General features: G+C 54.9%; 40 protein-coding genes (2 of these 40 only partly in view). 27 read left to right on the top strand and 13 right to left on the bottom strand.

Annotation, left to right across the window (positions count from 1 at the left end; all coding sequences use genetic code 11):
- Positions 1 to 342: the 5' end (the start) of an ATP-dependent nuclease gene (locus V1T76_RS15380; RefSeq protein WP_330561557.1), read on the bottom strand. 1,647 nt of this gene lie to the left of the window's left edge; 342 of the gene's 1,989 nt are visible here — the first part of the coding sequence; its start codon is at positions 340 to 342; its stop codon lies beyond the left edge, outside the window.
- Positions 343 to 1,072: 730 nt separating this feature from the next.
- On the opposite strand from V1T76_RS15380, the gene V1T76_RS15375 reads away from it, so the two are divergent.
- Genes V1T76_RS15375 through V1T76_RS15350 form a run of 6 tightly spaced genes read left to right on the top strand, consistent with a single transcriptional unit; the run spans position 1,073 to position 10,073 of the window.
- Positions 1,073 to 2,362, top strand: a complete 1,290-nt coding sequence (locus tag V1T76_RS15375) for a tyrosine-type recombinase/integrase (protein WP_330561556.1) — start codon at positions 1,073 to 1,075, stop codon at positions 2,360 to 2,362.
- Positions 2,355 to 3,854, top strand: a complete 1,500-nt coding sequence (locus V1T76_RS15370) for a site-specific integrase (RefSeq protein ID WP_330561555.1) — start codon at positions 2,355 to 2,357, stop codon at positions 3,852 to 3,854. Before V1T76_RS15375 ends, V1T76_RS15370 begins: the two co-directional genes overlap by 8 nt.
- Positions 3,851 to 6,733, top strand: coding sequence for a hypothetical protein (locus tag V1T76_RS15365; protein ID WP_330561554.1), 2,883 nt, complete (start codon positions 3,851 to 3,853; stop codon positions 6,731 to 6,733). Before V1T76_RS15370 ends, V1T76_RS15365 begins: the two co-directional genes overlap by 4 nt.
- On the top strand, positions 6,730 to 7,215 hold the full coding sequence (locus V1T76_RS15360; RefSeq protein WP_330561553.1) for a hypothetical protein: 486 nt from the start codon (positions 6,730 to 6,732) through the stop codon (positions 7,213 to 7,215). Before V1T76_RS15365 ends, V1T76_RS15360 begins: the two co-directional genes overlap by 4 nt.
- A 3-nt stretch (positions 7,216 to 7,218) precedes the next feature.
- Positions 7,219 to 7,686, top strand: coding sequence for a hypothetical protein (locus V1T76_RS15355; RefSeq protein WP_330561552.1), 468 nt, complete (start codon positions 7,219 to 7,221; stop codon positions 7,684 to 7,686).
- A complete protein-coding gene (locus V1T76_RS15350) occupies positions 7,683 to 10,073 on the top strand; it encodes an ATP-dependent DNA helicase (protein WP_330561551.1) in 2,391 nt (796 codons plus the stop codon). Before V1T76_RS15355 ends, V1T76_RS15350 begins: the two co-directional genes overlap by 4 nt.
- Before the next feature lie 37 nt (positions 10,074 to 10,110).
- On the opposite strand, the gene V1T76_RS15345 is transcribed toward V1T76_RS15350, so the two are convergent.
- On the bottom strand, positions 10,111 to 10,410 hold the full coding sequence (locus V1T76_RS15345) for a hypothetical protein (RefSeq protein ID WP_330561550.1): 300 nt from the start codon (positions 10,408 to 10,410) through the stop codon (positions 10,111 to 10,113).
- Positions 10,411 to 10,474: 64 nt separating this feature from the next.
- Positions 10,475 to 11,911 (bottom strand): DUF2779 domain-containing protein, encoded by a 1,437-nt coding sequence (locus V1T76_RS15340; RefSeq protein WP_330561549.1) that lies wholly within the window; start codon positions 11,909 to 11,911, stop codon positions 10,475 to 10,477.
- 197 nt (positions 11,912 to 12,108) lie between these two features.
- Here V1T76_RS15340 and V1T76_RS15335 point away from each other — a divergent pair, with 197 nt between their 5' ends.
- From V1T76_RS15335 to V1T76_RS15315, 5 genes are all read left to right on the top strand, one after another.
- Positions 12,109 to 14,796 (top strand): N-6 DNA methylase, encoded by a 2,688-nt coding sequence (locus tag V1T76_RS15335; RefSeq protein ID WP_330561548.1) that lies wholly within the window; start codon positions 12,109 to 12,111, stop codon positions 14,794 to 14,796.
- Positions 14,789 to 16,057 carry a restriction endonuclease subunit S gene (locus V1T76_RS15330; RefSeq protein WP_330561547.1) on the top strand — a complete coding sequence of 423 codons (1,269 nt, stop codon included), beginning with the start codon at positions 14,789 to 14,791 and terminating at the stop codon, positions 16,055 to 16,057. Before V1T76_RS15335 ends, V1T76_RS15330 begins: the two co-directional genes overlap by 8 nt.
- A complete protein-coding gene (locus V1T76_RS15325) occupies positions 16,054 to 19,437 on the top strand; it encodes a type I restriction endonuclease subunit R (RefSeq protein ID WP_330561546.1) in 3,384 nt (1,127 codons plus the stop codon). The genes V1T76_RS15330 and V1T76_RS15325 overlap by 4 nt, the downstream gene beginning before the upstream one ends.
- On the top strand, positions 19,434 to 20,147 hold the full coding sequence (locus tag V1T76_RS15320) for a M48 family metallopeptidase (RefSeq protein WP_330561545.1): 714 nt from the start codon (positions 19,434 to 19,436) through the stop codon (positions 20,145 to 20,147). Before V1T76_RS15325 ends, V1T76_RS15320 begins: the two co-directional genes overlap by 4 nt.
- An 87-nt stretch (positions 20,148 to 20,234) precedes the next feature.
- Complete coding sequence (locus V1T76_RS15315; protein WP_330561544.1) at positions 20,235 to 22,589, top strand: hypothetical protein; 2,355 nt, start codon at positions 20,235 to 20,237, stop codon at positions 22,587 to 22,589.
- A gap of 167 nt (positions 22,590 to 22,756) precedes the next feature.
- On the opposite strand, the gene V1T76_RS15310 is transcribed toward V1T76_RS15315, so the two are convergent.
- The 7 genes from V1T76_RS15310 to V1T76_RS15280 form a co-directional block, all read right to left on the bottom strand.
- The gene (locus V1T76_RS15310) at positions 22,757 to 22,978 is read right to left on the bottom strand and encodes a hypothetical protein (protein ID WP_330561543.1); all 222 of its coding nucleotides are present in this window, start codon (positions 22,976 to 22,978) and stop codon (positions 22,757 to 22,759) included.
- A 150-nt stretch (positions 22,979 to 23,128) separates the two neighbouring features.
- Positions 23,129 to 23,968 (bottom strand): metallophosphoesterase, encoded by an 840-nt coding sequence (locus V1T76_RS15305; RefSeq protein ID WP_330561542.1) that lies wholly within the window; start codon positions 23,966 to 23,968, stop codon positions 23,129 to 23,131.
- Complete coding sequence (locus tag V1T76_RS15300; RefSeq protein ID WP_330561541.1) at positions 23,965 to 24,795, bottom strand: metallophosphoesterase; 831 nt, start codon at positions 24,793 to 24,795, stop codon at positions 23,965 to 23,967. The genes V1T76_RS15305 and V1T76_RS15300 overlap by 4 nt, the downstream gene beginning before the upstream one ends.
- The gene (locus V1T76_RS15295; protein WP_330561540.1) at positions 24,792 to 25,694 is read right to left on the bottom strand and encodes a metallophosphoesterase; all 903 of its coding nucleotides are present in this window, start codon (positions 25,692 to 25,694) and stop codon (positions 24,792 to 24,794) included. The genes V1T76_RS15300 and V1T76_RS15295 overlap by 4 nt, the downstream gene beginning before the upstream one ends.
- 111 nt (positions 25,695 to 25,805) lie before the next feature.
- Positions 25,806 to 26,534, bottom strand: a complete 729-nt coding sequence (locus tag V1T76_RS15290) for a hypothetical protein (RefSeq protein WP_330561539.1) — start codon at positions 26,532 to 26,534, stop codon at positions 25,806 to 25,808.
- Positions 26,535 to 27,031: 497 nt separating this feature from the next.
- The gene (locus V1T76_RS15285) at positions 27,032 to 27,613 is read right to left on the bottom strand and encodes a hypothetical protein (protein ID WP_330561538.1); all 582 of its coding nucleotides are present in this window, start codon (positions 27,611 to 27,613) and stop codon (positions 27,032 to 27,034) included.
- A 319-nt stretch (positions 27,614 to 27,932) separates the two neighbouring features.
- Positions 27,933 to 28,376, bottom strand: a complete 444-nt coding sequence (locus tag V1T76_RS15280; RefSeq protein WP_330561537.1) for a hypothetical protein — start codon at positions 28,374 to 28,376, stop codon at positions 27,933 to 27,935.
- Positions 28,377 to 28,405: 29 nt separating this feature from the next.
- Here V1T76_RS15280 and V1T76_RS15275 point away from each other — a divergent pair, with 29 nt between their 5' ends.
- From V1T76_RS15275 to V1T76_RS15240, 8 genes are all read left to right on the top strand, one after another.
- Entirely contained in the window at positions 28,406 to 28,621 is a 216-nt protein-coding gene (locus V1T76_RS15275) for a hypothetical protein (RefSeq protein ID WP_330561536.1), read from the top strand.
- On the top strand, positions 28,618 to 31,014 hold the full coding sequence (locus tag V1T76_RS15270) for an AAA family ATPase (protein ID WP_330561535.1): 2,397 nt from the start codon (positions 28,618 to 28,620) through the stop codon (positions 31,012 to 31,014). The genes V1T76_RS15275 and V1T76_RS15270 overlap by 4 nt, the downstream gene beginning before the upstream one ends.
- 266 nt (positions 31,015 to 31,280) lie before the next feature.
- A complete protein-coding gene (locus V1T76_RS15265; RefSeq protein ID WP_330561534.1) occupies positions 31,281 to 31,802 on the top strand; it encodes a hypothetical protein in 522 nt (173 codons plus the stop codon).
- Positions 31,803 to 32,978: 1,176 nt separating this feature from the next.
- Positions 32,979 to 33,296, top strand: coding sequence for a TA system antitoxin ParD family protein (locus tag V1T76_RS15260; protein WP_330561533.1), 318 nt, complete (start codon positions 32,979 to 32,981; stop codon positions 33,294 to 33,296).
- A 279-nt stretch (positions 33,297 to 33,575) separates the two neighbouring features.
- Entirely contained in the window at positions 33,576 to 36,554 is a 2,979-nt protein-coding gene (locus V1T76_RS15255; RefSeq protein WP_330561532.1) for an ATP-binding protein, read from the top strand.
- Complete coding sequence (locus tag V1T76_RS15250; RefSeq protein ID WP_330561531.1) at positions 36,551 to 38,359, top strand: response regulator receiver domain; 1,809 nt, start codon at positions 36,551 to 36,553, stop codon at positions 38,357 to 38,359. Before V1T76_RS15255 ends, V1T76_RS15250 begins: the two co-directional genes overlap by 4 nt.
- A 1-nt stretch (position 38,360) precedes the next feature.
- Entirely contained in the window at positions 38,361 to 39,572 is a 1,212-nt protein-coding gene (locus tag V1T76_RS15245) for a DNA cytosine methyltransferase (protein WP_330561530.1), read from the top strand.
- 151 nt (positions 39,573 to 39,723) lie between these two features.
- On the top strand, positions 39,724 to 40,137 hold the full coding sequence (locus V1T76_RS15240; protein WP_330561529.1) for a very short patch repair endonuclease: 414 nt from the start codon (positions 39,724 to 39,726) through the stop codon (positions 40,135 to 40,137).
- A gap of 20 nt (positions 40,138 to 40,157) precedes the next feature.
- Here the strand turns inward: V1T76_RS15240 and V1T76_RS15235 are convergent, their stop codons facing one another.
- Complete coding sequence (locus tag V1T76_RS15235) at positions 40,158 to 41,108, bottom strand: HNH endonuclease (protein ID WP_330561528.1); 951 nt, start codon at positions 41,106 to 41,108, stop codon at positions 40,158 to 40,160.
- Between the two features lie 658 nt (positions 41,109 to 41,766).
- On the opposite strand from V1T76_RS15235, the gene V1T76_RS15230 reads away from it, so the two are divergent.
- The 8 genes from V1T76_RS15230 (at position 41,767) to V1T76_RS15195 (ending at position 55,352) form a co-directional block, all read left to right on the top strand.
- Complete coding sequence (locus tag V1T76_RS15230) at positions 41,767 to 42,288, top strand: PIN domain-containing protein (protein ID WP_330561527.1); 522 nt, start codon at positions 41,767 to 41,769, stop codon at positions 42,286 to 42,288.
- A gap of 660 nt (positions 42,289 to 42,948) precedes the next feature.
- Positions 42,949 to 44,889, top strand: coding sequence for an AAA family ATPase (locus tag V1T76_RS15225; RefSeq protein WP_330561526.1), 1,941 nt, complete (start codon positions 42,949 to 42,951; stop codon positions 44,887 to 44,889).
- 1,003 nt (positions 44,890 to 45,892) lie between these two features.
- Positions 45,893 to 46,390: a hypothetical protein gene (locus tag V1T76_RS15220; protein ID WP_330561525.1), complete on the top strand. Its 498-nt coding sequence runs from the start codon at positions 45,893 to 45,895 to the stop codon at positions 46,388 to 46,390.
- Entirely contained in the window at positions 46,390 to 48,651 is a 2,262-nt protein-coding gene (locus V1T76_RS15215; RefSeq protein ID WP_330561524.1) for a Mu transposase C-terminal domain-containing protein, read from the top strand. The genes V1T76_RS15220 and V1T76_RS15215 overlap by 1 nt, the downstream gene beginning before the upstream one ends.
- Before the next feature lie 52 nt (positions 48,652 to 48,703).
- Complete coding sequence (locus V1T76_RS15210) at positions 48,704 to 49,774, top strand: TniB family NTP-binding protein (protein ID WP_330561523.1); 1,071 nt, start codon at positions 48,704 to 48,706, stop codon at positions 49,772 to 49,774.
- Positions 49,771 to 51,621, top strand: coding sequence for a TniQ family protein (locus V1T76_RS15205; RefSeq protein ID WP_330561522.1), 1,851 nt, complete (start codon positions 49,771 to 49,773; stop codon positions 51,619 to 51,621). Before V1T76_RS15210 ends, V1T76_RS15205 begins: the two co-directional genes overlap by 4 nt.
- A 1,101-nt stretch (positions 51,622 to 52,722) precedes the next feature.
- Positions 52,723 to 54,492, top strand: a complete 1,770-nt coding sequence (locus V1T76_RS15200; protein WP_330561972.1) for a caspase family protein — start codon at positions 52,723 to 52,725, stop codon at positions 54,490 to 54,492.
- Positions 54,492 to 55,352: a hypothetical protein gene (locus V1T76_RS15195; RefSeq protein ID WP_330561521.1), complete on the top strand. Its 861-nt coding sequence runs from the start codon at positions 54,492 to 54,494 to the stop codon at positions 55,350 to 55,352. The genes V1T76_RS15200 and V1T76_RS15195 overlap by 1 nt, the downstream gene beginning before the upstream one ends.
- Before the next feature lie 60 nt (positions 55,353 to 55,412).
- Here the strand turns inward: V1T76_RS15195 and V1T76_RS15190 are convergent, their stop codons facing one another.
- Both V1T76_RS15190 and V1T76_RS15185 read right to left on the bottom strand, forming a co-directional pair.
- On the bottom strand, positions 55,413 to 56,972 hold the full coding sequence (locus V1T76_RS15190) for a DHA2 family efflux MFS transporter permease subunit (RefSeq protein WP_330561520.1): 1,560 nt from the start codon (positions 56,970 to 56,972) through the stop codon (positions 55,413 to 55,415).
- Positions 56,973 to 57,186: 214 nt separating this feature from the next.
- Positions 57,187 to 57,671 carry the 3' end of an HlyD family secretion protein gene (locus V1T76_RS15185; protein ID WP_330561519.1) on the bottom strand. The gene runs 811 nt beyond the window's last position, so only the last 485 of its 1,296 coding nucleotides appear in the window; its start codon lies off the right edge, out of view; it ends in the stop codon at positions 57,187 to 57,189.

Below are 57,671 nucleotides of genomic sequence, written 5' to 3'. Positions count from 1 at the left end.
TTCATCGGGACCCGAGGCGGCCATGTGATTGAAAAAGTCGGGGACGGCAGGAGCGTCTTCGTCCTCTTCTTCATCCAACTCCGGGAAGCCAAGCAGACACTCGATCTCTAAAGCGCGCCCATCCGGCAGTTCCTCTTCGTCATGCGCGATATGGAAGTCTTTTTTGGTGACGGTCCTGTCCGTCCTCGTCACACCAAAGAGTCGGGAAAGCGCCTGGAAGAGGGCTGTCTTGCCTGAACCGTTTCCCCCAACGAAGGCAGTTACCTGCTCTTGCAGGCTCACTTCCATCCACTCAGGACCGAAGCACCGAAAATTTCGTACAGAGATAGTTTCGATCTTCATGAGAAGGCTCCGCTACAAGAGACTTTTCCGCCCTACGCAAAGAGCGACAAGGAAGAATCCTTGTCGCCTTATCCCACGCCTCCGCGTCGATCAGCGCAATGTTCCGCATCCCGCCCCCCTTTGCAACTACTGATCGAGCACCCAAAACAGTCTACGCAAAGCGGTAATGGCTCCGTCCATCCGTGGTTCGAAGCATCTCCTGTAGATCACCTGCCCATGCGGACGATCGCTCAGCTGAGCACATAATTGCTAATTCCGAGACCTTGCAAAACGCACCTACCGCGCAGCGGTTTGTTTAGCGTCCCCACATCAGACTTTGATCAATGGAGCGAAGGTCGAGCCGGTGCCTGTCATCAGAGCTCATTCGTGTTTCAAAAAGCCTGTTCGCACGCCCTGCCCGACCCCAAAAACTCTCGAATGGGAATAGGCTCCAAAGTTTTCCTGAAATCGGGTTCTGCGGCGATGGGTTCAAAACTTTGGTTCCGTTTGGAACAGAACTTTGCTTCCTCAAAAAACACGCTCAAAATTATTTCATTGAATCAATTACCTACAACACGGGTTGCGGCAATTCTTTGGGTCCCTCACCAACAAAAAATGTAAACTAAAGACGTCGAACTCGGACCTAAGCTAACAAAACTGCGGGTTCCTAACTTTACAAACCGGGATTTCGGTCCACAATAAGGTTTGGAGAGTCTAGGAACCCGCAGTTTTGTAAAGCAAGGGCCCAATCATGGATCGCTACAATGTCCGTCATTTCACCTCATCAAAAGGTGAAGAGACACACATGTTGATGTGTCCGAACGGCATTCCTTCATATTGGCCGAACTACTACGCTTCCGCGGTCTTACGCGACCAGGCGCTCTCTCCCAAGACCATCAGAAACCACCTTAATTCGATCTGCCGCGCCTCCAACTGGATGCTCGCCAGGGAAAATGTCGATTTCGCTGATCGCGTCATGAGGGACAATCCGCTGGCCTTCGAAGAGGCAACAGCGCTTGCGAAGTTCTTGCAGCTAACGGCCAAAGCCCAGCAAACAGAACTCAAGCTCATCAAAGCGACAAAAACTCAATCGGAAAACCAAAAAGTTCGAAAGCTCGAAAAGATACGACCGAGCCGCCGGAGCACCACACACACTCGACTCGAAGTGATCGAGGACGAGCCCTATGCCTCGACCCTTCGGAATATCGCTTCCTTCCTCGAATGGATCTATCGGCAACGGCGGTTCTCGGACGGAGACGCAGAGTTCGGCCACGAACAGTGGGAGAACGCGATTGAAGGTTTGAATCAATTCCATTCTAACGTTCCCCGACTTTCAAACAAAGGTGATCAGGACGAGTCTCTCGAGGGACTGTCCCGAGAAGTCGTGCAGATCATTGAGGATACGGTAAACCCGCATAGTCCAGAGAATCCGTGGCAAGACCATTTCGTCCGGGATCGCAATTATCTGATATGGCGTCTCTTTTTGGAGACCGGAGGGCGCAGGGACGAAGTTCATAATATTGTCCTCGCAAATCTTCAAATGTCGCAGGGCAACGTCACTTTCCATGTGTCTAAAACCGCGCAGCGCACCGTCCCGTTCCGTCCTGCAACTTGCATCCTGATCGATGAATTTATCCAGCAACACTGGTCCAAACTGCCTAAATGGTCCCGAAAGGCCGGTTACTTGATCACCAGCAAGGACGGACACCCTCTTTCGCAACGTCAAATCAATCGGATCTTCGAAGAAATACGGAATAGAAACGATCGGATTCCCGATTACGTCACGCCACACACAATGCGGCGCACATGGAATGAGTTCTTCTCCCAGATGATCGACGCCAGTGAAAATGCGCCGAGTTTGGAGATGGAACGTCGCATCCGGAATCGGCTGATGGGCTGGAGTGAAAACAGCCGATCCGCGGACAAATACCTGCGCCGGCACATCCGCAGGAAGGCCGACGAACTCAACGAGAAGCTTTTTGAAGACGCAGAGACCGTCTCCAATCCAAAATGGGAAATGGAGATAGCTAACGATGATTAGGATCGAGAACCTGCATCTTCAGTCGAGGGAATATTTTTCTGATGCTGAATGGCAAAATGGGGTGTTTGTCACACTCCACGACAAACAGGTGATCAATCCTATTCCTGGTAATACGTTCTACCTTCCGTCAGTTGACGGAAGTGATGCCTATTTTGTTCGACTAGAATTTCTAAATAAGCCCACAATGATGGCTCAAATGATTTTCAAAATAATCATTGAGTCGTTACGAAAATTTTCCACAAACTACGCACGAGAAATAGCTTATGTGATAAGAAAATCCTTTGAAACTGGAACGTTTTCTCTAGATGCACCAATTAAGCTAAAGCAAATTGAACGATGGTCAATGATCACCCCACTCTCTTACTGGCCGTTCCTGAAATTCTTCCTTTTCCAGCTCACTCAAACCAAGGACGACCAACTTATCGATGAAGAGCTGCGCACCTTCATCCTCGATCCTGAAACCAGGGAACTAAACGACGACGGCTCGGGTCCCTATTTTGCTCTGCTGACCAACGACCCCGATCGCGGAGCATTGACAGAACAAGAGCTAAAAAGCATTCAAGCAGGGTTGAACAAAGCCTATCTGAGCGGCGACGTCGCCTTCGAAGATTATGTCGTGACCTGGTTTCAAATTGGAACGGGTGTTCGTCCGATCCAAACAGCTCGCATGAAAAACAAGCATGTCATGATCCAAGATGGGCCGGCTGGGTTGGGACGGGAAGTGACACTTCTCGTACCTTTGGCCAAGGACACGCAGGGTAAGACTTCCGGATATATTCGCCGCCGCGCCCCATCCGTCTTGGCAGACATATTGATCCGGTACCAAACAGCCAAAAACAACCCTGATCCAGAAGAAAGTCTCTTTGGACTAAGAACTGCAAGCTATCTCAACAATCGACTTACAGCAGTTTTTCGCCGGATAAACACCTACTCCAACCGGACTAAAGGGCCAATTCACATAACTCCGTACCGGTTCCGTTACACGTTGGCCACCCGCGCGGTCGCCCAAGGCGCCACGGATGCGCAGGTCGCCCGCCTCCTCACTCATAAAAATACAAATAGCATCAAACACTATCGGGCTTCGCTTGCGAACAACCAAGCGCCTATCAATGAAGCCTTGGGCGAGGAGATGGACTTTTTCGCCGGCGTGTTCAGCGGGAAGATAATCAACGACTTCGATGAAGCAACGAATTCGGGTGACTACAATAAACTGATCCGTGACTTCGAACGTCTTACCGGCAAAAAAATAGGCGCCTGTGGGGCTCGTTCAACTTGTTACCAAGACGCCCCGCGCGCTTGCTTGACTTGCTTCAAATTCGAACCTTTTGTCGATGCACATTGGGGTGATCTGGAACGTGTCATTCAGGCCGAATATGAACGTGAAAGCGATTCCAGGATCAAGCAGATCCATCTCGATCAGCTGAATGCAGTACATAGCATCAAGAATGCCTGCGCCGCCAAGATGAAGCTCCTTGAGCGGGCCCAGGTATGACAGCGGTAATCATTCCGTTCATTCCCAAGGAATCTCGCCCTTCGGAAACTTCCCCAGACCGCCAATCGGCGGCAATGTCCGTCGCGCAGCGAAACATGGCAGACTTCATCGCGCACCAGAAGAAGCACGGTCACTTTATGACGGCGTACGAAATCGGCTGGACCGACACGACATGGACGTTTGACCGAACCCGGGGAAAAACGGGCGTCGTACGTGCCAACTTTGTTACTGAACCAAACGGCAGCGAACCGTTTTCGGAACCGTTCCTGGATCAAGCCAAAGCTGTGCTTTGTGAGCTTTTTCGTAAGAACCCGAAAATCGAACCCCAGAAAATCCTCAGGGCCCTTCGGACAATATATGAAGCGCTCCTAGCAGGTGGGAAACCACCCGATCTTGTCTTTGTCGATCAACTCTTGATTGACGGCCTTGGCGACTACATTGAGCAAAGCGAACCAGGTGGCTGGTGGTCACAAGGCCGTCATATGAACATCGTCATCAACTCCGTATTGAGCGAGTTTGCCCTAACGGGTTTCGAGATCAGCTACCACAGTCCGTACAAATGGAGAGACTTGCAGAACAGAGAAAATCTGCTCATCCGCGACATGCAGTCGGCTGACTTCAAAGAAAAAAATGAAAGACTTCCCGACATTGAGGCAATCATCGATATTGCATCGCTTTTCAATCGCCACGGCGGTTCATACCACATCTATAACATGATCTACTCAGGATTCGTGGCGTTGGGGATGTTCGCTCCTTCCCGGCAGTCGGAAATCACCACTTTGCCAGTAGATTGCATCACTTCATCTGTTGATGAAATAGCAGGCAGCACGCGTATGGGGCTCAGTTGGCGCCCTGCGAAAAATGGGCAGCCAATCACCAAATTTGCTGTAGGCAAGGGCCAGAACCCCGAATGGGAAGCTGTTGCGAGTGAGGCGGTGCAGCGCCTTAAAGCGATCGGCAGCGGCGCTCGACGCGCAGCCAAATGGTATGCAGAAAACCCGAACAAACTCTACCTGCCTCCCGGTACGGACCATCTGCGTGGACAGCCACTGACATGGCTTGAAGTCGCGGAAATCCTGGATTGGGATCCGGTCGATAAGCCAGCCTTTCGAGACGCCTTCCGCATGATGCGAGCGCTTGAGCAAGTCGGGACAACTCGCGACAAAAAGCGAATGGGTAATCTTAAGAAGAACATCCAAGAAGTTGGACACGCGGCGACTTACACATATGATTCAGTTGTTGCGTTGGCTAAGAAGCGGGTCAACGCTACAAACGCAAAAAAAGGCCCAAACAACACTCGAATGAAGAATTGGTTCCAAACAAATCCAGACCGTTTGTTATTGCCAGAAGACTTGGTTCACTTGGACGGAGAGCCACTCACCAAAAAGGAGATAGTCAGATTATTAGACGAATATTCCGACTCTCCTTGCACCATGAAAGTGCTAGATCAGCGAAATGTTAGATTGCTTCGGCGGCACGGAACCACTACCGACAAGGCGCGCGTGGAACGCAAGACAATCGATACAGCCGCTAAATCAAACAGATCACGACCAACCTTTTCTCAAAAAAGTATTGATAGGTATCTTAGAAGTTTCATCGCGGCTTATATCGGTCCCCTGCCCGACCACTTAAGACCCATGGCAAAGTGGTTCAACGAACATTCGGACCAACCATACCTGACCGACGAACTCCAGAATCTGCGTGACGAACCACTTACCCTCAGTGAAGCCCTATCTATAATCAATGTCACTGAGAATGACTTGGTGAAGCCCAATTCCATTCGATATATCACCACAGACGAGCTGGACCAGGTAGGCAGGACCAAAGATCCGAACCGATTGGGCCGATTGGACGTTAGGTCTCTGGCCACTTACAGTTTTGACAGCCTAGAGAAGTTCGTTTTAAGAAAAATTCAAAAAGACTTCCCCATCATTGACCCAGAAACTAGAATGTACTTCTCTCAAGCTCTTTTTTGCTTAGGATTCAATAGTCAAATCGCCGACAACGCAACGTTCTGGAATATTCCGTTTTGGGTAAACTATAATTCAATCATTACCGCCCTTTCTGGTCAGCACCGTGAGGGGCAAAAAGCCCTGACAATTTTTTCGAGAAACAAGTTATTGAACCCCGCAACCGGGAAACCGTGGAAGCTCACGACACATCAGCTTAGGCACTTGCTGAACACCTTGGCCCAAGGCAAATACCTTTCCCAGGCTCTCATCGCGTTCTGGTCCGGACGCAAGAGCGTTTCCCAGAACAGTTTCTATGATCATGTTCCTCAAGAAGCCATCATCGAAAGCTGGCAACTGATGGACGAAAAGTCCGGCGTCGACATCAAAGTGTCAGGGCCACTTGCCGACAAAGCCAAGGATCGATCGATCAATGAAGCCATTACTTACGATGAAGCTCTGAAACTTGAGCTCGGGGCGATCCACGTAACCAGCAAGGGCTTGTGTCGACACAACTTCGCGCTCACCCCCTGCCCCAAAGACAAAAACTGCGAGGAGTGCGGAGAGAACATGGTTGTCGCCCATGATGAACGCCACATCAGGGAGGCAGAGAGAAGCATTGCTATGCACCAGAACGCGCTCAAGCATTCATTGAACGCCAAGCAGGAAGGCGAACCCGGGGTCGATCGCTGGATAGAAAAACACAAGCGCAAGCTCGCTCGCTGGGACATGATTCATTACCTGATCACAGATCAGGACACTCCAAGCGGCACGATCATCTCCCTTCCACCTCCGGAACACGATCAATCGAAAGCAGGACTCATCATGGATGAGGTCGCGGCGTCGGCCACACTACATCCAACTTCCAACGCGGACGACAAAGACGTACCCTTCACGCTCGACATGAAAACCATGTTCGACGGAGATTGAAACAAACCATGCCAAGGGAAAAACTCACCGAGGCGCACATTGACCATGCCCTCCGTATCCTTGATGGCTGGCATGAGAAACTGACATGGGACGTCTATCTGCAAGTCCTGAAACAGGTCACCGGAATAAGTATAACTCGCCAGGGAATCCGTAAGCACCAACGGATCGTCGATGCCTTCGACGAAGCCAAGACCAGGATTGCCGTCAGCCGAAAAGCCATTGCTGCCAAAGCAGGTATCGTTCGACACGGCGACATGGCGCTCGAGTACGAGGTTGAGAAGAACCGTCGTCTGAGGGCGAAAGTTGACCGGCTTGAGCGTGAGAACCATGATCTGCTCGAGCAGTTCCAAAGGTGGCAGTACAACGCACAGAAAAACGGTATCAGTCAGGAGATCCTGAACCGCCCACTGCCTGCCCGGAAGACGCACCTCGATCGTCAGACACGCCAGAAGCGCGAACGCCGGAAACCGAATGAGGTTTGATTCATGGGTGAAGTCATCGAACGCGGCAAAGCCGGAGAGGCGAAGAACCGAGCTAAACTCAAGACCTACCTCAATGCCCTGAAAGAGGCCGGCGAGAAGCTTCCTCAGCGCGATGGTGGTCCGAACATAACGGCAATAGCTAGGGCGACGAAGATCGGCAGAAACGCCTTCTATGGCAGTCTCAAACAGGACTTGGACAACGCGGTGATGGAAATCGGCCTTGAGCCTCGGACTGCCCTAGGTAACCATCAAAGCAATGCGGCGGGATTTGCCGAAAAGGTAGATCGACTCCTCAGGAAAAAACAGCAAGAGATCGATCAGCTGAAATCCGCTCTCGCTCAAGAACGTAGGCTGGTCGCCAAACTGATCCGGGAGCAAAACCAACCTCATGAATCACGCGAAGCCATGCGCCCACACGGTCTTCGCGTGAGCCTTGCAAAGCGTAGGGAACTTGAGGCCCGCAAAAAATGACCACTTTGGCGATCACCTACAGGGACAGACACGGCACTGTAACGTCCCGAAAGGTGACCAACGCCCGGCTCATTGAAGAAAACGGCGCAAGAACCATTCGAGGTCAATGCAGTCTACGCGACGAGCTGCGAACGTTTACTCTCGGTGGAATCCTCACATGCGTCGCAGTCACCGAACACGGCGCTATGCAGGTCGACGCAGAAACCTACCTGATGGACGTTCAGGGTCAGGCATATCGGCCCAATTTACCTCCCCAAAAAACCTCGCCGGGAACTGCTGAGTCTGGTCGTCGGAGCCGCCGCGTCGCGCCCGAAGGTCTTCACCTGGACCTGATGGATGCAAGGCCAAAGCCGCCGGAGGCGGACGCCGCCAGGCGAGCCTTGCGGACGGATGGGACCGGTGAGACTGAAGAAAGGCGACAGCAAGGTGACAGAGATCAGGCCCTGGTCGTTGGAGAGTCCGAAAAGCGATATCATTTTCGTGATCTCGACCTGCTCGAACGCGAACTTGCAAAGTCTGAGGACTTCCCAGGGATCGGAAAAGCTCGGGCCCGGAAATTGCGTGAGAGGTTCGGAGATCGCCTCCATGCAGTTCTATCCGATGGCGATTCCGAACTCTTTGACGTTCTTCCGGGAGACCTTATCGGCCCCCTCCTCGACGGTTACCAGCTTCTGCTGGCCCGCATGGACCTGATCCAATGGTTGATGGATCTCCGCATCGATCCTGCAATCGCGACCGAAGTCATCAAGGCTTGGGGAGACGAAGGCGCTCGTGCTGTGCAGGAAAACATCTATCTGCTCATTCGGCACTTGGGATGGAGAGGCTGCGAACACCTTCGTGAACGCCTCGACATTCCAGCAAGTGATGATCGAAGGTTGGTTGGGGCGGTTGAAGCCGTATTGATTGCACACATCCGAAACGCCCACACTTGGATACCTGAACAACTTTTCGTCGATGAAGTCGCAGAATTGCTTGGTGAAGCGGATTGGGCTGAACGAGCCGTCGAGATCGCCATCCCAGCGCGCGGCGCCGTTTACGTTGATGATGGTTTCCAGGGACCAGGAGCGCACGACATGGAAATCCATGTCGCAGAAGCAATCGCCAAACGCCTTCAGCCGCGACAGAAAGACTTCATTGCGAGCACATCAATTACACCTTCGGCTCTCGCCAATTCTCTAAAATCCGCCGAACGCCAACAAGGTTATCCACTGACCGAACGCCAGGCGGAAGCCGTTCGGATCGCAGCGAATGCTCCAGCGGTCGTTCTGGGCGGATACGCAGGCTCGGGAAAGACAACGGCCCTTTCTGCTCTCGTAAAAGTTCTGGAAGACGCAGGCCGACGCGTCGTCATGGCCGCTCTGAGCGGTCGGGCAGCTCAGCGAATGCGCGAACAGACCGGAAAGTCCGCTCTGACCATCGCGGCCCTAGTACGGCGTCTTAGAGATGGAAAGATCCAATTCGGACCGGAAGACACTCTGATCCTGGACGAAGCCAGCATGATTGACCTGGGGACATTGAGTGTTCTCTTCGACCGAATGCCGACGGGTCGACTGGTATTCATTGGTGACCCAGCTCAGCTCCCGCCCATCGGATTCGGACGGCCGTATCATGACCTTGTCGAACACGCGAGGATACCGCGTGTGGTACTCGACCAGGTAATGCGACAATCTGCCGAGACTGGTATTCCCAAGTTTGCTGAAGACGTGAGGTTCGGCCGCTTACCTAGGTTAGAGCAGTTCGCAGGTCTCAAGACGGGCGTGTCCTTCGTTCCCTGCAACGCCGATCAGGCAGTTGACACGATCATCAGCATTGGCCGACAACTCGCTGCATCCGGAGTTGATCGGAATGATATGCAAATCATTTCTCCCATTTCCGGCGGAAAAGCCGGAGTGGACGCCATTAACGCTCACTTCCACTGGCTCCGGTCTCACGACAAGAACGGCAATCCACGCGACATTCGGCTTTTCCCGGGACGAGACGGTCTTGCTGAAGGTGAGCCCATTATCTTCAAGGTCAATGACTACGACCGCGAGATATTCAACGGAAGTATGGGGCGGTTCATTGAAACCGATGGTGAACGCGCCCATTGCGTTCTTGATGGTAGATCGGTGACCCTGTCGGCTAACGACGCACTCAATGTCGCTCCTGCCTACGCCATCACGGTCCACAAGTCGCAAGGTTCAGAGTGGCCCATCGTGATCATGCCAGTGTTCCCGAACCCGCTGAATGACAGAACACTGATCTATACGGGGATCACGAGAGCAAAAACTCAGGTGATCCTCCTGGGCGATCGATCCGCGCTTGAAAGAGCGATCATTGAGACGTCGACGGTCCACCAACGGCGCACCCGTCTACCTGCTCGACTGGATGATGCACTGAACGCCTAGCTAAATCACGGCGTCGTTAGGCAAGCCTGATGTTGTGTTAAATGCACAACTCGTTCAAACGAAAGCTCACACCGAGATCCGATATCTCAACGATGTCCTTTGGATCCCGGTAGGTCGTACAAGAAATGTCACTGCTTCCGGACCGAACCAAGACGGCAACCGGATCGTATTCCACGACGACGATTGTGCCGCCTTTTTCAACGGCTGCGTCCCAACGGTCTGTGAACTCCAGCAGGCTTTCTCTTGGATCCGTCACCAGGACCGTGACCAGACTGCGATCCGCACCGTCCAGGATGCGGTCGATGGTAGCGATGACGGTTTCTCTACTTGTTGTCACAACAGGATTCTCCCGACCTTACGAGCATACCTCAACGGCGGTCCGTTGTGCGGTCTGAATGCCTTCAACTTGCCCTCACCAGCCCCTCAACAAACTGAAAGATCCGGACCATCGCGAGCGTATCGAGCTTACAGTACTCTAGGAGAGCCCGTCGCAGTCGTGCCTGCTTCTCCGGATCGGCTTCTTTGATCATCTTTTTCCAGCCATCCATTGCGGCTGTCCCGTCGCCGATCTCCATCCCCTCGTAGCTGAGTTCAGGCACGACAACAGGGAGCACCTTCTTGATGGAGGTCGATCCGTTGAAACGGATATCGACATAGCCCGTCTTGAAGACATCCATAAGGTCGACTGTTCGATCGATCAGCCCAAGGAGAAAGTCCTTTTTGTCCGGGAACGCCTGCCCCATCTCGTTGTTTCGAGCGTTCTCGAAGGTTTTGTTCCAGGTGACGACGGATCCGTTCGCGCCGACGGCGCCCTCCAGGGCTTCCACCAAAGGACGGGGGAGTTCCGGCCGATCCGCTAGATATTCGACATGATCGACCCGACCATCTTCATGGAGGACATGGAGGGAAAACTGAAACGACAACTGCTGTTGCGGCCCTGTCCCATCAACGATCGGGATCGCGGAAAGGTAGGTTTCGTAATCAAGAAAATAGAGCGGGTACGCCAGCACGCCGATGAAGTTCTCAATGTCGGCGAGATCAACATACGGGTTCTCGATGTTGTGTGCCCGGACAATCGGCTGCTGGAGGCGTGAAACCTCATCGAGTTCGATCTGATCCAGTCCAAACCGTCCTTCTGCGACGAAGTTCTCCAGCTTCCTGCCAGACAACCGCGGCAGAGAATAGATCGAGTATTCTGGAATGCCCGGGTTGAAGTAGCCGAAGCTGTCGCAATGATGCAACCGACTGAGGTTCAGGCAGGTACACGAGCTCTCGTCTATCGCCGCCTCATTAAGGAGTGAGAGCGCCTCGGCAATTTCCCGCTCTGTTTCGTCCAGCAGGCCCTTCACCCGAATGGTTTCGTCAGCGAAGGTAAGAAGGCCCCCCGGATCGATCTCGCCATCACGGACGTAGTCCTTATTCAAGTGAACGATGAATATGTTCCGGACGTCGCGCCCTGCCCTTGTGGCTGCGATCGTCTGAAACGCCGCATCCTTCAGCTGGTTGTGCGGTTTCCCGTCCTTCACGCTGGTCGAGGACTTGATCTCGAATAGATCGATTGTGCCGTCCTCGTTCTCCCGGAGCATGTCCGCACGGGCATGGAGTCCCTCACCCGTCTCGAACACACCCTGGAATGAATAGGATTCGGCATCCGGCCAATCCTTGACCAACTGACGCACGTATTCTTCGACCTGATAGCCTTCCGCCGCCAACTTCTGGGCGAAATCGGAGAACTCCCCTTGCGGGTAGACGTCTGGCTTGTGCTGCTTCAGCCAGAGAGACTTGGGACAATTCAGATACTGGATAAAATCAGTTTTCGATAACATTTCATCAGGCATTCAAATAGCTGTTTGAACCGGAATACGCCTTTAAACGTGGTTCAAAGTAGCCACGGCAAACAAGCAAAAATTGTACAACCAGCATGTACATGCCTGGATTTGAACTTATGTGCAGAATCTGGTCAAGCTTGTCATGGTGACTGCAAGCCTCGCAGGACCTAATGTGCGTATCCGCGTAAAGATCGAGAAGAAAATTAATGGCAAAACTTACCCTTGAAAAACTCGAACGCCACCTGTTCGCAGCAGCCGACATTCTTCGCGGCAAGATGGATGCGTCGGAGTTCAAGGAGTATATTTTCGGGATCCTCTTCCTCAAGCGCTGCTCCGATGTGTTCGAACAGCAGCGAGACAGGATACTGAAGGAGCAACGAGGTCTTGGCCGATCAGAGCAGGAAGCCCTGCAACGGGCGGGTCATCCGTCCTCCTACACCAAGACCTTCTTCGTGCCTCCGGTCGCCCGTTGGGATCGTCTCCTGAATGACGTCCACACCAACGTCGCCAACGAATTGAACAAGGCCCTCGAGGGGCTTGAGAATGAGAACCACAACGCATTGCGGGGCGTGCTGGGGCACATCAATTTCGCCCGCAAGGTCGGCGAGTCGGAGATCCCGGACGAGAGGCTTCGCCGTCTCATCAGCCACTTCAACAAGTACCGTCTTCTCGATGAAGACTTCGAATTTCCCGACCTCCTCGGTGCAGCCTACGAATACCTGATCAGCGAATTCGCGGACTCCGCGGGCAAGAAGGCGGGTGAGTTCTATACGCCGCGGGGCGTCGTACAGTTGATGGTGCGCATCCTTGATCCGCAGGGCGGCACATCGCTCTACGATCCCACCTGTGGCAGCGGGGGCATGCTGAACCAAGGCTACGAATACGCTCTACAGCATGACAGCCGACGCCTGAGCCTCTATGGCCAGGAAGACAACGGCGCGGTTTGGGCCATCTGCCGGATGAACCTTCTGCTCCATGGCATCCCCGACGCCGACATCCGGAACGGCGACACGCTTGTCGATCCGAAGCATATCGAAGACGGCCGCCTCATGCGGTTCGACCGAGTGATCGCCAATCCTCCGTTCAGCCAGAACTACACGAAGCGCGGCATCCAGTTTGGCGACCGTTTCCGCTTTGGCTGGTGCCCCACGACGGGCAAAAAGGCCGACCTGATGTTCGCCCAGCACATGCTGGCCAGCCTGAAGCAGACCGGCAAGATGGCCGTGGTGATGCCGCACGGCGTGCTGTTCCGCGGCGGCGAAGAGAAGAAGATCCGGATCGCGCTGCTCAAGGAGGACTGCATTGAAGCGGTGATCGGCCTGCCGCAGAACCTCTTCTACGGAACGGGGATCCCAGCCTGCATCCTCGTGATGCGCCACCCAGGCGGGAAGCCGGACGCGCGCAAGGGCAAGGTGCTCTTTATCAACGCCGACAGGGAGTATCGCGAGGGGCGCGCGCAGAACTTCATCGACCCGGAGCACATCGAGAAGATCGTCAGCGCCTACGACACGTTCGCTGACGTGCCCGACTTCGCAGCGGTCATCGACAACACTGCCATCATCAAGAACGAAGCCGGCAACCTGAACATCCGGCGCTATGCCGACAGCAGCCCGCCGCCTGAGCCCCACGACGTGCGCGCCCACCTCCATGGCGGCGTGCCGAAGCGGGAGATCGAGACTGTCCGCCCGCACGCGCAGGCTCAGGGCTTCAACGTCGACACGCCGTTCGCCGACCGCGATGCGGACTACGCAGAGTTCGCGGATACCGTTAAGAAGCGTGCCGATATCAGGGTCCTCGTCGAGTCGGACGCTGGCGTCGCGACCCGACGGGACGAGATGGTCACGGCATTTGATGCCTGGTGGTCTTCGGCGCGGACCGGGTTGGCGGAGCTTCCCGAAAGCAAGCGCCTGATGCCGCTGCGCCGCGAGATGCTCGACAGCTTTGAGCCCGCCATGCTGCCGGTTGGCTGCCTCGACCGCTACGCGCTGATGGGCTCCATCGCAGGCTGGTGGGACGAAATCCGCTACGAGCTGCGCGTCATCGTCGAGAACGGGTTCGCCGAACTGGTCGATGGCTGGGTCGAGACGCTGCGCTCGGCGCTGGAGGATGAAGACGCGGACGACGACGAGGACAGCGACGCCAAGAAGACCGTGAAGGTTACGCTGGAGGAGCTGCTCGCCCATCCCTTCGTGCGCCATCGCATGGCGGACTACGTCACCGAACTGTCCGGCTCGCAGGCCGAGGTGGAGCGGATCAAGGCCGAGAAGGAAGCCTGGGAGACCGGCGACGGGGTCGAGGGCGCCGAGGACTGGCTGGACGGGGCCGAGGAAGGCAGCAACCTCGCCAAGGAACTGGAAAAGCGGCGCAAGGAACTGCGCGCCGAAATGAAAGACGACGACAAGCGCCGGAAGGAGCTGGTGAAGACCACGGGCACCGGCAAGCCGTCCAAGGGCTCCATCGACTGGATGCGCGCGCAGGGCATGGATGTGCAGGAGTTCGAGGCCGAACTGGCGGCCATCGAACGCCGTCTCGCACCGCTGGTCGACGAGGCCGCGACCATCGACGCCATGCTCGTCCCCTATGAGGCGATCAAGGAGGAATTAAAGGACGCGCGCGCCACCCTGCGGCGGCTCAAAGCGGCGTTCGTCGAGCGGCTGACGGCCGCAAGGGCCGAATTGAACGACGACGATTGCCGCGAACTGGTGCTGGGCATCGATCGCGAGCGGCTGCTTGACCGGCTTGAGCGCGCCCGGGTCCGCCGCGTCGGCGCGCTGGTGGCCGAGCTGGAGCGGCTTTGGGACAAGTATCGGGTCAGCCTGAAGAAGATCGAAGGGCACAGGGCCGACGCGACGACGCGGCTCGACGGCTACCTGAAGGAGCTCAGGTATGCCTGACAAAAGCACCACAAAGCCGCTGAGCAAATACTGTGATGCCAACATGCAGAGCCTGGGGCGGGAGACGCCGACCGAGTTCCGCTTTCGATACATCGACCTCAGCAGCGTAAACCAGGGCAAGATCGAATGGCAAAAGACCCGAGCACTCACTTACGCGGACAGCCCCAGCCGCGCGCGCCGTGTTGTGAAGCCTGGCGACGTGCTTTTTTCGACCGTTCGGCCTGGCTTGATGGGCCATGGAATGGTGCGCGAACCGTCCGAGCTTCCTTTGATTGCATCCACTGGTTTCGCTGTGCTCTCACCGAAGGAGGGCGCTGACGGCCGCTTTCTTTTCCACTCGTTTTTTCTTGACGAGTTCAAACGGCAAGTCGCGCAGTTCGAAGTCGGTTCGAATTATCCTGCCATCAACGAGTCCGATCTGCGTCGAGTGAGACTGGGAGAGGTAGACGGGCCAAGCCAGACCCTAATCGCCGACATCCTAGACGCCATCGACGATGCGACCCTCGAAACCGAAGCGGTGATCGAAAAGTTGCGCACCGTCCACATCGGCCTTATCGACGATCTGCTGACGTGTGGCCTCTCAGGAGACGGTTCACCCAGAGAACTCTACAGCCTCACGGAGACGGAAGTCGGCCCCCGGCCTGCATCATGGAAGGTCGCGAACCTCGGGCGCTTCGTCGTTGGCGCAGAATACGGGACCAACCTTTCATTGAGCGATAGCAGCGCCGGCATCCCCGTCCTTCGGATGAACAACATTCAGGACGGCGAGTTCGATCTCTCGGATCTAAAATACGCGCCCGCCCACGCTGTCGACCGCTTCCGGCTCCAGCGCAACGATGTTCTGTTCAACCGCACGAACAGCTGGGAGCACGTGGGCAAGGCAGCCATCTGGCGAAGGGACGAACCCGGTCCGGCCTTCGCATCATACTTGGTGCGGCTTCACTGCGGCGATGCCCTGCTGCCGGAGTTCCTTCATCTCTGGCTAAATTGGGCGCCGGTCCAGCGCGCCATTCGGCAGTTCGCCACGCCCGGCGTGCAGCAGGTGAACATCAATCCCACGAACCTTCGGCGCGCGCTGATCGCGGTGCCGGATACGCTCGATGAACAGCAAGCCATCATCGAACGCGTGAACGGCGTCGCTGCGGCCATCGAAGACCATCGCCGCGAGCGCACCAAGCTTTCGTCACTTCGCGAAGGTCTGCGCGATGACCTCCTCACTGGCCGCAAGCCCGTCATGGCCATACGGGAGGCTGCCGAATGAGCCAGCAGGACCGTCTGGACGAGTTGAACGTCGTCGAACGCCCGCTCCTGCGCCAGCTGGGCGTCATGGGCTGGACACATGTCGAGGGCGCTGACGAGGACCCCAGCACAGGTCGCAAAGACTACCACCTGCTCGGGCGCGACACCTACCAGCAGACGCTGCTGCACGACCGGCTAGAGGCCGCGCTGCGCCGGCTGAACCGAAACGACGATGGGTCAGAATGGCTGGACGAGCGCCGTGTTAGCCAGGCAATCTCCCAGCTCGAGCGACCGACCGCGCGGGACTTCATCGCGATCAACGAGGAGCTGCACGACAAGATCGTGCGGGGCGTCAACGTCTCAGGCTCCGATGGAGAGCACGAACGCCGCGTGCGCTTCATCGGCTTCGAGCCGGGCGACGAGAACGAGTTCGTCGCGGTCAACCAGTTCCGCGTGGACCCGCCCGGGGCCGTAGGCGACCGCGGGTTCATCGTGCCCGACGTCGTGCTGTTCGTGAACGGCCTGCCGCTGGTGGTGACCGAGGCAAAGAGCCCCGCCGTCACCGACCCCATCGCCACCGCCATCGACCAGATGCGCCGCTACGCCAACAGGCGCGTGCCCGAAAAGAACGAGGGCGCGGAGCGGCTGTTCTGGACGAACCACTTGCTGGTCGCCACCGACTACTACGACGCCCGCGTCGGCTCGGTCACCGCCCGGCCGGACGACTTCCTGCCGTGGCGCTCGGTCAAGCCGGTCGGCATCGAGCAGACACGCGCCGCCATGGACGAGGTTTGCGGTGAGCTTGGCAAGGCGCCGTGCACGGAACTGTTGATGCAGGAGGTTCTGGCGGCGGGCCTGCTGCGGCCTCAGTACCTCCTCGACGCGCTGCGCTCTTTCACAGTCTACATGACGACGGACGACGGCGTGCGCATCAAGGTGGTGCCACGCTACCAGCAGTTCCGTTCGGTGCACATCGCGTTGCAGCGCCTTCAGGAGGGCAAGACCCGGCGGCAGGATGGTATGAGCGACCGCCGGGGCGGCATCATCTGGCATACTCAGGGCTCGGGAAAAAGCCTGACTATGGTGTTCCTGGTCAGGAAGCTGCGGACAATCGCCGCACTTCGGAGGTTCAAGGTGGTCGTGGTCACCGACCGGACCGACCTCGAGGATCAACTATCAAAGACCGCGAAACTGGCCGGCCAGGTCATGCGGGTCGCGCGCAATGCCGATGGCGCGAAGACACATCTGGGCCGGCAGGAGCCAGACCTCGTGTTCGTGATGATCCAGAAGCTTCAAGAGCGGAACGGCGAAGGCGATGAACAGGAAATCGTGTTCGCGGCCGAGAACCACGAGCAGTCCGACGCCAAGGACGAGAACCGCCTTTTGGCCACGACCGACGAGCTGCGCTCCGGCAAACTGGTGGCGAAAATCGGCGAGCGAAAGGCGTTCCCCGTCCTGAACGAGAGCGAGGACGTCCTCGTCCTCATCGACGAGGCGCACCGTTCCCACACCAGCGGGCTCCACCAAAACTTGCTCGACGCTCTGCCGAACGCCGCGCGGATCGGATTCACCGGGACGCCTATCGAAGAGAAGAACAAGAAGAAGACGCGGGAAATCTTTGGCACCTACATCGATCGCTATCTCCTCCAGGACGCAGAGGCCGACGGCGCCATCGTGAAGATCCTGTACGAGGGACGGGAGCTAAGGGCCGATGTCACGGACAAGGGCACGCTGGACGGGCTGTTCGACACCACCTTTGCCGGAAAATTGGCCGACGAGCGGGAAGCCATCAAGGACCGCTATGCAACGCGCGCTCGCGTCCTCAACGCGGCTGATCCGCTGAAGGCCAAGGCGATCGATGTTCTCCGGCACTACATCATCAACATTCTCCCCAACGATCTGAAAGCGCAGCTCGTTGCGGCGAGCCGAGAGTTGGCAGTCAAATACGTCGACGCCCTGGATGACGCCCGCGAAGAGATCGTTGCCGCCATCGAGGGCGCTGCTGACATCCTGAAGGATATCGCCCCAGAAGACGCTCAGGAGGCTGGCGGCGACGTCGCGTTCCTCTCCACAGCGTTGCCCTATCTGGACACGATCAAGGCTCTCCAGTTCGCGGCAGTCATATCTATCGACCACAACGACCTGCCACACCTGAAGGCTTGGGGCGGCGTGGCGGAGACGAAGCAGCGCATCGAACGATTTAAGAAGCCTCTGTCCCAGGATGCTCTTGCGATCCTGGTGGTGAAAAGCAAGCTGCTCACTGGCTTTGACGCCAAGGTCGAACAGGCGATGTATCTTGATCGGGCCATATCAGGCGCCGAACTGCTGCAAGCCATCGCTCGCACCAACCGAACGGCGGGGGAAGCCAAACGCTTCGGAATCGTCGTGGACTACTATGGCGTCGGAAAGAACCTGGCGGACGCCTTGGCGATCTACGATGCGGAAGATCAGAGCGATCTAGCCGGTGGCATCGGCAAGCCCGAAGACCTCTTGCCAGAGCTGCGACAAGCCCGTGACGCGGTAGTCAAGCACTTCACCGATGTCGGAATAACACTCGGGTCCGACTTGCAAGCCTACGTCGACGCCTGCGTGGCCAAGCTGAAGGACCAGAAGTTCCGGGCTCAGTTTCTCGTTCTCGTCAAGCAACTGGTCAGCTTGTTCGATGCTCTCATGCCGCGCCCCGAGGCACGACCATTCACGCGTGACGTAAAGATTTTTGCGTTCATCGCCAAAGCTGCTGCCAACCTCTACCGAGATCGTTCGCTCGACGTCCGAGGGGTCGCCCACAAGGTTCAAGCCATGCTCGATGCCTTCATCGAGGCGCACGGCATCGACCCGAAGGTGCCTCCCATCGAGATCCTGGACCCGAACTTTGCCGCCGAGGTGGCACGGAAGCCGAGCGGGCGGGCGAAGGCGGCGGAAATGGAAAACGCTCTTCGCCACCACATTTCGATTTCCTTCGATAAAGACCCTGCGAAGTACAAGACGCTAAGCGATCGCCTTGAGGGCATCCTCACAAGCCACCATGAGGATTGGGATGAGATCGCCCGACAACTTCAGGCGCTGATCGATGACACTGTCGCTCGCTCCGGGGGCGGCTTCACGGTCCATGGTTTGGAACCTCACACGGAAGCTCCGATCTTCGGTGTCCTCCGCCTGCGCTATGGCAATGATGACCGAGATGCGGATTTGGCAGAGCTTTCGGCCAGGATCGTTCAGCACTTGCGAGAGGAAAGCGCTGTCTCAGGATTCTGGGATAATTCAGTAAGCCAGGAGGCAGCTAGGCGTTGGATTTTCCAACATCTCGACAACAGTAGCATCTTCGACTTCGGTGACCTGGACGCGATCTCCTCTGACTGCATGGGGGTCGCAAGAGCAAACCGGGCGGCATTCACGTCATGAGCGAAGCAATCCACATCGACGACCTCGTTTTTTCGGTGAAACGAAGCACGAGACGAAAAACGGTCGGCATTACGGTCGAACGAGACAAGCATCTCATCGCTCACCTCCCGCAAGAGGCCACGCTCGATGAGGCAGAAAACCTGATAGCCACGAAGTTGCTGTGGGTACATCAAAAACTCGCCGAGCAAGGTGGGAATGCACGAGACGAAGTTTTTCGACCCGCAGAGTTCGTAGACGGTGAAGGCTTCCATTTTCTTGGCAAGCACTATCGCCTCAAACTCGTTGATATTCCCAAGCACGCCACCGATATACCGAGCGTTCGGTTCGAGGGGGACCGACTCCTGCTGCGGCGAGAGCAATCTGTCGCAGGAGCGAAGAGGATTGCCGAGTATTACACAAGAGCTGCCCATCCCTACCTGAATGACGCCGTTCAAAGGTGGAAGAGGGTCGTCGGCGTAGAGCCTGCGCGATTTGTTCAGGTGATGGATCTCGGCTTCAGATGGGGTTCTTGCAGTGCCGATGGAACTCTGAACTTCCACTGGCGTATCATGCAGTTACCGCCACAAATGATAGACTACATCGTCGTTCACGAACTCGCACACATTAAGGTTCCAGACCACTCTGCAACATTCTGGAAGCACGTTGGTCTCGCCATCCCAGATTTCGACGCACGACGGAAATGGTTGCAGCAGAAGGGCGGCGAACTTTGATAGTTGAGATGGTTCGGTGGACATTGTTCACCGAGTGACGTGTCACGACAACGTGGCGTGACAGCTAAGAGGATAGAAATAGTTTTCATGAGGGTGAACCATCCGGCTTCCGCCCCCGGACTGAGCGAAGACGCGTTCGCAGCAATTCAACGTGCCGCTCCCGACATTCGCGCCATAGACATCCTCTCGGGGATCGGAACCCTATCCCGAGAGCAACTCAGCGGAATGATCGCGATGATCGAATCCGTCGACGGGTTGTCCCTGGCGGTCGGCGCCGTCGATGCCGTGCGCGACCGCATCGGTCTTGGTCGAGAGGAGACTGCGACGAGCCTGCAAGAGGCCCGGACTCGTCTTTTCAATTCTAGAATACCGGACGCCTCGTTGAGGTTTCGTCTTCTGGTGCGCATTTCCGAGGGCCTGGACCTTCCCTCGTCGCCACCCCTTTCCGTCAAATACGCAATCAAATCCGCATCCGCCATGGCGGTGCGAACGTCCGAACGCCTCAGCCCGGCGGTACGGCAGCGCCTTCACGCGGAAGCGAAACCGACGCGCGGCACGGACCTAAAATCGCGCATCGGCGGCGCCGCTTCCGACATCCGGAACTCTTTCGCGCGGATGGCGAGCCGCTCCGTTCCCATGCCGTTTCCAGAGATCGTCGCAGAGGAACTCCTGGCGTTCTTCGCAGATACCGAGATGGTCGAGTCCGTTGCTCGAAACGCGGACCCCGAAATCGCGAAGGCTTTGCGCAAGGGCCACGAAGCCGCAATTGCGGCCATGGCAGCCGGCGGCAGCTGGACCACATTCGCCCTCGTCGTCGCCAACGCCGGGTTCGCCCCTTACATTCTGGCGGCACAAGCGAGCGCCTTCATCCCTCTGGTCGGTGGGCCTGCCCTTGTTTCCCTGTTGGCCACCTTGATCAATCCGCTGACAGTCATGGTCGGCGTATCGGCCATCGCCTGGCTCGGCATGGGAAAGGGCGCGCAAATCGTACGCAGTCAGATCGCCTCGCGTTTAACGGTTCTCCTGTCCGCTTCCGGGTCGGGAAGTCGTGATGTTGGTCTGGAGACCTTCCTTTCCGACATGCGCGTTCTTGGAGGCCTTAACGACGGGGACGTCCTCTGGCTGCGGGAAAGGGACCTTCTCGCGCTCCGCAAGCGCACGGCCACACTGGACGGGTGGATGCGATCTCCGATACCGCGCGCCGCCATAGCGCCTCCGGGGCGCTGGAACGTCCGACCGTCCGGCACCGACGTCGCCGACGGCCTTCTTGTCTTCGGTCTTAGCGCCGGAGAGATGATCTGGCATTCGATGGCGATGGACCCCAAGGTCCTTCAGGCCGCCGACTTCTCCCGCAAGGCGGATCTCGCCGATCCTCTCGATTTCGCGGCGAGCGTCCATGAATTCACCAGCGTCGGCGCCGGGATCTCTTTGCGCGGATACACCGCCGAGCGTCTCGTATATGACCGCCTCGTTGCGGACGGACACGCAGTCTCCTTCCCGGCGGCCAGCAACCAACAAGGCTTCGATCTGCTGGTCGATGGGTCCGAGGTACAGGTGAAGTGCGGTAAGAGCCTTTCGATCCTGTCCGAGCACTTCGAGAAAAACCCCGACATTCCCGTGATCGCCAATGCGGCGCTTGTGGAGGCCGCACGGGCGCACGGAGAGCCATGGGCTCCCATGGTCACGACCCTTCCCGGTTTCGACCTCCCCACCGTAGAGGAGATGCTCTCGGAAACTCTTGGACACGCAGCCGATCTGGCGGACCCGGATATTCTGGAGTTCGCTCTGTCCATCGGTATACTGCGCGGCGGCCTCGAAGTCGCCCGGGGGCGCATTCCCATTGGGGATCTCCCGGCGTGGATGATGATCGACGGGGCCTCTCGCGGCCTGTTGGGAGCGGTCGGAACCAAGGCCGGTGCGTGGGTGGGGCTTGTCACCATCGGGGCGGCCGGAGCCATTGTTCTGGCCCCCGTGATCGGCAGCGCGGCCCTCATGGCCAATAGCTCGGTCAAGAACGCCGTCCAGTCCGGCCTCATGCGCGAATGGATCGCTAGAATGTCTGCCGCAGCGGAAGATCTCCACAACGACCTGATCGAAGCCTGTGACCGCCGCATTGCATGCCTGCAAGCCCGCAATCTCGATCTCGAAACAAACCTGGGCGGATCCGAACTTGAACGATGGGTGGCGATCCGCGCTTCGGACGATCTCGTCGCCGCGATGGAAGACCGCCTTCTGCTCGAGATCGGAGCACCGAAGACGGAAGCCAGATGCGCGGAACTCCTCATTCTGGCTGCGGACATCGCTCCAACGGATGCCTCGGCTCTCGCAAGCTCGCACCGGCTTCAAACCGTGCTTCTCGAGAAGCCCGGGCTGAACGAAGTCTTGATGAGGAATGGCGGCAGGAGCGTGAAGCGATTGACCATGAAAGCCTTCCGACGCTAGTTCACTACGAAATTTGCCACGGCAATGACCCTCGGTGTTTGGTAGGCAATTGGACATAAGCTGTAGGATGCCAACCCGATCTGTTTCAGCCTGCTCCCCTGATTGTCCGCTTGGCGGACCTCGGCATCGGGAACGGAGATCGGTCATTCGCGCACGTGTGCAGACGGCTATTTGTTCGCGCCATCTCTGGCGTCGATGAGCTTGCCGTCGTCGTTTAGCCCGACGCCGAGGCCCTTCCGCCGTCGCTCCTCGAAAAACGCTTCCTCATTCGGACCCGGCACCGCCATTTTGTCCGTCAACGTATCGAGCTTATTCTGGGGCTCGGGCAACCTTCCGGTATCACCGAGCTTCTCCATCGCTTTCCGAACGTCATCTCCGTCTTCGTTCATGTTCTAGATCTCACATGCTCGGTACTTGCGGCTGATAGCAACTCCGATTTCATCCAGAAGGACCTGACGTCAATATCTTGAGCAATCCGGTTCCAGCGATCGACTTATTTCCTTCGACTGCAAACGACCGCGGTGAAATCGCCGGCGGTGTTAAGGCGTCGGTCCCGCGGGTCGAAATCGCGGCAACAGGTTTGTGTCGATGACCTTAATTGGATCCCAATCGTGGTTTTCGAAGCCGTTGGGACTACGCTTGTCCTGATACCCGCGAGGATTCGCGACCACTCGGCATTGGCCGACTTCGAAATCATAACTCTCGTGCCCGTGCCCCGAGATCCAGAGATCTGGCCCGTCATCGCGAAGCATGATGTCGGACATGTCGGAGGCGTAAGCAGGTTTCAAGATGTCATCCATGTCATACCGGACGCCGCACATCGGATGCGGCATGTGATGCGTCACGAAGATCGTCGGACCGTCGTGCGGATACCAGTCCAGAGTTTCGGTGAACTCCCGTCTCGTGCTCTCGTGGAACTCAAGCGTGTCGGCCGGCGTCAGGGACTTGTACAAGCCGGTTGCAATGTGCCCGTAGTCGTTCATGTAGAAGTGCGCCTTCGTCATCCGGCTCTTCCTGTTCTGCTCTCCGTGAAGCAGAAAGTCGGTCCACATGGTAGCTCCGACGAAGCGGCAATCGCCGATGGTCACGGCGTCGTTCTCAAGGAAGTGGATGCCCTTCTCCCGGCCCAGAACCACTCTCAGGAGACTGAGCGAATTATAGATGTCGTTCTGGCCGTAGTGCTCATGGTTCCCGGCCACGACGACGATGGGTATGCCGGAAGCATCCCGCTGACGAAGAAGCCAATCGGGTACCCTCGGGCTCTTGTGCGTATCCCCAGCGACAACCATGACATCGGCGTCGACGGGCTTCTCCAGCACTGCGACCTCTTCCGGCGGGAAGCGCTCGAAATGGAGATCGGAAACGACCCAGACTTTCATGGAGCCAGTCTTCCCGACCGGAAGCGCGGAAGCATGTCGGTGTCGATCACGAGATCCGGCTGCCAGATTTCGTTTTCCGGTTTTCCGGTCCATCGGCAGACATATCCGTAGGGATTCCCGATCAGCTTGGTTCTGCCTTCGGTGAATGCGTGTCCGTCATGCGTGTGACCCGAGATCCAAAGATCCGGAGCGTTGTCGCCGTGCATTAGGTCACGGCAATCGGATGCGAATGCCGCGTCCAGGAGCGTTCTCCCGTGCTTTTCATGACAGCATTCCGGGTGTGGCGCATGGTGAGTCACGACGACGGTCGGGCCGTCGAAGTTCTCGGCCAGGACATCGGAGATATACGCCTTGCTTTCGGCGTGCATAACGACCATCTCGTCCGCAAGGTCATCGATCACGTTCGGATCCGAGTACCGCCATACCTGAACGAAGTCGTTCATCTTGGCCCGAGCCAATTCCCTCGCCGCAATCGCGTGCTCTTCGCCGAGGAGTTTGAAGTCCGTCCAGAGCGTCGCTCCGATGAAGCGGGTGCCGCCGAGGGCAACGGTATCGTTCTCGAGAAAGTGCAGTCGCGGATTGTCGATCGCACGAAGGCGCCCCAAACCCTCTTCGATTCCGATGCCGTAAAATTCATGGTTTCCAGCCACCATGACGACATCCATACCGACGATCTCGATCAGCTCGTTGATGTAGTCCTTTGTGGCGTGGGCGTTGTGAAAATCCCCCGCAATGATCATGACGTCGGCATTCGGCACATCTTCCGGTGACGGCAGGGAGAAAGCCTGCATCTCATAGTGCAAATCGCTGACGATCCAGATCTTCATGATTTCGTACCGGGTCGATAGCCGACTTCGATCGTGAAGTTGGGATCGAACGCCGCAGCCCTCTTCGTGGGATCCTCTACGAACGCGTATCCTCGCGCATTGCTGACGACACGAGTGCGGCTGTTGGGGATCTGGTAGTCCCGGCTGTCGTGGATGTGGCCATGACACCAAAGGTCAGGTGCTGTCTCAGCCTCGAGGATCGACGACAAATTGGACGCGTAGCACCACGCAAGATCGACCAGGTTGGGATTGTCACCCCATAGGCTTTCAGGATGCGGAGCGTGATGGGTCAGCACGACGGTTTCGCCGTTGAAAGGCTCGGCAAGCGCGCTTTCGATGAAACTGCGAGAGACGACGTGGGCATCCGCGATGTGCTGCGCCCGGATCCGCTTCCGCTTCCCGGGCTTCGTCGTGGATTCGCGCTTGATGTTCTTGTAATCGTTCATCCCGTTCTTGCCTTCGGCCTGCGCCATCTTCGAATGCTTCGTGCCCAGGCCAACGGTGGCCATGTCGGTCCAGAGAGTGGCGCCGATGAAACGGATCCCGTGGTTGGGGCATTCAAGAACGCGGTCGTGCAGGAGATGAATGCCGAGCTTGTCGGCAAGTTCCAGTCCGGCGTCGATCTGCTCAAGCATGGTGAAGCCAGCCTCGTGCTTCCCGGGATTGCTGTAGAAATCGTGGTTGCCCGGCACATATAGAACGGTCTCGCCCGGGAACCTGTCGGCGATCCATTCGAGCGAACGCGTCAGCGGGACGTCTAAGTCACCAACGATGGCAAGCACATCGAAGTCGGAATTCATTTCGACATCCGGATCGAATTTTGTCAGCGGATGCTTACCGTAACGAGGATCGCGAACAAACTCTTGGTGGAGGTCCGAGAGGACGCGAAGACGAGGCATGACTTGGGAACTTTCGTTGTTTATGAGGTCTCTCAGACCCGACGTCGATGTCGCAATCGTTTGGATTGAGGACATCACTCGGAGAACAACGCCGTATTTTGCACTTCGATTTCACGACGCATTTTCGGAGGTCGTGGTATCATGCACAGATCCGCCATGAAGCGGTTTTTCCGGCCATTCCGGTGTGATCCCTCTCCTTGCCCCCAATCGGCACAGAGCCAGTTGCTTCATTTCGGCGTCTTGGCTGTCGAGCGCATCTTCGATCAGAAACACTTCGTACGCTGCCGAACTGAAACTATCTACGGCTTCGACTAGGCATCGTTCAAGAAATTGCATGTTTTCACCGAAGCTACACGCGATCTCCGCAGCATCTGTCTTGTTGCAGCCTTCAATGACCTTGGAAAAAACGCGTGATAGCAAATGTAAACTGTCCATAACACTGGCAAACCCGTCGACCTCAAGATCTGGATCTTTTTCATGACGGGAGCAATATACGTCGAGGCGTCGCTTGAAGTCTTCAAAGTTGCTACTGAGCGCGAAATTGGTCGAACTTGCTGAAACAAGATAGTCTTTACAAATCTTTATCAACTCGTCATTTCCAGACGGCGCGTTTGACAGCAGATCAGTTTCCGAGACAAAAAACGGGTCTATTTCCCACAAATGATTGCAATAACTAATTAGATCCTCCCTCAGACTATTCTTGTAGAATGGAAACCCAAGCTCAAGTTCCACGGTGGCAGGGATTCGTCGGCCAGTGCGAATATGGGTCATCGAACGGAGCGCGCTCTGAACGATGGAATGTTTTTGCGCGACGTCGAGCGTTTCAAAACTGTACTTCATTTGCCATCCTTTTCGCCACACCGTGCGGTTCTGGCGAATCCTTCACGATGTTGAAACAAAAGACTTTTTCGGCTGACCGGCTATTCCAGCGGGCCAAGAATCACCGAATGATGGAAACTTGGCACATTTCCTCCAACGGCGACGCCCCCCAAATTGCACAGAGGCCTCCGAACCGAAGATTGATGGCGTCGCTCAGGGATTCGTTTCCAAGAGGAAGCGGACTGAGAGTGGATTTCTTTGAGCAAGAGATTGCCGTTTCCGTCGCTCAAGGCACGGTGACTTCACGATCTCGCGAAACCTTGTGGGTAGGCAGTCAAACGAAAGCGCACCTGTTAGGACTGTCCGTTTGAAGACTCGGACGCGTACTCATAAACGGCACAGTCCGCTTTCAGCCGACTTCCGGTCACTTCTCTGTCCGTGACCATTCTCACGTTGGAAGAATTGGAAATTTCGGCCCTTAACAACCTGTCATGAGCGTTATGTCGAACGTCCGCTTGTCACGATGACGCATTCTGTTTTTCGGTCTCGCCCCGCAGAATTTCCACAGCTTCGCGGTAGCCCTCCGCTTCCAGCCAGGTCGGCCTATCGACGTCTATGTGATGCCAAATTTCAAGGTCATGTGCCGTGCGGATTCCGCAGCGCACGTTCTCAAGAAAGTAGCGCTCATAGCCGCCATCCTGACCGAGCCAAGCACAGGCGACGGAATGCGCTCCGGGTGGAGTGGCCTCTGGTTTGGTGGCGGTAGCCAATATGATGTCCATATCCGCTGGAATGCCGTCGGTTGTCTCCGGCCACGCAATATCAAGTCCGCCGTCAGCGTTGACGACTGACAGCCCTTCCGCTCTGACCTTCCGGAAATGATCGCGCCAGGCTGGCGCCAGTTTTTCGTCTGCTTCACCGTTTCGAAGCAGCGCACCGACGCAGCCCCACCCGCTTCCGATCGCATCCGCCCCTGCCTTGGGAGCTTCCGCTTTCCAAAGGGCCGCGGTTTCGGCTCTCAGATCATCAATCGTCTCAATCTCGCGCTGACAAGGCACAAGAACCGCCCTGCCGGACGCGTCGCTTGGGCGAAAAGTCATCGTATACGTTCCACCACGCGAATCCGACTTGCGGCCGTAGTATATAGGTGCGGTGACTGAGATGCTTGAACTGGTGTCCAAGCGCCGTCTCCGCCATTCGTCCCGGCCGTTGTCATCGTCCCAGTAAAGCGAGCCTATGATCAGGATACCACATTTCATAAGAGCAACTCAGTTTACGGTCACGGTAGAGCTGCTATTGGCAGCCCGCTTTGCACCAACTGTTAAACAAGCGGAAAAGGGATAGCAAACGCCACATTGAGCTAGACGGACGTTCATTCTTTGCGCCCCGTTTTATTGCGTTATGATCAGGCAGTGTTGGTCACCAGAAGAAGCTCCATTCAACACGAGCCGAGAGCTTCTTTTCGGGCGCTGACAGCTGGTGCCCCGCTTGGCCGTTGCAGATCGGGAAGGCGCCGTGTTTTTCTAGGAAATCGCTCAAGAAGAAACTCTCGACGTCAAACAGGTTATCGTTACCGTAGTTGCGCAAGACTTCAGATGAGTAGGTAGTGAATTTCACTTCGTGGTTTTTGGCGTAATTCGAAATCCCCAAATTACCCGACTGCCCTGTGAGGTGCCCCCGCAGGCGCATCGCAATACTGTTCTGCTTTGACTCGCTCATCCCGATATAAATTAGGCCCGAGGGGTGAAACGGGTAGGCAATGCGCAGGTCGGTCAGGAAGATGAAGTAGATGCCCGCCATGCCCTGAACGAACTTGACCTCTTGCTCGCGCAAATTGTACGTTCTTGTAAAAACAATATTCATACACAAAACCTTAGCGGAGCCGTTGATCGATGCCCATTCAGAAAATCCAGTCCGCCGGCTTGGTGCTGGACACCTTCATGGGCGAACAAGCGCAAGATGCAAGCCTTGACCAGGTCACCATCGCCGTCATTGCCAGTTTGCGCGGCGATGACAAGCTCACCCGCACCAACCTTCTGCGCAAGCTCGACGAGGCCCGCAAGGCGGCAATCAACGACGGCGATATGCAAGGCAAAGGCGGGTCATGACCAAACTGCGCAAGCTCTCCGTCTCGGGATTTCGCGGCGCGCGCTTCGCGCTACCGCTGGATTTTACGAACAAGAGCAGAAGTCTTGCAATCTTCGGCGAAAACGCCGCCGGGAAGAGCACCATCACCGACGCGCTGGAGTGGTTTTTGACCGACCGTGTCGGCCATCTCTGGCGGGAAGACTGCAAACAGGAGGCCTTGCGACACGTCCTGATCGCGGAAGGCGATGACAGCACGGTCGCGGTGGAATTCATCGGAGATAGTCTCACAGGCGTAAAGCGCCTCTCTTCCGCCCTCAGAACAAGCACCGACTTGGCCAACGACAACACTCGCGCCGTTGTCGAAGGGCTTCAGGACGACCGCATCATTCTGCGTCACGCTGACATTGTCGCCTTCCTCGACCAGCAAAAAGGCGCAAAACGAAAGGCAATCGCCGATATCATCGGCTATGAAGAGATCAACAAATTCCGGGATGCCATCCAGGGCACGCTGAATGCGCTCAAACGCGAGCCAGCCTACACCGGAGCAAAGTCGCATTCCGTGACTCTGGAAGGCGACATGGTCCGTGACGTCGGTCAGATCGTGCCGGATCGGCAAGCATTCTTGACCATAGCGCAAAACATCGTCGCACCTTTCGCACTCGGCATTGAAATCACGGATGAGGCCACCTTCGCAGAAGTCGTGAAAGCGCTAAACGGCCTCGGCAACAGTGAAGAGAAAATCAAAAAAGCGCAGCGCCTGGATCAACTCGCCAAGACGTGTACAGCCCTGGTCGCTGAGATCACCACCTTCGCTCCACACGCCGAAGCCTTCGTCACCAGTTACAATGCACTCGCCAAGGAGCGCGAAAGCGTAAACCAGCTCCGGCTGAGTGATTTTCTGAACAAAGGGCACGCTGTCATTGAGTCCGAAGACTATGTCGATGATGCCTGTCCATTCTGTTTGAGCGCTTACGAGCTCGGTCTCTTGCAGGGCGAAGTCGCCAGACGCATCGAAAGCATGAGCGCAATTCAGGAGCGTCTCGACAACGTCAAGGACCAGAAGGACGCAGTGCTACAGGCCATCCTCTCCATCGGGATCCAGGCCAAGGCCATTGGTGAGACATACACCGACCTCACAGGCTTCGATGACTTGATGGCCGCAACCGCGACAGCGCGGAAGGTATTGCGGGCGGCGCATCTAGGCATAACCGCGGCCTTTGAAGGCCTCACGGTCTTCGAAGCCCCCGATGGCTTCGAACATGACGTTGCGCGTCTCCAACATTGCTGTGAAACAGGCGCCGCCAAAGCGGAGGAAGAGGCGGGCAAACTCGGGCTGAGCGAGCAGGAACAACAAATCGCTACCGCTCTATCGTCTCTCAGGACGTTGGAAGGTCAAGTCCGGGATTATGAACGCGCACAGCGCGTCATCGATGCCCATGAAGCGCAGATACTGACGCTGGATGCGATCTTCGAGCGTTTCGTCACGGTCCAGAATGCGGCCCTTCAATCGGTTCTTGATACGATCAGTGCAGATGTAGGGAAATTCTATGCCAAGCTCCATCCCGATGAGAGCGTCGACAATGTTCGCCTCACGATGGTGGGCGAGGAAGGGGTCGAGTTTCAGTATGCCTTCCATGGACAGGAGGTTCAGCCGCCCAGGAAATATTTGAGCGAAAGCCATCTGAATTCGCTGGGCGTGGTGCTGTTCCTCGCCAATGCTCGCATCTTCAACAAGCAAGCGAGGTTTCTGGTGCTCGATGACATCGTCACCAGCTTCGACACCTCACATCGCCGCCGATTGTTGCGTCTGCTGCGCGACGAGTTTTCCGACTGGCAGATGATTATTCTGACGCACGAGAGTGTGTGGTTCGAGATAATCAAGAAGGAGATGGCCCAGCATGGCTGGAAGTTTCACGAAGTCCGTACGGACGGGCCCAACGGCATTGTGTTGGACGACTCCCCCGCCAGCCTCAAGGAGATCATCGCTCAGAAGAAGGGCAAGGATGACGTCACCAACGATCTGCGCAAGCTTCTGGAGATGGTGCTCAAGGAAATCTGCGCATCACTGGAGGTGAAGGTCGCCTTTCGTTTCAACGAGTGGAATGAAAAGCGCATGGCCGATGAATTGATAAGCCAGCTTCGGTCTACGCTTGGCAACAAGTCTCCCGATCTCAAAAACAACGATGTGTTCTCTGATCTCGCAGGGTCTGCGCTCGTGGCCAATCTTGTCTCGCACGACAATACAGACAAGATCGTGGGCAAAGATATCGATGTGCTTCTGGAGGACATTGAAAAGCTCGTTTCACTGTTTTCTTGTCCCGAGTGCGACCGCTACATTTCTGCAAGGATTGAAGTGCCCGGCGCGAAAGCGATCTCCTGTAAATGCGGAAAAACGCAAATCCCCTGGAAATAGGGTTTAGACCTAGTTTTTTCCGAAAAACGCCTCGGTACGCTCTCAAAAAGCGAGTTGTGACGTTTCCAATCTTTTCTGAGTCACGGAGCCGAACGTCGTCCAGCGGACAGTCCGACTGAAAGACCAGCGTCTTTGCTCCCTGATTGCCCACTTAGAGTGCGAGCGCTGACTGATGATTGCGGCAGCGTAGCGACTGTGGTTTTTTGTCAAACCCATCATTGCTGTTAGCTGTTGCATCATCCCTACTGCCGAGGAAGTCGCTGTCCATGTCTCTTCAATTCGACCCGAGTACGGGCAAGATCACTTACAGAGGCAAGGAAGTGGGCGAGCATATCTTCAAGGACGGCCGCTCCTCGGTCCGCCTAACAATAGAATATGAAGCAGGCGACGATTGGGTTGTTCCACTAAGTTGGTTCGCCCACGGACTTTCTCAACTTGCTGAGAACCAACCCGCCCCAATATTGCTCACTGTTGAGACCTCCGGCGACAGCATAGCGGAGGAGTACGATGTCGTCCGCTTCCTTACCGAAAAGCAAGTGAGGCGCGGAAACTATATCTGGCTCTTCCACAAGTCAGATGCCGACGATTGGCCGTCACTTCTGCATGGGCATGACTACGACAAAGGGCTGAAACTGGATGCCATCACGGGTGATGTTTACGATGTGGGGACACGGCAGAAGTGCAAAACTCTGAACAAGAAAGACTTGGAGGCTGTACAAGCCGAACTGCGGCAGTCCAAAGACTTTAAGGATAGGGTCGAAAGTTTGATCGACAAAAAGCGTTCCTAATAGGAGTGGGCAGCGAAGGTCTATAGTGTCTCTCCCGCATCCGGATATAAGCCCTACGCCAATACCTATGAGGCAAAAACGGTCGCTTATGTTCCCCCTAGCATTCCTTCGAAACATGAGAACGTGAGTATGTAAAGAAACCCAGGGCAAAACCCACAAGGTATTGGTACGTTTGGGTCCGGATACTTCGTTTGCCTTGACGGCGCGGTGCGTACTCTCCAGTGACCGCCATCTGCGCATCTCCGCCGTTCGTCCCGGTCGCAGTGAAGGTCGGCTCTCCGCTAATCTCGTTTCTGAAGTTCAACGCCTTTGGTTTCGTTCTGCAAGTTTAGATCAATGGGAGCAGTCGATATCCACCAACTTCGGCTCACTCCGCGGAGCCTGCGCAAAGGCACAAGATCTAGCCATTTCGGAATGAGGCCAGAACAGACCGGCGCCAAACAAATCTTAGGCATGAGCGTTTCAGGTCACTCAACGAGAATACTTCGGACCTTTTTGCAGCATGTCCACAAAAAATTTCAGCGTTTGAAATAGTTTACTAAAAAACGTAAACTTTCGGCTGGCCATGGACAGCGCTTTGGCGGTTTTGTTTACAAAATATCCATATGGACCAAAGCCAATGTTGCTGAAACGCTCGGGTTTCTTTGCTCACAACAAACAGTTTACAATTTTGACCGTCCTACAATGTTCATGACAATCAACGGATCTCCGGTGAAGAGGCGACCTAGGTTTGTCTCCAAGGCGACTTCTGCGTCTCCAGCGCGACTTAAGGTCCGTCTCTATAGGCTGAGAGGAAGGAATTCGGGCGCTTCGGCGCCCGAATGCGTGACGAAGCTACGAAATGTCACGTGTTTCAAATGGTATATTCGTTGCTAAGTCTTAGCCTAAAATGACAGCCATTCTCGCTCTGCGTCAGGATAGATTGCCCATCCGACACTCAAAGGCAGCTCACTTGCCATAAGAGTGCCGAAAACGCGGCAGTCGCGATTTAAGAAAAGAACCCGCCCATCAGAGACGATCGGGCGAGTTTGTCTGTTCATCCAGGCCGACCACATGAGCCCTTGGTAGCAGCAATGTTTTCGTGCTTCTTCTGTCACTGGGCGTACTCGCGCATCACTCCACCTTGACAAAAAGGTGGCAAATTTCCACCGTCGTTCTCTAATGGAGGCATCAGCGATGGCCGAGTCTGTTAAATTTGCCGACGACACGTTCGTTAATGATGCACGTCTAATGTCCGAGCTCCAGAGCCGATCGCTCGCTGGTCAGATCATGCACTGGGCGCGGATCGGTCGCGCCATCGAACGCTCCGGCAATTTCGACCACGCCAAGATTTCGAAGGTGCTCGCGGGCGAGATGGAGACCAGCGCCCTCACCGCAGAGGAAAAAGCGGTCTGGTCGGAGCGGTTCCTGGAAGAGATGTCGGAACCTGGCCCCGATGAGGAAGCCTTCTTTGCCGAGCTGCGCAAGAGCGGAAATGCCTTCGACGCTGAATGATTCCGACAACATCGCTCGCGTGGACGTTCAATCCGAAAGATGAATCCGGCACTAATCCTGCTTGCCGGACCGATTGGCGCGGACAAGTCAAACCTGTACCGAAATGAACTTTACTAAATTATGTTCCGCGAAGGCGCTCAAGCGCGAACCAGGGCCTGCAACCTTGCGATGCAGGAAAATTTGATATTGCTCGTTAACCCTCTGACGGCATAATGATATTGGTCCTCACGCTGATACAAATTCAGTAATCTAAAATTGCAAAGCGGAGAAACTTCAAACTTGACAGACACAGTGTCTCCCCCGTCCGTTGATATCAAGACTTTTGCAACGCGCGCTAGAACGATTGATCATCTCGGCCGCGAACAGATTGCTGATTGCCCGACTGCCATTTCTGAGCTTTGGAAGAACGCTTGGGATGCCTACGCCCGTAACGTCAGGCTCAGGATATTCGACGAAGAAACCCCAGTCGCTGTACTTACCGACGACGGACATGGCATGAGCCAAACTGATCTTTTTGAACGTTGGCTAATAATCGGTACAGAAAGCAAAATTTCAGATCTCCGCCCTACATCGGCTCAAGATCGGCAAGGATTGAAAGTTCGCGCACGCCAAGGACAAAAAGGTATCGGGCGTCTCTCTAGCGCTAAATTGGGTTCGGTATTGCTGCTCATCACGAAGTACCGAAATGATCCGTATGTCGTCGCCCTTATTGACTGGAGAATGTTTGAAAATCCTTTCCTCAATTTGTCTGATGTCGCTATTGCTGCGGGCACTTTTGAGAACAAAAATGAGATTTTTTTGTCTTTGCCAGCCTTTGCAGAGACGCTGACAAATAGCGTTATGGACAGAGAGGGAGAGCCAAATTCTATTCGACAAGAATGGAAACGCTACGATGAAACGTGGTCGAATGAATTGCCGATACGCACCAGCCTCCCACCCTCTAAAAAAATAATCCAAAGCATGAAGAGGCTCCCCTTTAGATCCGACCATTTATCGGATTGGGAAGGCCCGGGCACTGCCATGCTGGTATTTGAACTTGATGACACTCTGCGAGCTCTACCATCCAGAGGAGACTCGAGTATGGTCAACGACGAGATAAGCGACCGTTTCGAAAAAACCCTCTCCAATTTCGTCGATCCCTATGCTGCCGGGATTGAACAACCAAAATTTTCTTATCGTGCAGATGTTCGCACGACTGAAGAAAATGGCGCACAGACTAGGGTTATAGTCGGAGCGGAAAAAACTATCGACAGAACCCAAGTTAAGGAGATGGAACATCAATTAGAAGGCACCGTCGGAGAGGACGGCATCTTCCGTGGCCGAATTAAAGCGTTTGGGAATTGGATTGAAGGCAGCGTTGAGTTTGAACTGCCAAGAGAACTTTCCATGCCAGATCGCGCCAATGCGCGTGTGGGATCGTTCGAAATCTTCATTGCCTCAATGGAGTTCGAATTGGACAACTCAACACATCCGAGAAGCGAACACTCGCGCTACAAGGACTTGGCGGAACATTACTCGGGACTGATGATTTACCGAGACGGCCTTCGCGTTCTTCCGTATGGCCGACCGGACAATGACTTCTTCGAAATCGAATACAAAAGAAGCAAGAATGCAGGTCGTTATTTTTGGAACCACCGCCAGATGTTTGGCAGAATTGCGCTCAAGCGCGAAGCTAATCCAAACTTGAAAGACAAGGCTGGGCGGGAAGGTTTCATAGACAACACAGCGGCCAAAACATTTCGTGCGCTGGTGGGGAATATCCTCGACCTTTCCGCACGCCGATATTTTGGGTCTGCTTCCGATATAAGAAAACCCAGAATTACAGAAATTAACGCTAAGAATCGCGCAGGTAAGGCGGAAGAGGAAGCAAAAAAACTACGTGAAAGAGAGCGCAAACAGTTCCAAAGAGAACTGGAAATAGCCGAAACACGACTCCCGGAGCTACACGAACAGATTGTAAAAGAACTTGGCGCGCTAACCATCACACGTGACGCCGACGTTTCAAGGTTGGCCTCTAACTTGTCTCGGTGGAGAAACGTAATTGCGGAGACTCCCTTGCGGCCCCAACCTTCTGGTACGGCAAGATTAAAGCCGCGCTACTTAGCGGCTCAAGCTCATGTCGACGAAGTCTCTGAAGCGATATCTAAATACGAAGTCAAACTACGTCAGGAAGTCGCAAGGTACAGCGCGGCAAAGCCAGAACAAATACTAGCCGATCAGATCAAAGACTCTCTGTCGGCTGTGCGTGATCAGATTGAAAAATACCAAACCCAAATCGAAGACCTTCAGCGGGAGCAATACGACGAGGTCCGACTGTTGGCGAGCCAACGGGTGATTGACTTCAAACAAGAAGCGGAGGCCATTCAAGCACGATTCTCTTCAGGCCGTTCCGATTTCAGTGAGGTCTTCGAAACACTCGCTTCGCTACAAAACGATTGGATGGATGAGAACCGAAGTTTTTTCGGATTATATGTTTCAGCGCTCGAAACTGTGCGCGAACAAATTGATCTGGAGACTCTCGCGAGCGTTCAAGTACAAGATCTAAGGGAAGCAGCAGTAGAACTCGACCGCTTGACTGCTCTAGCCCAACTGGGCATCGCCGTGGAGATTGCTGCACATGATCTTGCCGACTTCGACGAAATGGCGACCACAGGCTTAAACGCATTGCCAAAAGAAATGCGGGATAGTGAGGCTGTGCGAGACATCAGACTTGGCCTAGAAGGCTTGACCGACCAGCTCCGCTTCCTTTCACCACTTCGTTTATCCGGTGACAAGATTCAACGCTGGATCGAAGGTGCAGAAATCGAAAATTTCGTGGAACGTTTTTTTGCACCAACCCTCACCAGGGCGGGAATAAATTTCGAAACAACAACTGCGTTTCGAGAGTTTCGTCTTTATGAACGGCCAGCGAGAGTTTTTCCGGTCTTCGTGAACTTGATAAACAACAGCATCTATTGGGTCGGCACAATGCCCAGATCCACCAGACACATTATCCTCGATGTTGTCGGCGAAGAAATTGTTGTTTCCGATAGTGGGCCAGGAGTTGCCGAAGAAGATATCGATCAGATCTTCAAGTTGTTCTTCACTCGGAAGCAGCGCTCCGGCCGTGGCGTGGGTCTCTACCTCGTAAGAGCCAACTTGTCAGCAGGTGGTCACACGATTCGCTACAAGACCAAAGACGACGATGTACCACTTTCAGGGGCCGCATTCTTGATCAAATTTCAAGGAGTCGATTTTAAAGAAATGGCTGCGGAATGACTGAACATACTTATCAAGACCTCATCGTCGAAGCATTCATAGATCCAATTCGATCCGTATTAATTGTCGACGACGACTATCCGACTTTAAATGAAATCTTGCTTAACCCTGAAGAGCAGAAAGTATTTCACGATCACAAGACTTGGAATAAGTCTCAGGAAAACCGAGACAAGGTTCGAGCGGTTATTGAAGAGTTTCGTCGCCCGGGAGCTCCTTATCTATTGGACATTCACGATGGGTTCTATCCAAGCGACGATACTGACGAAGACAAAGTCGGCACCCTGCAACAGACAGATCTGTTGATATTGGATTACCAACTTGACAAGAAGAAAGCAGGTGACGGCACAAAAGCTGTTAGAATGGCTCGAGAAGCTCTTACAAACAAGCACTTTAACTTAATTCTAGTACACACGCAGGAAAAATTAGACCGTGTATTCCCAGAATTCATTGTCGGTCTACTAAAACCCTGCTTCAGCATCGACAGTAACCTAGAAGTTTGCGCACAGTTACAATCTTTTCTTGATCTACATGAAGATGCTTTGTTGGCATCCATCAGCGACGCTCAATATGTATCCGCAAGAGAATTTTTCAAAAGCAATTTCGAAGAATTATTACGCTGTGTTCACAAAAGAACTCCTCCTTGGGGTGATCTGAAGCCTTTATTTGCATCGGGAAACTTGCATCCGAGCAAATGGAGAGATGCTATATGGCATGCGCTTGAGACATTTGAAGTCGAAAACTCTGACCGCTTTTCACAAAAGGACATCGAAGTCCTAAACTGGCAAGAAACGCCTGAGATGTTCATTAGATCACGAAGAGGTTTCGTTGCCTTTAAGTCCAAAGAAACCGGACAGGAACTCATGCCAAAGGTTCGCGAGGCACTCTTTGCTTGGAACCCACGCCCATCTCGACTGGTATTGACAAAATTAAGGGCCGAAATGAACGAACGGGGAATTGAAGTTCAGGACGAAGCTCTAGGTGAAACCGATGTCGCTGCTGTATGGTATTGGCGCTTGCTCGAAGCTGATGATCGTAACCTCAACACCATAGTGGACAGGACGGTGCGCAATCACGCGGAGCAATTGCTTGATCAACTCCTACCCAGTGTAAGTGAGTTTGCCAAAAAAATTAGACAAGTTGATTCTAACACCGACCCAATAGAAGCGGCGGGAACCCGTTTCAATCTGGATCTATCTGATGAAAAAATAAAAGCTCATGCAAAAGTTGGTCACAACGCATTTGTTGGAAGCAAACCAGTAAATAGTGCCCATTTAGAACTAGGTCACATACTCCAAATTGGGGAAGATTACTGGGTTTGTCTCACGCCTGCATGTGACATGGTTCCCAAACGGCACCGCGGGAAACCATACGACAGGATAGAAGGAGTAAAACGATTCACAGCGTTGAAACTCCTACCTCGCAATACTGAGGAAGCTCTGGCCGCTGCAACAAGAGGAGGACAAGTATTCGCAAATATTTTTGACGAAAAAGGTAAAACAACTCGTCGGTCATTCTCCGTAGCCCCTAACCTTGGTGCTTCTCCTACCTGGATGACGATGTACGTCCAAGCAGACGGCTTTCTTTCACATTCCTCTGGCGCGGTTTGCCACGTTAGTTTTGTAGCTGATCCAAGCTCAGTAGAGGGCCCGACGACACCAATTGTAAAACATGCGGAAGCAAGAGTTTGCGGCATGTTGAGGTACGAATATGCCTTAGAAACTCAATCAAAATTTATAACATCGCAATCAAGAATAGGGTTGGATTTCGAGGGCGAAGACATCGATACCACTGAAGGAGGCAACTAAAGTGTTGAAGTCTCCTAGAATTGAAGCGGAGGAGTCGAGTGCGTTCGACTTTGATCATTTAGTCGAACAACCATATTCGACTTCGCCTGAAAACGCGGCAAAGTCTCCTTTATGCGTCGATCTATTCGCGGGCGCAGGTGGATTTTCTCTGGGGGCGATTGGAGCGGGTTTCGAGGTCCGATCGGCGGTTGAATACTACTGTCATGCGGCAAGTACGTATCGAAAGAAAATAAGAAACCTGTCCGGACGAGAAATCGCAGTTTTCGAAAGGGACATTCTTGAGCTCAACCCCCATGATCTTATGGATGAGGCAGGTCTGATTGAAGGGGACTGTGATTTGCTGCTTGGTGGACCTCCTTGCCAAGGTTTTTCAACTCATCGACTTAAAAAGACTGGAGTCGACGATCCTAGAAATGCACTGCTTCTGAGGTATTTCGAGTTTGTTCGAGCTATACAGCCTCGGATGTTCCTTTTAGAAAACGTTCCAGGGATGTTGCAACCGAAGCATGCAGGCTACCTCAAAAAATTTCTAGAGACTGCGCGTTCGAGCGGCTATGCCGTGATCGACCCAATTATGATCAATGCTCGCGACTTTGGCGTCCCTCAAAACCGGAAACGAGTGTTCATCGTTGGATACGATCCGTCGCGGGTCACATTCGATGCGACTTGGCCGCCTCTACCGATTTATGGAGACCCTTCGCGCTCCACTCCCAACAATCCACTTTTACCCTGGATTTCGGCAGCAGTGGCATTCGAAATGCCAGCCCGAGAAAATGACAAGAACGACGTACATATGTCACATGGCGCAGCGCTTATTGAAACTTTCAAAAGCACCCCACCTAATGGAGGGTCTCGTAGCCAGTCTAATCGAGTTTTACCGTGCCATGAGAAACACAACGGACATAAAGACGTTTACGGAAGGATCGACCCTGCACGCCCATCGCCAACTATGACGACAGCTTGTATAAACCCGTCTAAAGGACGGTTTGTGCACCCCACCGAACATCATGGAATCACCGCACGTCAAGCCGCTCGGCTGCAAACATTTCCGGATGACTTCGAATTCGAGGGGGGCTTGATGGCTGCTGGCATCCAAATCGGCAATGCAGTTCCTGTCCAATTGGCACGCTTCCTCTGCGAATACCTGCGTGAAGTGCTGGAACGATCACGTGCAAATTCATCCGATCTTAAGTCAAACACAGTGCAAAAGTGACCAGGCAAACACGAGCGTTTACCACTTTCGAATAATTACACAGTGATTGTGCTAGTTAGCTTCAAACAATCAGACAGAACCATGTGAAAAAGACCAGCATTTTGTGCTCACTACGATCTTCCGGCAGGATCCCTTTGAATCAAACAAGACAATGGCGGACAGATTAACAAAAGACGCACGATCAAATTTAATGGGCCGCGTAAAAGCAAAGGACACTGGACCCGAAATGATCGTACGTAGGATAGTTCACCGACTAGGTTACCGCTATCGGCTCCATAGGCGGGATCTTCCTGGTACACCAGATATGGTCTTTCCAAGACTTCACAAAGTAATATTTGTTCACGGTTGCTTTTGGCATAGGCATGGTTGTTCCCGCACAACAACGCCGAAAACCAAAACTGATTTTTGGAAAGCGAAGTTTGAGGCGAATGTAAAACGTGACAACAGGCAACTTGCGGAACTGACGAAGCTTGGTTGGGAGAATTTAATTATTTGGGAATGCGAAACCAAAAATATAGATCAGTTAACTTCTGTACTTCGCGACTACCTTAAACCAAGCGAATAAGTGCGAGAACTGCTCGACCTTCACATTTCGAAACCATTGCCTGTTTTTGGCGAGTGCGCTTTGACCTTTGGATAGTCGATTAATCGGCGAATTTTGCTAATAACACCCACTCTCAAACTGTCCTTTTCAGCAGAATAATGCAGCTTGCGATGACAGTTCGGGCAGCATGCCACCGCATTGTCTATCGTATCAGGCCCCCCTTCTCCCAAAGGCCTGACATGATGCACTTCGAAATACGGTTCGCCATTCGATCGTAGAAACGGTGCGATTGTTTCACAAATTTCACATCGCCCGCCTGCTTCGTTCAACACCCATGCGATAACATTCGGATCTCGAACGAACCGCGTTACATTCACCGAAATTGAACCGGCCATCGTTTGCCCGGGCGGAGGGTCCACGATGCCTGTCTCTGCTTTCGCCCGAATGCGTTTGACCGCACTTTCCACCCTAACGTCTAGTTCTCGAGGCTGAGCTGTTGGCGCCTCTTCAACGGAAAGGTACTCACGTGGGAACGCCAGAAGAATTTCAATGCCTCTCGCATCGGATCCGTTATCGCGAGGCCAACTCATGCGCAGCAGCATTCGCTTTGTTCTATTGCCGCGATCGCTTCCGTCGACCCTCCCGTAAGCAGCTGAGGCTCGACCAATAGAATGGCGCAATTCAGTGAACTCACTCAACCGGGACAGATTCACTGGAAACATGAAGCGATCCAGAGAAACCCTTCGACCAGATTCTGGCAGTTTCATTGCGATCGAACTGGCTACCTGTACCTCTTCAAGTACCATTCCTAAAGCACCCATGCGGGAAAGATGGAGTTCCATAGCAGGTGCATAGTCACTATTTCTGGCTGCGTTTGGTCCATGATCAGAACCACCACGAGACTCAACAATCAGGTCGAAACCTTCACTCCATCGTTCAACGGAAAAAAGTGCATCCAATTCGCGGCCATGGTCATCGGTCGGCTTCATCATGTCATTGAAGAACCATTTTGCAGATCCTGACGGGTCTGTAGGAGATAATATTCCATATATTTCATGCCTTGCTCTCTGGGTGGCTTAACGTCCCTTTTTGCATACCGAATCCATTGCCATCCCCCACGACCGCACGGGCCACACTCCGTCGACACCGTCCTCAAGAGTGAAATAAAACCCGTTCGGCAAACCGCGCTCGAATGAACGCAACATATCCGAATATTGGGGCCGGGTGACATGCAATGACATGCTTAACAGCGGTGATCCGCGAACCTGATGTAAATACCCGGCATCACATTGTGCCGTCATCTTCGTCGTTGGGGCCACGATCAGAACAGAGGCTGGCCACCGAAGGTCACTCCACTCGCCCTTGAGAACGGCCGACAACACCACGTAAGAAAACTCGACCACATGCCTGGGAGGACCGTCCTGAACTTCCTGCCCGAAATGAACTGCACTGATCCCGACAATATCTGCCTCCCAAGACCCGGGCGCCACTGAGCGTGGTGAAGTCTTCGCACGGCCTTTCCGCGCGGTACCCTTTGTCATCTCTCCAACTCTACCTGATTGTCATTTCTGACAATTTTTATCGTGTTCATTAACTTTTTGTCCGGGAAGTTCCGGAAAAACCGGTCTCACCGACTCGCAGGAGACAAAAGTGACCGACCAAGAAACACGCTATCTTCTTGATACATCTATCATAAGTGAGTTCGCAAAGGACTCGTGCAAGCAACATGCTGGCCTCCGTAATTGGTTAAATCTGGTTCCCGACTGCGCACTCTACGTGCCTTATGGCGCCGCGCTGGAGATACAACGAGGCATATTCCGGCTGCGCCATACGAATCCTTTAAAAGCGGACAGCTTGGACCTCTGGTTTGATGACTTGAGAACCAGGATTCCCTTCATTCCGATGACACTGGAAGCCTCCCGGATCCACGCCGAAATGACGTCTGAACGTGCGCTAACGCATCTTTGGATAAACGACCCACGAAAGAAACGTCCACGACCTTCTCAGGCTCTGGCTATAGCCGCGACCGCAATCACATCCGGCTCGTGCCTGGTAACCCGCAACGTGTCTGCCTTCGAACTGATCGATCGCTACTTTCCGTTACCCGGGCTGATCAATCCGATCGACTCCGATCCGGAAGCCCTTTCTCCCGCCCCTGTAACGCACCACTGAACCATTGGAGAAAAGCAGATGCCGCATCGGCCAAGGTATGCCTCGCGCACCATCGCGGACATTGAAGAACCGATAATACGCACCCGTACCACCACATTCTCGGAACGACCTCAACCTGGCACGACAAATCCGTGCGTGAGGTCCATTTTTTCTTCCCGTCAGGAACATCCACGCTATGAAATTCCCCCCTCGCTTCACTCCGCGGTCGCTTGCATTTGAACCGGAAACATTTCTTTCACTTGCCCATGAAATCCAGACGCTCCGCTCAACAGGACGTCCGTCAGGCAGCAATCGCCTGACCGACCACATCGTGACGGACTGGAGCAAGACGCTCCTTCCCTTCCCAGCAATTATCGGTTCGCTTGAGACAACGCCCATCCTGGAACCCGTCTTTGCTTTCTCAGACGACAATTCCAGTGCGCTCCTCTCCAGCGGCTGGGTTCGGCTCGAAAATCACATCGACGTCTACCTTGAGGGACGTCGTTCAATAGGTCGTTGAGTCCGGCATCTGAGGAGCCAGCCAGACCGGTCCCGTTTCCTGGCTTACCCATCTCAGCCGCCTAACCAAAACAGCCCACCAACGTTCAATTACATCAACGCCCCAGCGTGCCGGGATTTGCTCTCCGGAACGATCAGGAGGCGTTTGCCTCAGGGAATTCAATGAAAAGATCCAACCTTATCGCCGGAACCGGACGATCCGTCGGCCTGCTGATGGCTCGCATGGCGGTCCGTCGTGCACTTCGAGAATGTCCGGAGCTCCTATATCGAACCGCCTATATCCTAGGTGCGGAGTTGCCGAATGACGTTGACACGACGCTCTTCGAACGGGCGTTTGAACTTGAGTTTCAAAGCCACGCCCCGGACGGACCGGGTCGAACTACTGCGCCGGAATTTCACTATTTCATCGAGGACGGCGGGAGGGAGAGATACAGGCGCAATAAGCCCTTCGAAGAGTTTTCTCTCGGCAAAAGCATAACCGAGAACCAGCGATTGATCGCCATCGGGACGCCCAAGCACCCGTTGTCCGAGGCCTTCCGAACTATCGCAGAAGCAATCGTCGTCGTTCGTCCGGAACAAAGGCATCTTCAAGCGGCCATAAAAATCGCTCGCGATTTTCATTTGAGCGATGAAATCGCCAGTGAGCTCATCACGAGCAATATCTCTAACCTTTCAATCGCATTTCGGGGAAACCGACCGCTCGACGCTGCGCTTCGCATCATCAATGCCCTTGGAAAGGCAGAGCAGACGGCTCAACCAATTGTCGACGTAGAAGGCAATGCACCATCCCTTGATGACATCGCCGGATATGGCGAAGCAAAAAGCTGGGGCCTCGAACTAGCCCAAGACCTGCGTGATTGGAAAAATGGAGCACTGCAATGGTCGGACGTCGACCGTGGAGTACTGCTATTAGGTGCGCCTGGGACAGGAAAGACGGTTTTTGCCCGATCGCTAGCAAAATCGTGCGATGCACATTTCGTCGAGTGTTCCCTGACAAAGAACCAAGCTCTGGGGCATCTTGGCGACATGCTGAAAGGTCTGAGTAAGGCTTTCAATGAAGCACGAAAAAACTCTCCGTCGGTACTTTTCATCGATGAATTCGACGGCATTGGCAACCGGGCGACACTTTCTCGTCACGCGCCGGAATATGCCACCCAAGTGATCACCGGGCTACTCGAACTCATGGACGGAACGGAAAAGCGGAATGGCGTCGTTGTTGTAGCCGCCTGCAATCGCATCGAAACAGTTGACGCTGCATTTTTGAGGCCCGGGCGGCTGGAGCGGATCATTGAAATTCCGCTTCCGGATCTCCAAGCTCGTAAAGCAATCTTCAAACAGCACCTGCAAACCGATCCCCCCGAGACGATACTGGACGAGGTTGGGCTTTTGACGGAGGGCTGCTCTGGAGCAGATCTGGAACGTCTGGCGCGGGACTGTCGGAGATCAGCCCGGCGTTCTGGAGGCACTTCGGTTGGGCGGCACGTGCTCAACGTCCTGTCTGACCAATTTTTGAAAGTACCTTCATCCCAACTGCGACGCAACGCGGTCCATGAAGCTGGTCATGCGGTCGCTGCATATGCCATTCGAGGAATCGTCGCGACAGAACTCGTCATCCGCGAGTATTTCCGTACGACGAACGTCGCGGAGAGCCGAGATGGGGGCTACACGGTCTTCTCCCACGACCATTCCAGCTTCCAGGTTAGAAGCGACTACGAAGATCGAATTGCCGTTTTTCTTGCCGGGCATGCGGCGGAAGCCATACTTTTCGATCATCCGTCTGATGGATCGGGGTTGGTTGCAGGATCGGACCTGGAACGCGCCACCATGATCGCGGCACGGCTTATTGCGTCCTCCGGCATTTATGGTGATCTGGTTTTCAGGGCCGACCTCACCATGGCCCAACTCAAGAGGATGGTGCGGGACGACGAGCAATTCGCGAAATCCTGCGACCTGGTTTTGAAGGCTCAGATGCGGCGGGTGCGAGGGCTGTTGGCTTCAAACATGAAGCAGCTGGAAGACGTAGCAAATGCACTGGTGAAAAAGGGGCGTCTCTCCCGGGAAGAGATCTCGCCCTTGGTTCAATCGAATACAAACACAATCTAGCCAATTGTTTAGATGTTCAATAACCATTCCAGAAAACTTCGACTAAGGGATCGAGACCCGGGCTCGACTCCAATGGGGGGTTGCCGGTACAACCGCGCCCCCGAGCTGGACGTTCATAGGGTTCGTTCCGTGTCTCGACTTCGGCTTCAACCACCGGCTTTAGGCTGGCAGGAATTTAGGAGGTAGCCGCCATGAATACCATGCTTTCACCCGTCGCTTCTTCCGAAGCCAATCTCCTCATCTCCATATCGCTGGCCTGAAAAGACATTCCTCAGTCGAGCTTCGACGCCTCAAGGCGTTGATCCCCCGCTGACGATAGTTTTGCGCTTGCCAGCCACCACACCTGAACAATCCCGTTCAGGCGGAACTGGAGACAGGAGGCCGCGGTCAACCGCTTACTCCCGCATCCCGGACAGCCATGCCCCTCCCTAACGGATATGGATCGTGGCTCAAGAACTGCTGCTGAAGGACGCGTTTTGGCGCGCCCTTCGAGCTCGACACTTGCGGATAATACGTCCCAGCGGACGCATTGCCTCGAGTTGGTTTCCGCCTCGTGCCTTCGTCGATACTCCGACAAGCAACGGGGCCAGGGAACCTTCGCAACAGCATAGGAGACCCTCGTGAACAAAGCCCGCCTTAAACTCGAACACCTGCTAAACCGCCGTGCTGGAGTTCCGGAAGACTATTCTATCCCGGAGTCCACCACCTATCTTTCCGCACCTTCAAAGTCGCGACGCCGCGAAGCAAATGTCGCTTCCGAGGAATGCGCGATATTGCGGACGTAAACGCTCCCAGCAACAGCACTTCTAACTCGTTTAAACCACCGTTCCGTTCGACCGGCACCCGTCGGCCGCCTACCCGGTCCGCTGGATCCACGCGTTCGTTCGCCGTTGCTCCCGAATTCAACAGGGAGATCACGGCGGAAAGCAACATCGAACGGCCCGTCCGAAACATTCTCCTATCTCGGACCGATCTAGTGGGACTGCGAGACCAGTGGCCCAAGGTGAAGTTCATTGATACCGAGGGACACGAGCGAACTCACACGTTCGACTACTGCGCCCTGTATTCCTCGGGATATGCTGAGGCTTATGCCGTCAAGCCGTCAGATCGCGTGGTTTCCAAGCCAAAAGATGGACGTCCTTCGCTCGCCGACACCATCGACTTGATCCACGCGCAGGGATCCCTGGACGGATACGCTCATCGCGCAGTCATCGTGACCGATCAGGATTTTAGCCCTGGGAACGTCCACAACGCGAGGTACCTCCGTCGCGCACGGCGTTTCCGCGACGAAAAATATGTCCAGGAAGTCCGCGCGCTGCTCTCCACTGTCGGGTCACGTGTCCTGTTTCATACGCTGCTTCAGAATTCCGATGTTCCAGGATATCGGCGGCTCGCAGTCTGGAATCTTATTGACGACGGTGTCCTGATCCCGGAACTTTCCGGTCATGTGATCGACCGCTCATGGCTACGCGTCATCTCCAATGACATGGAGGTGGCGTGATGAATGGATTCAGTGAGAATTCGGTGGTGGTCGAACCCCGGCGCTATAACCTCAGTGAACGCGATGACTATTTCATTGATGGCATTGAGTGTCGCTTGATCGCTTCGGACCATCGCCAACACGTCTTCAAACAACGTTCCGGCTCTGCCGAAATCAAGCTTTTCGACCATGTTCAGTTTTCGGAACGCCTCGTTGATGGATCCATTGTGATCCGCAAGCGCAATACACTTTCGAATTCGGCCAAGGATCGTCGGCAGGACCGATCAATCCTGCGTAACCTCCCCCTGTCGGAAAGGGAGCGGATCCTTTTTTACAGGGAACTGTGCCGGTACTTCGACGACAAGAAAGTCGAGTGGGAAAAGGGGCTCATTGATAGCAAGGTGAACCTCGGCAAAGCATGTCTCGACTGGCTGCTGCCCGAAGCGCAGGCCGAGCTGAAGAAAGCGTTCAACACTCGGGCGCGAAGCGGCAAGCAACAGCCACGCTTCAACCAGGAACTTCCGTCTACCCGCCATTTCGCCCGCCTTTATAGGGCATATCAGCGCCATGAATGCAGTGGCGAGGCATTCGTCCATCGATATCGAAACGGCGTGACCCGGGCACGGCGAACGAACCCGGATGAGTTGCTGATCCGCAATCCCTACGTTCTCGGGTATGCCTCTCCCCGCCGCCCATCAATGGCTCACCAGTACGGCGAGTACTTCAAGCGCATCCGTGCCGAAAACAAAACACGAGGAGAAAAGAATCTTCCCTTGTTGACCCCGGTTTGCCGAAAGACTTTCGAGAAGGACATCAGTGAATTGGACCAATTCCATGTGACAGCACAAAGAGACGGCGAGAAAGTTGCCTTGGCCAAATACAAGTCGAGCGGCATCGGCTTTGATTACGTGTATCCGCTTGAGCGCGTCGAAATGGACGAATGGAAGCTGGATCTGATTGTGATCCTAACTGACCTCGGCGTCTGGGAAACGCTGAACGAAGAAGAAAGAAAGGCGGTCGAGCGCGCCCGGCTGTGGGCAACCGTTGCCATCGACGTTGCAACACGATGCGTGCTGGCTCTGAAACTACATGACCGGGATCCTTCCGGCGACATGGCGATCGAAACGCTGGAATTGGCATTGACGGACAAGTCCGCAATTGCGGATTTTATTGGCGCCGCATGTTCCTGGCCCTACCACGGAATGATCGAAACCATCGTCACCGACAATGGCGCTGCCTTCACGTCGGAAAGCTTCCAAACCGCCGCTCTGGATCTGGGAATCGAATTGATGCGACCCAAGGCTGGAGATGCTCGCGCACGCCCTCACATCGAGCGCTCGTTCAAGACCTTCTCGCAAACGTTCTTGAACGAGTACAGTGGCCGCACCTTCTCCAACGTGCTGGAAAAGGGAGACCGTGACCCGAAAGAGGAAGCCACGTTGTTCGCGGACACGATCGCCCATGGGATCCTGCGGCAAGCTATCGACATCTACCACCGCACTGGACACGAAAACCTTGGTGGTGAATCGCCTAGAAGCGCCTGGCTGAGAATGACCCGCCAACACCCGCCGGAAGAGGCTCCAGACCGAGATACCCTTCGCGCATGTTTGGGCATTGACGCGGAGCGCACAGTCAACTCGGAGGGCATCCGCTTTCTCGGCCTGCAATACAACTCCGAGCACCTCCAGAAGCACCTTCATGGGAAGAAGGCACTCTGCCGTATCGACCGGCTCGATATTTCGACCATCTCTGTCTGGAATGGCAAGTTGCACGAATGGTTCGATGTCACGGCGAACATTGCCCCTCCCTCCGACATGAGCATCTACGAATGGGCGATCATTGGAACTCGCCACGAGGCGGAACATGGAGCCAACGTTGCTCTCGAAATGGACATGGCAGCTGAGGCCGCCGTCGATGTCCGCAATAGCGCTCGGATTGCCGAACTCAGATCCGGTATCAATCCGCTCCATAATCGTGGAAGCGACAGAGCATGGCTTGAATGGTTGGACAAAGAACGTTTTGCCAGCCTCCGAACGATCAAACGACAAAGCTCCCCTCACAAGCGGATTGACCTGACCGCCCCTCGCGAGGAGGACGGTAAGCAATACGAACGTCCGGCGTTTTGGGATTTGGCCGATCCGGTACCGGAAGAGGATCGCTATCAGCGGGATGAGGACAAATCTGACGGCTCGAATGTCCCGGGCGACGACCCGGTGAAAGTGGAAGATCCAAGGATCGACACCTGGTCTGACGACGACGCCAGCGACATCAGTTTTGAATAGAAGAAGGAGTTTGACAGCTTTGAGAAATGACATCCCCTCATCACGACACCACGTGAACCTGAATCCAGCACTTGACCGCCTTCGTAGTCAGATGTCTCCGGATGCCAAGGAGCGTGCAGAGCGGATCGCATGGATCAACTCTCGTTATGTGGCGCGAAGCCTGGATGCAGAACTTGAGGAGATGATCCAGAGGATGATCGAAGCACAAGCTGCATTCGACCACTCCGGCTATGCCGCGAGCGAAGCCCACAAGCAAAGGGCATTGTTTGTGATCGGCGACTCTGGTTCCGGGAAGTCGACGGCCATTCGACGTCTGTTCAGCCGTGAGCGGACTTTCCAGCCCTACATCGACGACTTCGGTCAGGAGATCATGCCGGCAGTTTCCTTCGACGCTCCTGAGCCGTTGACAATGAAATTGTTCGCGAGAACAGGTCTCGAGGCCATCGGTTACCCGATCGAACGCGACCGGCAAGAAAACCAGATGTGGGATCTCTTTCGCGACCAGATCAGGGAGCGAAGCGTGCTCTGGCTTCACATCGATGAAATGCAACATGCGATCCGCAGTACGAACCACGTCGGAATTCAAAAAACCGCGGATGTCGTAAAGAGCTTGCTTCAAATGCCGGACTGGCCTCTCAACGCGATTTTTTCCGGTGTTCCGAGTCTCGCACAGTTTCTTCAGCATGAAGACAAACAGCTCCAGAACCGATGCAAAGTCATCAGGTTCGACCCGCTTCGTCCTGGGGTTGATACCGAAAGGCTTCGCAAATCTATTGAGGGGGTGATTTGCACACATGCAGAAATGAAAGCGGAAGATGCGGTTTTGAGCGGGCCGTTCGCGAACCGCGTCATGCACGCAACCAACAACGCATTCGGGACAGCGATCCAGTTTGTCCGGGAGGTCATCTTCGATGTCCTACGAGACAACCGGGAAAAGGTCGAAGCTCGGGATTTCGTGAAGGCCTATGCCCGTTTCTCGGGATGTAAGCCGGACGCCAACATTTTCACCGCGGCAGATTGGAAGGCGGTCATCCCGGGCAATGCCCTGAAGGACTACCTGCTTACCGCCCAACGTCAGGAGCAGGAAGCACGTCGTTTTAGCCAAAATAGGGCGAGCAAATGAGCCCACTTTCTCGCACGGTTGAACTGCGACCTGGTGAAACGCCACGTAGTCTGGTCTCTCGGTTGGCAGCGATGAATGGAATTTCCACCGCCCACCAGTTCTCCAAGGACATGGGACTGGACTTGCGCGGCATCGACAACTCGGATCCGGACAGTCTCGAAAAGCTCGCTGGATATTCTGGAGTTGCCGTCACTGAACTCGAGACGTCCTCAATTCGGAAGACCGGCAACGGAATATTTCTGGGAGGACAGCTGATTTCAAGAAGGGCAACCGCAAAATCGTTCTTTCGGTTTTGCCCTCATTGCTTGATCGAAGACATCGTCCGTGGCCCCGAAAACAAACCGGAAGCGCGTGCCTGGCTTCGAGCAAGCTGGTCGGTCCCGCAGGTCCGTACTTGTCACATTCACCGCAATCTTTTGGTTACTCTTAATGCCAGTGAAAATCATTCGATCAGGAATGATATTGCCGCGCTCATGAAGCGACGGAGTGATGAAGTACATAGGCTGGCAACGGCGGCAAGAGCACTTGCGTATTCCCCGCTCGCAGATTACGCAGCTTCACGCCTGGCCGGGGGAGAAGACAAGTCAGATCTGTTGGGCGTGCTTCCTTTCTATCTCGCGATTAAGCTTTGCGAGATGGTTGGTGCGACACTGAGGATCGGACGGACATTTACCTGGAACGGACTCCGGGAAGAAGATCGCGTCGCAGCTGGCGCAACGGGCTTCGAATTCATTTCCGATGGTAGAGAAGCGTTTTTGAAATTCCTGGAGCTTCATTATTCTGATTGGTCGCGTGTCAGAGCGCGGGGTGCCAAGGGGTTGGCTGCCAGTTTCTTTGCCTGGCTACAAGACGGCCGAAAGAACCCAGACATGGAGCCTCTCCGTGAAATGGTTCGCACCCATGCCCTTGGGCACTTGCCGCTCGGCCCGGGCGACGAGTTTTTGGGAACCATCATGGAGCCGAGAAAGGTACATTCGGTCTATTCGGCACACCTGGAATACGACATCCATCCGAAGCGGTTGAAAAAACTCCTGCTCCAGAACGGTATCATTTCCGAAGAGCAGGCAAGCCTGAGCGACCTTCGCATCCTTTTCGATGCCGGAGAGGCCCTCCCTCTTCTTCAGGACGCCGCAGAAGAGATCTCCGGGAATAATGCGCGCGAGTATCTCGGTATGAACCGGACACAGTGGGAACAGGTTCAGGTCGCTGGTTTTATCAAGCCGTTGTTGGGAGATGGCCCGGGCACAAGACTGTCGCACTCAAAGGCCCGCCTCGATAGGTTTCTGGCGAGCATTCGGTATGAAAAAGGATCCAGCGGAGATCTGGTCCCTCTTTCACAGTGCATCAAGTTGGCTTCCTGTGGTTATGCCGATGTGGTTCGTCTGCTTCAGGGTAACCAGCTGGAACGAGTTTCGGTCGATCCGGAACACGCCGGATTTGCGGGCGTGCTCGTGGATGCCTCGGAAGTATCGGCAAAGGTCCAGAGAAAGGCGCTCCCCGGGCTGACGGCAAGGCAGGTTGCGGAAAAACTCGGTGTCGTCCTGGGTACAGCGCAAGCCCTCATCAAAAACGGGGATCTGCCGTCAACCCCATATCAGGTCTATGCCAACAGCACTCGAGAAGCACGACTTGTGCAACCCGATGATGTCGAGGCATTTGCAGCCGAGCATATTTCCCTCAAGGAGCTCGCTGAGAAAATCGGATCCGAAGGCTGGCCGAGACGCGCTGGAAAACTCTTGGCGGACATGGGGATCGAACCTGTCTTCACTGTTCAGTCCCATCGGTCTGTCATCTTTCGCCGGGCCGACGCTCTGTCTACGCTGAGCCGAAGCGGTCACGCGATCTAGCCCAGACCACCGTAACAGGGTGGAGGTCATCTAAATTAGCCCGGCTTCCGGCAGCAAGCCTTCAAGACTCGATCGTCGATTACCCAGCCCCGCCATCGTGCGGGGTTTTCTTTTGCCTGCAATCCGGATGGAAGGAGCGTCGGAAGACACACCTTAAGTCGCCCTGGAGACAGAGTTTTTGCCTTCGGGGCGAAAAGTTAAATAGATTCAATGGGGGTTCTCATTCTGGAGACAAACCTAGGTCGCCTCTACATCCGGTCGGCAGCGGCCGGAGGTCTGGATTTGAGTGCTTTAAAGCTTAGCCGGGAGTTCGCCCAGGCCGGTGTCCACCAGCCACAGCGCGGCTCCCGGCGCCCAGACGAAAAAACCCGCCCGTCGGAAACGATCGGGCGGGTTTTGTCGTTCAGCGAGTCTTCCCTACAAGTGGCAAGATTTCTTCCAAGCTGCCACTTCGCATTGACCACCAATTGAACGGGCACTGCTCGTTCTACTGTTTCGCACCAAGCTGGATCGTCTGGGTCAGATAGGCTGACGTCCCCTCCAGATGGTTTTCGGCAGCAAATCGCGGTAAACCTTGACGCGCGTCGAGACAAGCGTCTGCCCGAACTGGAAATTGTAGTCCGCTCCCGAGGGTTTGGCGAATGGCAGGAAAACACGTCCTCGGCAATCGTTCCGGCTCTTGGCCTGGTGAACAAGTTCGTTGCTTCTTCGAGGAATATCCGCCCCGTACCGCAAGTTTCTCCGCTTCGGATGAGGATATGTCGACGCGGATCATGAGTGCCGCTTCGCCGCCTCAATAAACTCAGCCGTCCACCACCGGATATTCCCAAAGTACCAGTTATGATTTTCCGGTCCGTCGGATCTGGAACCATCGGTTCCGGCAACCCCAAAAAGACAACTTCCTGCGTTCGGTCAGCAAAACTTTTTTCTCCCGATAGCGTGTCGGGTTGCCCGCCAGTCAGCGCCATCACCTCGTTCCCCTCTCCTAGAAGCGGCCGATTGTCATCCGACTCCTTGTCAGGCGTCTTGAAATTGAGCTTGCAACCAATGAATGCAGGATGAACAATGCCCAATCAAAACTGGAGGAGGAGGCCCCAGTTGGTGAAACTTTGCTTGACCATCGGTGTGTCCAGAGCCCAACCGCTCTCCTATTTGCCTGGCGCCATTACAGCAGCGAAGGAAATGAAGGAATGGGCTGAGCGGTCGGGTTATAGGACGACGATCCTCACGGATGACGGGAAAGACCCCGTTACAGTCTCCCGCATTCGCACGGCGCTTCTGGAACTCCTTCCGGAAAACGACATCGTGAACGCGTTTGTTTTGCATTTTGCCGGCCATGGCTACCGCGCCGGAGCAGAACAGAACATGTGGCTCCCAAGCGACTGGAACACCGAATTACGTGCAATATCGGTAGAAGGTTTGAAAAAGCGCCTCTATGGCCACGGCATCGAGAACCTGACCATATTGAGTGACGCTTGCCGTTCGCTTCCATCCAGCGTGGATATCGCTGACCTCAGTCAGGATTCGGTTCTGCCACGGGGGCCCTACGACCCCAGTTTTCCGATCATCGACCGCTTCAACGCCGTCACGGACGGTAAAGAAGCGTATATGTTGCCGGGCGATGAAAACGCCCCTGCCCGGTGTATCTTTTCTTCCGTTTTGCTCGAAGGCCTCTCTGGCCATCGCGATGAAGCGTTCGACAAATACGTTAGTGACTGCGTTACCTCCGAGTCACTGGATCTTTTCAGCAAAGCGAGAATGAAAGAGATTAGCGAACTCTATCGTCTCAAGTGCGCTCCTGAAAATACAGTCGGCACTCCAAGGGATCATTTCATCTATTTCCGCCGCGACAATCCCGGAAACGGCGATGCCGCGACATTACTGTGGCCCGCTCCGCCGGAAACGCCATCGGCACCAAGTGCCGGGCTTGAAATTTCGAAGCATGCGCCGCCTCAGGAAGATGAAGCGCTCTTTGAATTAGCGCCGGCTCCACACGACGAAAGACCGCCTCACGACATCCGACAAAGCTTCCGTCTTGGAAGAGAATATGCACATGAAGATGTTAATCTCGTCATCCTCGGGCCGACGCCGACAAGACTCTGGACAACTGAACACGCAGCCGACAGCGGAAATAAAGCACGCCCAAGCGAGTACAAGGTTGATGTTTCACCTCAAAGCGCGACCCAGATCCTGGTTGAGTTCGACGATGGCATCTTTGCATCGACTGTCGTCTACGATGAGCTTCTCACCGTCCTGAGCCGTGACGAACGTGGGGTGATCGGTTGGGCTTGCGCCAGTCGTTGGGCCGAGGCGCAGCCCCAGATCAACTCCTCAATCGATGCCATTTCCAACCTTCAGGCGGGACGCCTTTCCGCCGACCAGGTTGATAACATCGCCGCCCAACTTAGAGAAATGAAGCACGTAAACCCCACGTTAGGAGCGATATCGAGCTATCTTTACGACTATAGCGGAGACATCGACAGCATTCGTCGCATGGCATATTTCTACTGCCTCTACGGTCAGGCCATCCCGTTCGATATCGCCTATATGGGACTGTTGCCCTTTCACAGGAACGGACCAGCCTACGCGACCGATGTCCCTTCAATAGCCGCGCGTAGCGCCTCTCCGGAAAACGATAGATTGCCTGAATGGGTCACGAGAGGTACCGAGCCGATTTCCGGTTTCGTTGCAGGTCTTTGGCCTTGGCTGCGCCAGGGATGGGAGTTTGTCGAAGAGCCGGAGAATGAGGAAGTTATTCCCGCTGAGCACATTCGAGACGTCATTCCTTATCTGCTCCCATCCCAGTTCACGTCCTTTAGCCGAGATGGCGCGGAAATTTTGATCCGAAAGTTTCATATGGAGGGAAACTGATGAAGGTCCTTATGATACATGGCATTGGGCAGGAAGGTTCAACCCAAAAAGAGCTTCTCGAAAAGTGGACTGAGAGCCTTCACAAGGTTTCGCCCGGGCTTCTTGCGAATGCAGAAACGCGGATGGCCTACTACGGAACGACACTGGCGAACTGGGCCAATGGTGATACGGCCGTGGGAATGGGCACAGGCGCAACCGATGTGAACATCGGCGACGCAGACGAAATTGCCTTTCTCACATCCGCACTTCAAGAAGCGGCAGAAGTTCAAAATCTAACGGATGCAGACATTGCCTCGGCGGAACAAGACGCTGCTGAGGTCGTTGCCATGGACAGCATGACTGGCCGGTTTCTCGTCGGCCTCGTACGCGCACTGGAAAAGATTTCGCCGCTGAAGGGCTCCTTGTTGCTCCGCGTCGTTAAACAGGGACACACCTACCTTTCCTCACCTGGAGCCGGCACGGCGGTCGACAATCTTGTCAGGCCTTACCTGAAAGAAAGTCCACAGGTTGTCATCACACATTCCCTTGGAACAGTGGTCGCGTTCAAACTATTGAGAGAAATACAAAAGAGTGGAACGGACATCGAGATCCCGCTCCTGATAACAATGGGATCACCGCTAGGCTTGGAGGCATTCAAGAAGAAACTCGGTCCGCCTCGGTTCAAGCCGGCTTCCGTCAAAAGATGGTTGAATTTCTACGATCCGTCTGACTTCGTCTCACTCGGCAAAGCTTTGCATAGAGAATTTGCAACAGGCATCGAGGACGATGGCACAGTCGACAACTTCACCGATAACGCCCATGGCATCATCGGTTATCTGCCGCATCAGGGCGTGGTCCAGGCGTTGAAAACCGTCCTTTGATCACAAAACACGGCATCCACTAAGCAGAGCTGGTCCGGCTTCATGGCCGGCCCACCCAAATCAATGACCTCCACCTCCGCCGGCAGGCGCCGGTTTCGGCCGCTCCACGAAATAAAGCGCGGCGACGAGGGCAACGAACATCCCAGTCAGGATCAGGAAAACATCCGAGAAAGAGAGCAGAAACGCTTCCCGGCTGACGATGCCCGACAGGGTTTTCAAGGCCGCGGTTTCCGCGTTCTGGCCAAGCTCCGAAAAGGCATGTGTCATGTTGCTCAAGGTCTCGTTGACGACGGGACGCGACCAGTTGACCGTTTCGGAAATCCGTTCGTAATGAAAATCCTGACGATTGGTCAGAAGCGTGTTGATGACCGCAAGGCCTACCGCTCCGCCGAGGTTTCGGGTCAGATTGAACAGGCCCGAAGCGTTCTTGATCATCGGCGGTGGCAGCATTCCAAGTGCGATGTTGTTGATCGGCACCATGCAGAGCATAAGCGAGCAGCCGCGCAGGATCTGCGGAACAAAAAGCTCCCAGAAGTCCCAGTCGTGGGTGATGCCGGTCACCATGTAGGTGCCGATGGCAAAGCCTGAAAAGCCGATTGCCATCATCACACGCGGATCGAGCAGCGACATCAGCCGGCCGGCAATCGGCGCCGTCAGAAACATGGCAAGACCGCTTACGAACATGGTCTCGCCGATCTGCAAAGACGTGTAGTTGCGAACGCCGCTGAGATAGACCGGATAGAGATACGTCAGGCCGTAAAGCCCCACGCCCATGATGAAGCTGAACAAGCTGCCCATCGCGAAGTTCTTGTCGGTAAACGCCCTGAGGTCGACGATGGGTTCGCGTGCGGTAAAGGCCCGCCAGAAGAAGATAGCGGCCCCCAGAACGGTCACCGCGGAGAACAGGACGATCTCGCCACTCTGGAACCAGTCGTCGCCCGAGCCTTCTTCCAGGACGAACTCCAGTGACCCGAGAAAAATCGCCATGGCGGCAAAGCCGTACCAGTCGAAATGGTCGAGCAACGACAGATCCGGTTCGTCGAAATCGATCAGGGTGACAGCAGCAAGCGTTACGAAGATGCCCGGCACCACGTTGATCAGAAACAGCCAGTGCCAAGAGCCGAATTCGGTCAGATAACCACCGAGCGTCGGGCCGATGGTCGGCGCAAGCGTGGCCACCAGACCGATGACCGGAGAAATGACGTTGAATTTCTCACGCGGAAAAATCAGATAGGCAGTCGCAAAAACCGTCGGGATCATGCCGCCGCCCAGAAACCCCTGCAAGGCGCGGTAGATGATCATTTCCTCGATGGTGGAGGCAGTCGCGCACATCAGGCTCATTATGGTGAACCCGGCCGCCGACAGTGCGAACATCCAGCGGGTGGACAGCATGCGCGAGAGATATCCGGACAGCGGGATCATGATGACCTCCGCGATCAGGTAACTTGTCTGCACCCAGGGAATATCGTCCTGGGAAGCGCCGAGGCCTGCCTGAATTTCAGACAGCGACGCGGACACGATCTGGATATCCAGGATCGCCATGAACATGCCGAACACCATGCAAAGAAAGGTGAACAGCTTGCGCCCGTCGATGGATTCGCTTTGTGCCGTCTCGCTCATGTGACGTAGCCTTGGACCGGCTGGCGTTTTGCCGAAAGCGGCAGAAAATCTGTTTGCCAGTCAGTCGAAAAAAGTTGAGTCCTCATGGCAAGCTGCCAATCAAGGGATGCTCATCAAAGGGGCGGTATCCGCCAGAGGCGGATACCGGGCGTGTGCGGTTGGAGGCCGCGGGGATGACTTGAATCGGTGCGGATCATCGACATGCACCGCAATCCTAGTGAAGCGCAGAAACGGTGACGTTGGCCTTCTGGCCACCAGTTCTGGTGTCGACAGCGACCACCACCGACATGCCTGCCCGCAGATGGCCGCTTGTGATTTCCTCTTCCGGAACCTTGATCTTCACCGGGACGCGTTGAACCACCTTGGTGAAGTTGCCGGTCGCATTTTCAGACGGCAGCAGGCTGAACACCGAACCCGTCGCAGGGGCGATGCTTTCAACCGTTCCGCGGATCGGTTGATCCGGATAAGCGTCGACGGAAATTTCAACCTCTGCCCCGGGCTTGATGCCCTCCAGCTGAGTTTCCTTGAAATTCGCATCGATATGAGTGTCGGCCAAAGGCACGACCGCCGCAATCCTGCTGCCCGGCTGAAGCAGGGAGCCCACCTGGGCCGCCCTGTTCCCGACAATGCCGTCGACAGGGGCTCGAACGACCGTGAAGGCAAGATCGCGTTCGGCCTTTTCAAGAGCGGTTTTGGCAG

Origin of the sequence: Roseibium sp. FZY0029 (genome assembly GCF_036350355.1) — a bacterium.
Classification (GTDB): domain Bacteria; phylum Pseudomonadota; class Alphaproteobacteria; order Rhizobiales; family Stappiaceae; genus Roseibium.
The sequence above is the reverse complement of the archived record's forward strand: the minus strand, read 5'-3'. Positions and strand labels throughout refer to the sequence as shown.

What these genes read in the sequence shown, in the direction of transcription:
- V1T76_RS15375 (WP_330561556.1), top strand. Translation starts at nt 1,073, where the DNA reads ATGGATCGCTACAATGTCCGTCATTTCACCTCATCAAAAGGTGAAGAG.
- V1T76_RS15370 (WP_330561555.1), top strand. Translation starts at nt 2,355, where the DNA reads ATGATTAGGATCGAGAACCTGCATCTTCAGTCGAGGGAATATTTTTCT.
- V1T76_RS15365 (WP_330561554.1), top strand. Translation starts at nt 3,851, where the DNA reads ATGACAGCGGTAATCATTCCGTTCATTCCCAAGGAATCTCGCCCTTCG.
- V1T76_RS15355 (WP_330561552.1), top strand. Translation starts at nt 7,219, where the DNA reads ATGGGTGAAGTCATCGAACGCGGCAAAGCCGGAGAGGCGAAGAACCGA.
- V1T76_RS15350 (WP_330561551.1), top strand. Translation starts at nt 7,683, where the DNA reads ATGACCACTTTGGCGATCACCTACAGGGACAGACACGGCACTGTAACG.
- V1T76_RS15340 (WP_330561549.1), bottom strand. Translation starts at nt 11,911, where the DNA reads ATGCCTGATGAAATGTTATCGAAAACTGATTTTATCCAGTATCTGAAT.
- V1T76_RS15335 (WP_330561548.1), top strand. Translation starts at nt 12,109, where the DNA reads ATGGCAAAACTTACCCTTGAAAAACTCGAACGCCACCTGTTCGCAGCA.
- V1T76_RS15330 (WP_330561547.1), top strand. Translation starts at nt 14,789, where the DNA reads ATGCCTGACAAAAGCACCACAAAGCCGCTGAGCAAATACTGTGATGCC.
- V1T76_RS15325 (WP_330561546.1), top strand. Translation starts at nt 16,054, where the DNA reads ATGAGCCAGCAGGACCGTCTGGACGAGTTGAACGTCGTCGAACGCCCG.
- V1T76_RS15320 (WP_330561545.1), top strand. Translation starts at nt 19,434, where the DNA reads ATGAGCGAAGCAATCCACATCGACGACCTCGTTTTTTCGGTGAAACGA.
- V1T76_RS15315 (WP_330561544.1), top strand. Translation starts at nt 20,235, where the DNA reads ATGAGGGTGAACCATCCGGCTTCCGCCCCCGGACTGAGCGAAGACGCG.
- V1T76_RS15310 (WP_330561543.1), bottom strand. Translation starts at nt 22,978, where the DNA reads ATGAACGAAGACGGAGATGACGTTCGGAAAGCGATGGAGAAGCTCGGT.
- V1T76_RS15305 (WP_330561542.1), bottom strand. Translation starts at nt 23,968, where the DNA reads ATGAAAGTCTGGGTCGTTTCCGATCTCCATTTCGAGCGCTTCCCGCCG.
- V1T76_RS15300 (WP_330561541.1), bottom strand. Translation starts at nt 24,795, where the DNA reads ATGAAGATCTGGATCGTCAGCGATTTGCACTATGAGATGCAGGCTTTC.
- V1T76_RS15295 (WP_330561540.1), bottom strand. Translation starts at nt 25,694, where the DNA reads ATGCCTCGTCTTCGCGTCCTCTCGGACCTCCACCAAGAGTTTGTTCGC.
- V1T76_RS15290 (WP_330561539.1), bottom strand. Translation starts at nt 26,534, where the DNA reads ATGAAGTACAGTTTTGAAACGCTCGACGTCGCGCAAAAACATTCCATC.
- V1T76_RS15285 (WP_330561538.1), bottom strand. Translation starts at nt 27,613, where the DNA reads ATGACTTTTCGCCCAAGCGACGCGTCCGGCAGGGCGGTTCTTGTGCCT.
- V1T76_RS15280 (WP_330561537.1), bottom strand. Translation starts at nt 28,376, where the DNA reads ATGAATATTGTTTTTACAAGAACGTACAATTTGCGCGAGCAAGAGGTC.
- V1T76_RS15275 (WP_330561536.1), top strand. Translation starts at nt 28,406, where the DNA reads ATGCCCATTCAGAAAATCCAGTCCGCCGGCTTGGTGCTGGACACCTTC.
- V1T76_RS15270 (WP_330561535.1), top strand. Translation starts at nt 28,618, where the DNA reads ATGACCAAACTGCGCAAGCTCTCCGTCTCGGGATTTCGCGGCGCGCGC.
- V1T76_RS15265 (WP_330561534.1), top strand. Translation starts at nt 31,281, where the DNA reads ATGTCTCTTCAATTCGACCCGAGTACGGGCAAGATCACTTACAGAGGC.
- V1T76_RS15260 (WP_330561533.1), top strand. Translation starts at nt 32,979, where the DNA reads ATGGCCGAGTCTGTTAAATTTGCCGACGACACGTTCGTTAATGATGCA.
- V1T76_RS15250 (WP_330561531.1), top strand. Translation starts at nt 36,551, where the DNA reads ATGACTGAACATACTTATCAAGACCTCATCGTCGAAGCATTCATAGAT.
- V1T76_RS15240 (WP_330561529.1), top strand. Translation starts at nt 39,724, where the DNA reads ATGGCGGACAGATTAACAAAAGACGCACGATCAAATTTAATGGGCCGC.
- V1T76_RS15235 (WP_330561528.1), bottom strand. Translation starts at nt 41,108, where the DNA reads ATGATGAAGCCGACCGATGACCATGGCCGCGAATTGGATGCACTTTTT.
- V1T76_RS15225 (WP_330561526.1), top strand. Translation starts at nt 42,949, where the DNA reads ATGAAAAGATCCAACCTTATCGCCGGAACCGGACGATCCGTCGGCCTG.
- V1T76_RS15215 (WP_330561524.1), top strand. Translation starts at nt 46,390, where the DNA reads ATGAATGGATTCAGTGAGAATTCGGTGGTGGTCGAACCCCGGCGCTAT.
- V1T76_RS15205 (WP_330561522.1), top strand. Translation starts at nt 49,771, where the DNA reads ATGAGCCCACTTTCTCGCACGGTTGAACTGCGACCTGGTGAAACGCCA.
- V1T76_RS15195 (WP_330561521.1), top strand. Translation starts at nt 54,492, where the DNA reads ATGAAGGTCCTTATGATACATGGCATTGGGCAGGAAGGTTCAACCCAA.
- V1T76_RS15190 (WP_330561520.1), bottom strand. Translation starts at nt 56,972, where the DNA reads ATGAGCGAGACGGCACAAAGCGAATCCATCGACGGGCGCAAGCTGTTC.